The sequence below is a fragment of the Allofranklinella schreckenbergeri genome (assembly GCF_003703475.1).
GTDB classification, from domain to species: domain Bacteria; phylum Pseudomonadota; class Gammaproteobacteria; order Burkholderiales; family Burkholderiaceae_C; genus Lampropedia; species Lampropedia schreckenbergeri.
Genome location: NZ_RDQM01000006.1, coordinates 57672 through 113360, shown reverse-complemented (window position 1 = coordinate 113360; position 55689 = coordinate 57672). Strand labels below are relative to the sequence as shown.

At 60.7% G+C, this 55689-nt stretch carries 54 protein-coding genes and 2 tRNA genes (2 of these 56 running past the window's edge); 32 read left to right on the top strand and 24 right to left on the bottom strand.

Annotation, left to right across the window (positions count from 1 at the left end):
• The 4 genes from EBQ26_RS06120 to EBQ26_RS06105 all read left to right on the top strand — a co-directional run.
• Positions 1 to 1253 carry the 3' portion of an efflux transporter outer membrane subunit gene (locus EBQ26_RS06120; protein WP_238944179.1) on the top strand. The gene continues 313 nt to the left of window position 1, outside the view, so the window shows 1253 of its 1566 coding nt (coding positions 314-1566); the start codon falls outside the window, past its left edge; it ends in the stop codon at positions 1251 to 1253.
• Positions 1254 to 1380: 127 nt separating this feature from the next.
• Positions 1381 to 2034, top strand: a complete 654-nt coding sequence (lolA, locus tag EBQ26_RS06115) for an outer membrane lipoprotein chaperone LolA (protein ID WP_122238130.1) — start codon at positions 1381 to 1383, stop codon at positions 2032 to 2034.
• Positions 2035 to 2273: 239 nt separating this feature from the next.
• On the top strand, positions 2274 to 2579 hold the full coding sequence (locus EBQ26_RS06110) for a DUF4258 domain-containing protein (protein ID WP_122238129.1): 306 nt from the start codon (positions 2274 to 2276) through the stop codon (positions 2577 to 2579).
• A 1-nt stretch (position 2580) separates the two neighbouring features.
• The gene (locus tag EBQ26_RS06105; protein WP_122238128.1) at positions 2581 to 3063 is read left to right on the top strand and encodes a helix-turn-helix domain-containing protein; all 483 of its coding nucleotides are present in this window, start codon (positions 2581 to 2583) and stop codon (positions 3061 to 3063) included.
• Positions 3064 to 3268: 205 nt separating this feature from the next.
• Here EBQ26_RS06105 and EBQ26_RS12650 read toward each other — a convergent pair whose 3' ends face one another.
• Positions 3269 to 3457: a hypothetical protein gene (locus tag EBQ26_RS12650; protein ID WP_147474014.1), complete on the bottom strand. Its 189-nt coding sequence runs from the start codon at positions 3455 to 3457 to the stop codon at positions 3269 to 3271.
• A gap of 165 nt (positions 3458 to 3622) precedes the next feature.
• On the opposite strand from EBQ26_RS12650, the gene dusA reads away from it, so the two are divergent.
• The 5 genes from dusA to tolA all read left to right on the top strand — a co-directional run bounded on the left by dusA (position 3623) and on the right by tolA (position 7737).
• Positions 3623 to 4615, top strand: a complete 993-nt coding sequence (dusA, locus tag EBQ26_RS06095) for a tRNA dihydrouridine(20/20a) synthase DusA (RefSeq protein WP_122238126.1) — start codon at positions 3623 to 3625, stop codon at positions 4613 to 4615.
• Between the two features lie 143 nt (positions 4616 to 4758).
• The gene (ybgC, locus tag EBQ26_RS06090) at positions 4759 to 5235 is read left to right on the top strand and encodes a tol-pal system-associated acyl-CoA thioesterase (protein ID WP_122238125.1); all 477 of its coding nucleotides are present in this window, start codon (positions 4759 to 4761) and stop codon (positions 5233 to 5235) included.
• Positions 5232 to 5972 carry a protein TolQ gene (gene tolQ / locus EBQ26_RS06085; protein WP_122238124.1) on the top strand — a complete coding sequence of 247 codons (741 nt, stop codon included), beginning with the start codon at positions 5232 to 5234 and terminating at the stop codon, positions 5970 to 5972. The genes ybgC and tolQ overlap by 4 nt, the downstream gene beginning before the upstream one ends.
• Before the next feature lie 29 nt (positions 5973 to 6001).
• Positions 6002 to 6448, top strand: coding sequence for an ExbD/TolR family protein (locus EBQ26_RS06080; RefSeq protein WP_122238123.1), 447 nt, complete (start codon positions 6002 to 6004; stop codon positions 6446 to 6448).
• Positions 6449 to 6543: 95 nt separating this feature from the next.
• Positions 6544 to 7737, top strand: a complete 1194-nt coding sequence (gene tolA, locus EBQ26_RS06075; RefSeq protein WP_122238122.1) for a cell envelope integrity protein TolA — start codon at positions 6544 to 6546, stop codon at positions 7735 to 7737.
• A gap of 127 nt (positions 7738 to 7864) precedes the next feature.
• Here the strand turns inward: tolA and EBQ26_RS06070 are convergent, their stop codons facing one another.
• Complete coding sequence (locus EBQ26_RS06070) at positions 7865 to 9046, bottom strand: YncE family protein (protein WP_122238121.1); 1182 nt, start codon at positions 9044 to 9046, stop codon at positions 7865 to 7867.
• A gap of 12 nt (positions 9047 to 9058) precedes the next feature.
• On the opposite strand from EBQ26_RS06070, the gene EBQ26_RS12645 reads away from it, so the two are divergent.
• Positions 9059 to 9334 carry a hypothetical protein gene (locus EBQ26_RS12645; protein WP_147474013.1) on the top strand — a complete coding sequence of 92 codons (276 nt, stop codon included), beginning with the start codon at positions 9059 to 9061 and terminating at the stop codon, positions 9332 to 9334.
• A gap of 252 nt (positions 9335 to 9586) precedes the next feature.
• Here the strand turns inward: EBQ26_RS12645 and trhP are convergent, their stop codons facing one another.
• Positions 9587 to 10969 carry a prephenate-dependent tRNA uridine(34) hydroxylase TrhP gene (gene trhP / locus EBQ26_RS06065; RefSeq protein WP_122238120.1) on the bottom strand — a complete coding sequence of 461 codons (1383 nt, stop codon included), beginning with the start codon at positions 10967 to 10969 and terminating at the stop codon, positions 9587 to 9589.
• Between the two features lie 113 nt (positions 10970 to 11082).
• Between trhP and EBQ26_RS06060 the strand changes: the two genes are divergently transcribed.
• A tRNA-Val gene (locus EBQ26_RS06060) sits at positions 11083 to 11159 on the top strand.
• 224 nt (positions 11160 to 11383) lie between these two features.
• Here the strand turns inward: EBQ26_RS06060 and EBQ26_RS06055 are convergent.
• Positions 11384 to 12316 (bottom strand): OmpA family protein, encoded by a 933-nt coding sequence (locus tag EBQ26_RS06055; RefSeq protein ID WP_122238119.1) that lies wholly within the window; start codon positions 12314 to 12316, stop codon positions 11384 to 11386.
• A 184-nt stretch (positions 12317 to 12500) separates the two neighbouring features.
• On the opposite strand from EBQ26_RS06055, the gene EBQ26_RS06050 reads away from it, so the two are divergent.
• The 4 genes from EBQ26_RS06050 (at position 12501) to EBQ26_RS06035 (ending at position 15756) form a co-directional block, all read left to right on the top strand.
• A complete protein-coding gene (locus EBQ26_RS06050) occupies positions 12501 to 13757 on the top strand; it encodes a lipoprotein-releasing ABC transporter permease subunit (protein WP_122238118.1) in 1257 nt (418 codons plus the stop codon).
• Positions 13750 to 14484 carry a lipoprotein-releasing ABC transporter ATP-binding protein LolD gene (gene lolD, locus EBQ26_RS06045; RefSeq protein WP_122238117.1) on the top strand — a complete coding sequence of 245 codons (735 nt, stop codon included), beginning with the start codon at positions 13750 to 13752 and terminating at the stop codon, positions 14482 to 14484. The genes EBQ26_RS06050 and lolD overlap by 8 nt, the downstream gene beginning before the upstream one ends.
• Before the next feature lie 109 nt (positions 14485 to 14593).
• Positions 14594 to 14669 (top strand) — tRNA-Asn (locus EBQ26_RS06040).
• Positions 14670 to 14811: 142 nt separating this feature from the next.
• Complete coding sequence (locus EBQ26_RS06035) at positions 14812 to 15756, top strand: CysB family HTH-type transcriptional regulator (RefSeq protein ID WP_122238116.1); 945 nt, start codon at positions 14812 to 14814, stop codon at positions 15754 to 15756.
• A gap of 112 nt (positions 15757 to 15868) precedes the next feature.
• Here EBQ26_RS06035 and EBQ26_RS06030 read toward each other — a convergent pair whose 3' ends face one another.
• Both EBQ26_RS06030 and hemP read right to left on the bottom strand, forming a co-directional pair.
• Positions 15869 to 16561, bottom strand: coding sequence for a Bax inhibitor-1 family protein (locus tag EBQ26_RS06030; protein WP_122238115.1), 693 nt, complete (start codon positions 16559 to 16561; stop codon positions 15869 to 15871).
• 338 nt (positions 16562 to 16899) lie between these two features.
• Positions 16900 to 17076 carry a hemin uptake protein HemP gene (gene hemP / locus EBQ26_RS06025; protein WP_122238114.1) on the bottom strand — a complete coding sequence of 59 codons (177 nt, stop codon included), beginning with the start codon at positions 17074 to 17076 and terminating at the stop codon, positions 16900 to 16902.
• A gap of 343 nt (positions 17077 to 17419) precedes the next feature.
• Here hemP and EBQ26_RS06020 point away from each other — a divergent pair, with 343 nt between their 5' ends.
• From EBQ26_RS06020 to EBQ26_RS06005, 4 genes are all read left to right on the top strand, one after another.
• Positions 17420 to 18715: a solute carrier family 23 protein gene (locus EBQ26_RS06020; protein WP_122238113.1), complete on the top strand. Its 1296-nt coding sequence runs from the start codon at positions 17420 to 17422 to the stop codon at positions 18713 to 18715.
• 43 nt (positions 18716 to 18758) lie between these two features.
• Positions 18759 to 19454, top strand: coding sequence for a fumarylacetoacetate hydrolase family protein (locus EBQ26_RS06015; protein ID WP_122238112.1), 696 nt, complete (start codon positions 18759 to 18761; stop codon positions 19452 to 19454).
• A gap of 110 nt (positions 19455 to 19564) precedes the next feature.
• Positions 19565 to 19972: a DUF2304 domain-containing protein gene (locus tag EBQ26_RS06010; protein WP_122238111.1), complete on the top strand. Its 408-nt coding sequence runs from the start codon at positions 19565 to 19567 to the stop codon at positions 19970 to 19972.
• On the top strand, positions 19962 to 21242 hold the full coding sequence (locus EBQ26_RS06005) for a glycosyltransferase family 4 protein (RefSeq protein ID WP_238944177.1): 1281 nt from the start codon (positions 19962 to 19964) through the stop codon (positions 21240 to 21242). Before EBQ26_RS06010 ends, EBQ26_RS06005 begins: the two co-directional genes overlap by 11 nt.
• Before the next feature lie 47 nt (positions 21243 to 21289).
• Here the strand turns inward: EBQ26_RS06005 and EBQ26_RS06000 are convergent, their stop codons facing one another.
• The gene (locus EBQ26_RS06000; protein WP_238944176.1) at positions 21290 to 23683 is read right to left on the bottom strand and encodes a heavy metal translocating P-type ATPase; all 2394 of its coding nucleotides are present in this window, start codon (positions 23681 to 23683) and stop codon (positions 21290 to 21292) included.
• A gap of 65 nt (positions 23684 to 23748) precedes the next feature.
• On the opposite strand from EBQ26_RS06000, the gene cadR reads away from it, so the two are divergent.
• The 5 genes from cadR to EBQ26_RS05975 all read left to right on the top strand — a co-directional run bounded on the left by cadR (position 23749) and on the right by EBQ26_RS05975 (position 28705).
• A complete protein-coding gene (gene cadR, locus EBQ26_RS05995) occupies positions 23749 to 24204 on the top strand; it encodes a Cd(II)/Pb(II)-responsive transcriptional regulator (RefSeq protein WP_122238109.1) in 456 nt (151 codons plus the stop codon).
• 160 nt (positions 24205 to 24364) lie between these two features.
• The gene (gene tpx, locus EBQ26_RS05990; RefSeq protein ID WP_122238108.1) at positions 24365 to 24865 is read left to right on the top strand and encodes a thiol peroxidase; all 501 of its coding nucleotides are present in this window, start codon (positions 24365 to 24367) and stop codon (positions 24863 to 24865) included.
• Between the two features lie 350 nt (positions 24866 to 25215).
• Positions 25216 to 26397 (top strand): succinyl-diaminopimelate desuccinylase, encoded by a 1182-nt coding sequence (dapE, locus tag EBQ26_RS05985; protein ID WP_122238205.1) that lies wholly within the window; start codon positions 25216 to 25218, stop codon positions 26395 to 26397.
• A gap of 132 nt (positions 26398 to 26529) precedes the next feature.
• Positions 26530 to 27477, top strand: a complete 948-nt coding sequence (prmB, locus tag EBQ26_RS05980; RefSeq protein ID WP_122238204.1) for a 50S ribosomal protein L3 N(5)-glutamine methyltransferase — start codon at positions 26530 to 26532, stop codon at positions 27475 to 27477.
• A 109-nt stretch (positions 27478 to 27586) separates the two neighbouring features.
• A complete protein-coding gene (locus EBQ26_RS05975; RefSeq protein ID WP_122238107.1) occupies positions 27587 to 28705 on the top strand; it encodes a Fic family protein in 1119 nt (372 codons plus the stop codon).
• Positions 28706 to 28887: 182 nt separating this feature from the next.
• Here EBQ26_RS05975 and trkA read toward each other — a convergent pair whose 3' ends face one another.
• Complete coding sequence (trkA, locus tag EBQ26_RS05970; protein WP_122238106.1) at positions 28888 to 30552, bottom strand: Trk system potassium transporter TrkA; 1665 nt, start codon at positions 30550 to 30552, stop codon at positions 28888 to 28890.
• Between the two features lie 138 nt (positions 30553 to 30690).
• Here trkA and EBQ26_RS05965 point away from each other — a divergent pair, with 138 nt between their 5' ends.
• Positions 30691 to 31998, top strand: coding sequence for a DUF2254 domain-containing protein (locus EBQ26_RS05965; RefSeq protein WP_122238203.1), 1308 nt, complete (start codon positions 30691 to 30693; stop codon positions 31996 to 31998).
• A gap of 117 nt (positions 31999 to 32115) precedes the next feature.
• On the opposite strand, the gene EBQ26_RS05960 is transcribed toward EBQ26_RS05965, so the two are convergent.
• From EBQ26_RS05960 to EBQ26_RS12900, 8 genes are all read right to left on the bottom strand, one after another.
• Positions 32116 to 32952, bottom strand: coding sequence for an MOSC domain-containing protein (locus EBQ26_RS05960; protein ID WP_122238105.1), 837 nt, complete (start codon positions 32950 to 32952; stop codon positions 32116 to 32118).
• 18 nt (positions 32953 to 32970) lie between these two features.
• On the bottom strand, positions 32971 to 34380 hold the full coding sequence (gene gorA / locus EBQ26_RS05955) for a glutathione-disulfide reductase (RefSeq protein WP_122238104.1): 1410 nt from the start codon (positions 34378 to 34380) through the stop codon (positions 32971 to 32973).
• 172 nt (positions 34381 to 34552) lie between these two features.
• Positions 34553 to 35881, bottom strand: coding sequence for a YncE family protein (locus EBQ26_RS05950; RefSeq protein ID WP_122238103.1), 1329 nt, complete (start codon positions 35879 to 35881; stop codon positions 34553 to 34555).
• Positions 35882 to 36002: 121 nt separating this feature from the next.
• The gene (locus tag EBQ26_RS05945; protein WP_122238102.1) at positions 36003 to 36437 is read right to left on the bottom strand and encodes a GNAT family N-acetyltransferase; all 435 of its coding nucleotides are present in this window, start codon (positions 36435 to 36437) and stop codon (positions 36003 to 36005) included.
• Entirely contained in the window at positions 36434 to 37087 is a 654-nt protein-coding gene (locus EBQ26_RS05940; RefSeq protein WP_238944175.1) for an SCO family protein, read from the bottom strand. The genes EBQ26_RS05945 and EBQ26_RS05940 overlap by 4 nt, the downstream gene beginning before the upstream one ends.
• A 15-nt stretch (positions 37088 to 37102) precedes the next feature.
• A complete protein-coding gene (nirK, locus tag EBQ26_RS05935) occupies positions 37103 to 38383 on the bottom strand; it encodes a copper-containing nitrite reductase (RefSeq protein WP_122238100.1) in 1281 nt (426 codons plus the stop codon).
• A gap of 80 nt (positions 38384 to 38463) precedes the next feature.
• Positions 38464 to 40164 carry a SulP family inorganic anion transporter gene (locus tag EBQ26_RS05930; protein ID WP_122238202.1) on the bottom strand — a complete coding sequence of 567 codons (1701 nt, stop codon included), beginning with the start codon at positions 40162 to 40164 and terminating at the stop codon, positions 38464 to 38466.
• Positions 40165 to 40295: 131 nt separating this feature from the next.
• Positions 40296 to 40463: a hypothetical protein gene (locus tag EBQ26_RS12900; RefSeq protein ID WP_238944174.1), complete on the bottom strand. Its 168-nt coding sequence runs from the start codon at positions 40461 to 40463 to the stop codon at positions 40296 to 40298.
• Positions 40464 to 40799: 336 nt separating this feature from the next.
• Here EBQ26_RS12900 and EBQ26_RS12640 point away from each other — a divergent pair, with 336 nt between their 5' ends.
• Positions 40800 to 41387 (top strand): hypothetical protein, encoded by a 588-nt coding sequence (locus EBQ26_RS12640; RefSeq protein WP_147474012.1) that lies wholly within the window; start codon positions 40800 to 40802, stop codon positions 41385 to 41387.
• Positions 41384 to 41656 (top strand): hypothetical protein, encoded by a 273-nt coding sequence (locus EBQ26_RS12635; RefSeq protein ID WP_147474011.1) that lies wholly within the window; start codon positions 41384 to 41386, stop codon positions 41654 to 41656. Before EBQ26_RS12640 ends, EBQ26_RS12635 begins: the two co-directional genes overlap by 4 nt.
• A 108-nt stretch (positions 41657 to 41764) precedes the next feature.
• On the opposite strand, the gene EBQ26_RS05925 is transcribed toward EBQ26_RS12635, so the two are convergent.
• Positions 41765 to 42853, bottom strand: a complete 1089-nt coding sequence (locus EBQ26_RS05925; RefSeq protein ID WP_122238201.1) for an IS5 family transposase — start codon at positions 42851 to 42853, stop codon at positions 41765 to 41767.
• Positions 42854 to 43069: 216 nt separating this feature from the next.
• On the opposite strand from EBQ26_RS05925, the gene EBQ26_RS12630 reads away from it, so the two are divergent.
• From EBQ26_RS12630 to EBQ26_RS12615, 4 genes are all read left to right on the top strand, one after another.
• Complete coding sequence (locus EBQ26_RS12630; protein WP_147474010.1) at positions 43070 to 43663, top strand: hypothetical protein; 594 nt, start codon at positions 43070 to 43072, stop codon at positions 43661 to 43663.
• The gene (locus EBQ26_RS12625; RefSeq protein WP_147474009.1) at positions 43660 to 45981 is read left to right on the top strand and encodes a calcium-binding protein; all 2322 of its coding nucleotides are present in this window, start codon (positions 43660 to 43662) and stop codon (positions 45979 to 45981) included. The genes EBQ26_RS12630 and EBQ26_RS12625 overlap by 4 nt, the downstream gene beginning before the upstream one ends.
• 217 nt (positions 45982 to 46198) lie before the next feature.
• The gene (locus EBQ26_RS12620) at positions 46199 to 47041 is read left to right on the top strand and encodes a hypothetical protein (RefSeq protein WP_147474008.1); all 843 of its coding nucleotides are present in this window, start codon (positions 46199 to 46201) and stop codon (positions 47039 to 47041) included.
• Between the two features lie 101 nt (positions 47042 to 47142).
• Positions 47143 to 47985, top strand: a complete 843-nt coding sequence (locus EBQ26_RS12615) for a hypothetical protein (protein ID WP_147474007.1) — start codon at positions 47143 to 47145, stop codon at positions 47983 to 47985.
• Positions 47986 to 48129: 144 nt separating this feature from the next.
• Here the strand turns inward: EBQ26_RS12615 and EBQ26_RS12895 are convergent, their stop codons facing one another.
• From EBQ26_RS12895 to EBQ26_RS12885, 3 genes are all read right to left on the bottom strand, one after another.
• Positions 48130 to 48360 carry a hypothetical protein gene (locus EBQ26_RS12895; RefSeq protein ID WP_238944173.1) on the bottom strand — a complete coding sequence of 77 codons (231 nt, stop codon included), beginning with the start codon at positions 48358 to 48360 and terminating at the stop codon, positions 48130 to 48132.
• Positions 48361 to 48507: 147 nt separating this feature from the next.
• On the bottom strand, positions 48508 to 49140 hold the full coding sequence (locus EBQ26_RS12890; RefSeq protein WP_238944172.1) for a hypothetical protein: 633 nt from the start codon (positions 49138 to 49140) through the stop codon (positions 48508 to 48510).
• A gap of 159 nt (positions 49141 to 49299) precedes the next feature.
• Positions 49300 to 49530, bottom strand: coding sequence for a hypothetical protein (locus tag EBQ26_RS12885; RefSeq protein ID WP_238944198.1), 231 nt, complete (start codon positions 49528 to 49530; stop codon positions 49300 to 49302).
• Here EBQ26_RS12885 and EBQ26_RS05910 point away from each other — a divergent pair.
• Positions 49429 to 53085 (top strand): putative Ig domain-containing protein, encoded by a 3657-nt coding sequence (locus EBQ26_RS05910; RefSeq protein WP_390614177.1) that lies wholly within the window; start codon positions 49429 to 49431, stop codon positions 53083 to 53085. The genes EBQ26_RS12885 and EBQ26_RS05910 overlap by 102 nt on opposite strands.
• A 69-nt stretch (positions 53086 to 53154) precedes the next feature.
• Here the strand turns inward: EBQ26_RS05910 and EBQ26_RS05905 are convergent, their stop codons facing one another.
• The 4 genes from EBQ26_RS05905 to dnaX all read right to left on the bottom strand — a co-directional run.
• A complete protein-coding gene (locus EBQ26_RS05905; protein WP_122238096.1) occupies positions 53155 to 53460 on the bottom strand; it encodes a hypothetical protein in 306 nt (101 codons plus the stop codon).
• A gap of 181 nt (positions 53461 to 53641) precedes the next feature.
• Positions 53642 to 54238, bottom strand: coding sequence for a recombination mediator RecR (gene recR, locus EBQ26_RS05900; protein ID WP_122238095.1), 597 nt, complete (start codon positions 54236 to 54238; stop codon positions 53642 to 53644).
• 75 nt (positions 54239 to 54313) lie between these two features.
• Positions 54314 to 54673 carry a YbaB/EbfC family nucleoid-associated protein gene (locus EBQ26_RS05895; protein WP_122238094.1) on the bottom strand — a complete coding sequence of 120 codons (360 nt, stop codon included), beginning with the start codon at positions 54671 to 54673 and terminating at the stop codon, positions 54314 to 54316.
• 47 nt (positions 54674 to 54720) lie between these two features.
• Positions 54721 to 55689 carry the 3' portion of a DNA polymerase III subunit gamma/tau gene (dnaX, locus tag EBQ26_RS05890; RefSeq protein WP_122238093.1) on the bottom strand. The gene runs 1104 nt beyond the window's last position, so only the last 969 of its 2073 coding nucleotides appear in the window; the start codon falls outside the window, past its right edge; the stop codon is at positions 54721 to 54723.

Sequence of the window (55689 nt, the reverse complement as noted above, 5' to 3'; positions counted from 1 at the left end):
GCCTCATCACCCTCGCGCTGCAACGCAACAGCGATTTGCACACCGCCGCCTGGAACATCCGCAAAGCGCAAATCGCCCTCGGCCAAAGCCAGGACCGGCAAACCCCCACCCTGGGCGCCAGCGCCACAGCCAACGCCAGCCACAACTTCGACACCGGCAGCACCAGCCGCAACCACGGCGTGGGCCTGAGCCTGAGCTATGAGCTGGACCTCTGGGGCAAGCTCGCCCGCCAGCAAGACGCCGCCCAATGGCGCCTGGCCGCCACCGAGCAAGACCTGCAAAGCGCCGCCATCGCCCTGGTCGCCAACGTCGCCCAGCTCTATTGGCAACTGGCCTACCAAAACGCGCAAATCGCCAGCGGCCAGCACAGCCTGGCCTACGCACGCCGCGCCCAGCAGCTCGTGCAAGCGCGCTACGCGGCCGGGGCCGCCTCCGGCCTGGAGCGGCAAGAAGCCCGCCGCAGCGTCGCCGCGCAAGAAGCCGCGCTGGCCCAACTGCGCCACAACCAAACCGCCACGCGCAACGCCCTGGCCCTGCTGCTGCACGAGCCGCCCGCCTCCGCCACCCCCGCCGCCGCGCCGCCCTGGCTGCCGCAAGAGCCGCAAACCCTGCCCCAGCACGCCCTGCCCGACATCCCCGCCGGCCTGCCCGCCCAAGTGCTGGCGCGCCGCCCCGACGTGCAAGCCGCCGAGCAACGCCTGCGCGCCACCCTCGCCGATGGCGATGCCGCGCGCGCCAGCTACTACCCCGCCATCAGCCTCACCGGCAGCCTCAACAGCGCCAGCCGCTCGCTGGGCGACGTGCTCGCCAACCCCATCGGCGCCCTGGGCGCCAGCCTGGCCCTGCCCTTTTTGCGCCAGCAGGAAATGCGCCTGAGCAACGCCGCCGCGCACGCCAACTACGAAGCCGCCACCCTCCAATGGCAGAAAACCCTGCTCACCGCACTGCAAGAAGTGGAAAACGCCCTCAGCCGCCGCACCCAACTGGCCGAGCAACGCCGCTGGCTGGAGGAACAACTCGACGCCGCCCGCCAAGCCGAAACCCTCAACGAAACCCGCTACCGCGTCGGCGCCACCGCCCTGAAAACCTGGCTGGACGCGCAGGAAGCGCGCCGCAGCGCAGAATTGGCCCTGGCCGCCAACCAGCTCAGCCAACTGGAAAACCAACTCACCCTCTACAAAGCCTTGGGCGGCGACGCCCTCCTGCCCGCCCCCCAAGTGCCCGATGTACCCAGCCTCATGCAACGCCCGTGAATTATTTTACAAATCATTAAGATAAAAAATCACCTTGTTTTGGCATGATGACATTAAAATCAAATTTACTTTGGTTGAAATAAAGTATTCCCCCCTTTTTCCTGCCCACAGCCCGAAAGGCCCGCCCATGAAAAACGCTGCCCGCCCCCTGCTTCTGGCCCTTGCCCTGGCCACCCTGCCCACGCTGGCCCTGGCCGATGGCCTGCAAGCGCTGGAAGCCTTTTTGCGCCAAGTGCAATCGGGCCAGGCCCGCTTCACGCAAACCGTCACCGCGCCCGAGCGCAACGGCCAGCCCGCGCGCGTCACCCGCTCCAGCGGCGACTTCGCCTTCGAGCGCCCCGGCAAATTCCGCTTCGACTACCGCAAACCCTTCCCGCAGCAAATCGTCGGCGACGGCAAAACCCTGTGGGTGTACGACGAAGACCTCAACCAGGCCACCTCGCGCAACCAGCAACAAGCGCTGGATGAAACGCCCGCAGCCATCCTCTCCTCCGCCCGCACGCGCGCCGAGCTGGAAAAAACCTTCCAACTGCAAAACGCCCCCGAAGCCGACGGCCTGCAATGGGTCATCGCCACCCCCAAAACCAGCGACGGCGCGCTGCGCAGCGTGCGCATCGGCTTCAAAGACAACACCCTCGCCGCGCTGGACATCGAAGACAACTTCGCCCAGCACTCCGCCCTGCGCTTCGAAAACTTCGCCGTCAACCCCACCATCCCCCCCGCCACCTTCCGCTTCACGCCCCCAAAAGATGCAGACGTGATCCAAGACCAGCAGCCATGATGCACAAGCGCAGATATTTATATTTCAAAAAGAAACAAAATATCCTTGTTTTGGCAACATGGACATTAAATCAAATTTCTTTTGATTTGAAATAAAAGCAGTGTGCCAGGCACACTTTCTGTCACACCGCAATGCCTTGAGCGAACACAGCCACGCCAAAGATGTTGGCGTGGCTGCGCCAACTGCAATCATCAAATATTGGCGTATTATTCCCCCTATCATTTTGATAGGAGCCTTACTTGGGCGAGCCATCCATTCACCAGATTGAACGGTTCATCCGCGAGAGCGCGGCAGACAGCCAAAGTATTGCCTTCACTCAGCATGCCCTAGCGCGCATGCGTCAGCGCGGCGTGACGCGCATCATGGTCATGGAGGCTCTGCGTATGGGATGCTTGCGTATCGCACCAGAGCCAGACTTGAAATTCCCCGGCATCAAATGCCGAATGGAGAGATTGGTCTCTGGCGTGTTGGTGGGGGCTGTGGTTTATCTGGAGTACCCATTGCCCGATCTGACTGTTGTAACAGTGATTGATTTAGGAGGCTGACATGTACCACTACACAGACGGCGGTTTGCGCAACGTCTGGCTGGCCAACGGCTACACCATCCGGCAAACGCCCTATGGAGAAGCGGTCGCCATCCAGGATTTGGAAGGCTTGACCCAAGCCATTTGTATGGCGCTCGTACGCAAGGAAAAACCCTTAACCAGAACGGAGTTTCGATACATTCGCAGCTCCGGCCTGCAACTCTCACAAGCCAATCTGGCATCGACCCTTGGCGTTGATGCGCAAACAGTAGCGCGTTGGGAAAAAACCGCCCGCATCCCGAAAATGGCGGACAAATTCATTCGACTGGCGTACCTCGAACACGCCAACGGCAACGAACGCCTGAGAAGCGCCTTTGAAACACTGCGCGCCGTCGAGCGCGCCAAATTTGGGCCGCAACCAATGAAACTTATTGTCACAACCCAAGGCTCGCACTGGAACGCCCGATTAGAAGACGACGCCAATTGCACGGCAGAGCCTGCGTAACGCCTTTTCGTTCGTTTGAAGCCCGCCCCCAGCGGGCTTTGCTTTGGCTACTGTCCCCAACGCCGTGCACACCACCATGCCCTCCCTGACACCCACGACCTGCTGCTTGACGTCCTGCGGCACGGTACCGACAACCAACCGAATATCAAGGCCACTTGGCTGTCCTTGAAACGCCTGATTCGCCGACGGGAAAAATCGGTGGAGATCACGCAGATGAACGACCAAGAATTGTTATGGTTCTCCTTCGACGCGGCGCGTCAAGACGCCCCCGCCCCCAGTCCACCGCCTGACGGCGCGTGGCAAAGGTGCGCGATTCCTGGTACGCGATAACGCCGTTGCGCTTGAGGCGCACCAGGCACTGGTATTTCTCCCCTCTCTGGCGGATGGTGGGCATGGTGTTTTCCTTCGGTGTGACATGGGTGTGCCGCAAATCATACGGCGGTGTGCCTGTCACACTTTGGCCGGTGTGCCAGGCACACTTTCTGTCACACCGCAACTCCTTGAATGTGTGCCCAATCCACGCAAATATCACGCAAATAATTTCACACCCACTTCCTACATGCCAACAAAATCAACAACTTACAACCCTTGGAGGCTTTGTATCGCGCCGATGCTCGATTGGACGGATCGCCACTGCCGCCATTTCCATCGCCTGCTCACCCGCCATGCCCGGCTTTACACCGAGATGGTGCACACCGGCGCGCTGCTGCACGGCGATACGGCGCGGTTTTTGCAGCATGGCGAAATCGAGCACCCGCTGGCCCTGCAACTGGGCGGCAGCGATCCGCACGACCTGGCCGCTTGCGCCAGGTTGGCCCAGCAATGGGGGTATGACGAGGTCAACCTCAATTGCGGCTGCCCCAGCGAACGCGTGCAGCGCGGCAGTTTTGGCGCCTGCCTGATGGCTGAGCCGGAGCTGGTGGCGCAGTGCATCGCCGCCATGCGCGAGGCGTGCGACATCGACGTCACCATCAAGCACCGCATCGGCCTGGATCGCCAGGAGGATTACGCCCCGCTGCGCGATTTCGTGGGCCGCGTGGCCGAAGCGGGCTGCCAGGTTTTCATCGTCCACGCCCGCAACGCCTGGCTCAAGGGCTTAAGCCCCAAGGCAAACCGCGAGGTGCCGCCGCTGCGCTATGAGGTGGTGCACCGCCTCAAGGCGGACTTTCCGCATTTGTGCATCGTCATCAACGGCGGTTTGCGCGAGGAGGAGGAGATCCGCGCCCAGTTGCAGCACGTCGATGGCGTGATGGTGGGCCGCGCGGCCTACCACGAGCCGTGGCGGCTCACGCGCTGGGATGAAGCCTTTTTCGGCGCACCCGCCTTCACGCAGGGGCGTGACGAGATTGAGCAAGCCATGGTGGCTTATATGGAAAAGACCCAAGCAGCCGAAGGCGTGCCCACCTTCGCCATGGCGCGCCATATGCTGGGGCTGCGCAATGGGCAAAGCGGCGCACGCGCATGGCGGCAGGTGTGGAGCGACCATCGCCTCAAAACCCTCACGCCCGCGCAGGTGCATCAGCAAGCCATCGCGCATTTGCCGCGCGGCTGACGCCCGCAGCCCGTCACCCGCACCGTGCGCACAGGGGCTTTGCAACGCGCTGAAATGCTTGAGCATTGCGCTTCAAGTGACTGATTTATTCAGATTTTTTGCCTTTTCGCGCAGCCCCGTCACTACAATCGCTTTTTTCCTTCATGGCTTTGACGACTGTGCCCGCCCAACCCTTGCCGCCCGCCTCCCCCCCCTCCGCGCTCCCTTTTGCCTGGCCTGTGCGGGTGTACTGGGAAGATACGGACGCGGGCGGCATCGTGTACCACGCCAGCTATGTGCGCTTCATGGAGCGCGCGCGCACCGAGTGGCTGCGCAGCAAAGGCATGGGCCAATTGCAGGCCCAGCAGCAATGGGGCGGCTTGTTCGTCGTCAGCCAGTTGTCGCTGCGCTATCTGACGCCTGCGCGGCTGGACGATGTGCTGCACATCACCGCCGAGCCGCTGGAGTGGGGGCGCGCCTCCATGACGCTGCGCCAGCGCATCCTGCGCGCCGAGCCAGCGCCGCAGGACAACGCCGCCGCGCCACTGCTGTGCGAGGCGCAAGTGAAAGTGGGCTGGGTGGATGCCGCCAGCCTGCGCCCAGCCCGGATTCCTGACCCTGTACGGACCTTGTTCCTATGAACGCTCAAGACATGTCGATCGGCCACCTGATCCTCAACGCCAGTTGGGTGGTGCAATTGGTGATGCTGCTGCTCGTGGCTGGCTCCATCGCAAGCTGGATCACCATCTTCCAGAAAAGCCTGGCGCTGCGCGATGCGCGCAAGCTCAATGCCGAGTTTGAGGAGGATTTCTGGTCCGGCGCCAGCCTCAACGACTTGTATGCCGCCGCCGTGCAAAACGCCCGCAGCAGTGGCCCCGTCGAGCGCATGTTCGCCAACGGCATGCGCGAATACCACAAGCTGCGCGAACGCCGCATCAGCCAGGCCGACACCCTGCTCGACGGCGCGCGCCGCGCCATGATGGCCAGCTTCAACCGCGAGATGGACGCGCTGGAAAACGGCCTGTCCTTTCTGGGCACCGTCGGCTCCATCTCCCCCTACGTCGGGCTGTTTGGCACCGTCTGGGGCATCATGCACGCCTTCACCGGCTTTGCCAGCATGGAGCAAATCTCCCTGGCCACCGTCGCCCCCGGCATTGCCGAAGCGCTGATCGCCACCGCCATGGGCCTGTTTGCCGCCATCCCCGCCGTCGTCGCATACAACCGCTTCAGCCGCGAGATCGACCGCACCGCCATCCGCCTGGAGACCTTCGGCGACGAATTCACCAACATCCTGCAACGCAACCTCAGCGCCAGCGGCGCGCCCAGCTCCTCGCCCAACCCTGCGCCAGCCAGCCAGGCAGGCCAAGCTGGCCTTTAAACCGCCGCAGCAAGGAGGGCCCCCCCAATATGGCCAGCAGCTTCTCCAGGCGTGGCGCCAGAGGCCGGCGCACCGTCAACGAAATCAACATGGTGCCCTTCATCGACGTGATGCTGGTGCTGCTCATCATCTTCATGGTGACTGCCCCCATGATCACGCCCGGCGTCATCAATGCCCCATCCGTGGGCAGCGCCGACCAAACCCCGCCCGCCATCGCCCAAGTGCTGGTCAACAGCGCCGGGCAACTGGAATGGAAAGTCGCCAACGCCGATCCGCGCGGCGCCAGCCTGGAGCAAATTGCCGAACTGGCCAAAGACTGGGAGGCCCAGCAACTGCGCGAAGGCAAAACCGCCGAGCAATACGCCATCGTCATCGTGGGCGACAAGCAAGCCGCGTACGAGCACGTCATGAACGCCCTCACCGAGCTGCAAAAAGCCGAAATCAAGCGCGTCGCCTTCTTGCTCAACAAAAAATGAAGCCCTCCAACCCTATAAATCAAAGTAAATTTAATTTGATTACCATCATGCCGAAATGGCAATAAAAAATTTCCTTTGATTTATAAAATACCGCCATGCCCGCCCCCCTGCCACCGCTGCACCACCAGCCCTTGACCCCGCCCCAGCCGCCCATGCGCTTGCGCGCGGTCGCGCTGGCCGTGCTGGTGCACGTGGGCCTCATCGGCGCATTGGTGGTGGGCATGAACCTCAAGCGCCCACCCGAGCCTGTGATGGAGGCCGAACTCTGGTCCGCCCTTCCCGAACAAGCCGCCCCCGCCGCCCCCAGCGAACCCGAGGTTGCAGAGCCGCCACCGCCTCCGCCGCCCCCTCCTCCACCCGCGCCCGAGCCAGAACCCGCTCCCCCCGCTCCGCAGCCGCCACCGCCTGCTGCTCCGCCAGCGCCTGAGCCGCCCCCTCCCCCGCCGCCCCCGCCGGAACCAGACCCCAAGTTGGTGCTGGAACAGAAAAAACGCGAGCAAGAAGCCCAGCGCAAGCGAGAGCAAGAACTGGCGCGCAAACGCGAGGAAGCAAAGCGCCTGCAAGAGCAGCGCAAACAGCAAGAGCTGGAGCAAAAGCGCCTGGAAGACGAGCGCAAAAAAGAAGAGGAACGCCGCAAAGAGCAAGAGCGCAAGCAGCAGGAAGAACGCCGAAAGAAAGAGCAAGAGCGCCAAAAAGCCCAAGCCGAGGCGAAAAAAGAAGCCGAGCGCAAGCAGGCCGAAGCCGAGGCGAAAAAGAAAGCCGACGCCGAAGCCAAGAAGAAAGCTGAAGCGGAAGTGAAGAAAAAAGCCGAAGCCGAAGCCCAACAAAAAGCCGAAGCGGAGGCGAAAAAGAAAGCCGCTGCCGAGGCCAAGAAAAAAGCCGATGCCGAAGCCAAAAAGCGCGAAGCCCAGGAAGCCGAAGCGCGCCGCCAGGCCGAGCTGCGCCGCATCCAGAACATGGCCGGCCTGGCCGGTGCCAGCGGCGGCGCACGCGCTACGGGCACGGCAGCGCAATCGTCAGGCCCATCCACAGGGTGGAGCAACAAAGTCAAAGCCGCTGTACGGCCCAACATCATTTACCCTGCAGCCATCATCGGCAACCCCGAGGCACGCGTTGAAGTCAAGATGGATGCCACGGGCCGCATCACCAGCAAGCGCCTTGTCAAATCCAGCGGCAATGCCGCCTGGGATCAGGCCGTGCTGCGCGCGCTGGACAAAACCCAGGTCTTGCCCAAGGACAACGGCAAGGTCATCACGCCCGTCACCTTGGTATTCACGCCTCACGATTGAGGCGGGCGCAGCGTTGCCCTGGCCTACCCCAGCATGAAAAAACCCCTGTAAAAAACCCGGGCGCCGCACCCATTCTCCGGGGCGGCGCCCTGCGGTATTTCACAGGGGCGATCAGGGGCTGAGCCCATCAGAAGCTCAGGCGCACCACGCTTTCGTTGCTGCCTTTGGCATCGTTCTTGCCGTTCTTGACGGTGGCGTACACAGCGCCGGTTTGCGCATCCAGCGACAGGCTGTTGGGGTGCGAGGGCAGATCAAAGCGCTGCAACGGCTGGAAGGTTTTGAGATGGAACACTTCCACGCTGGCGCCTTCGCGGGTGGTCACCCACAGGCGACCACGCTCGGGGTCGGCCAGCAAGGCAACGGGGCCTTTGCCCTTGGTGGGCTGACTGGCCAGCAGCGAGCCGTTCTTGGGATCCAGCGCGACGATGCGATCGCCACGGCCGCGCGAGACGTAGTTTTTGATGCCGGCGCGCTCGCGCGATTGGTTGAAGACATCCAGCCCCTGATCGACGGCAAACAGGCGTTTGCTTTTCGCGTCGAAGGCCAGGTTCAGCGGCTGATCCAGGGCGATCTCGTGCTTTTTCTCCAGCTTGAGCGTGCGCGCATCGACGGTGAAGAGCTGGCCCTGCTGGTTGGAGACATAGACCTTGCCCGCCGCCTCATCCAGCGCAATGCCGGTGGCGGTAAAACCCAGGCCGGTGATGACTTTTTCCACCTTCAGCATGCGCGTATCGACAACATACAGCGCGCTGTTCTTGGAATCCATGCCGGGCATGAACAAGCGGCCATTGGCCTTGTCCAGCACGAGCTGGCGGAAGCGGTGCTCATAGCGCTCTTGCATCTTGCCGTCGCGGCCCGGGGCCTGGACTTTCTTGGCCAGTTGCACCACGCCCAAGGTCTTGCCGCTGGCGATGTCGATGACGGTGACGGAGGAATCGATGGTGTTGCCAATGTAGATGCGGCCCGCATCTTCATCGAGCGCCATGCCAAAGCCACGGCGCACCAGCGGGATTTCGCCCACCACGGCCAGGCTTTGCGGATCCAGGCGCAGCAGGCGCGAAGCGGGTGCATCCTTGCCAAAGCCGCCCGAGGAGTTGACGAACACGGCATTGAATTTGGGCGAGTAAGCCAGCTCGTACAGGCCCGGGGCGATGGCTTGGCGCACCACTTGAGGCTGGGCTTGCGCGCCTGCTTGAACAACCTTGGCCGCGGTGTTAGCCGGGGCCTGGCCTTGGTGCGCACAGCCGGCCAAAGTAGCGGCCAAGGCAGCGGCTGCGGCAGTGGTGAGGAAGCGATGGGACAGTTTCATGGAGTGTTTCCTTTGCAAGTGAACAAAAGGGAGAAAACGCGAAAGCGCAACAACATGCCCGCCACCATATCTTCCGCCCTGGGCAGAGGCCAGCGCCGCCACAACACGCACATCCCAACCCGCCAACGCGAGCAAAAGCACAAGATGTGTGCCAAGCAAGTTGGGCGGGGAGGTTCAGTCATGGACGCGCCAACGGGTTCGAAAGGACGATTGCTGCAAATTTTCAATTCAAGAGATAAAAAACATGCCATTTTCGGCATGATTTCACTCAAATTATTTTTACTTTGATTTGAAAATCAAAAATATGCCAGAAAAAGCGAAAAACCGCATGCAACCAAGCCCATGCGAGCATGGCGTGCGGTTACTGCGGTTACAAGACGCAAACCGGCAGGCATTCTATATCTGTATTGATAGTAACTTTTATTCTCGGTATCGAGGAGCAAACAGCACCGCCAAGGTCACGGCACACAGCAATCGCAGGCCGACTGCCGCAGCCGCCCCTGGCCAATGAGCGGCTGCGCCATGATGGTACACAGCGGTTTACGCCGCTTGGGGGAGCAATCGCGCCACCAGCGCGCCTTGAGTGGGGCCTTCGATGGGCAACCACACGCGCAGCGGGTTGCCAGCGGCCACGTCAATCGACGCGCCATCGGCGTTTTGCATGGTTTCCAGCTTGATGAGGCGGTTGCCGCTGGGGTGGATGATCTCCAGCGTGTCGCCCACGGCGAAGCGGTTTTTGGTTTCCACCTCCACCCAACCATCGGCGCGCACACCGCGCACTTCGCCCACGAACTGGCTGCGCTGGGCCACGGAGTGGCCGGTCTCGTAGTTCTGATAGCTGTGCGCCGGGCGGCGCTCCAGCAGGCCGCCGGTGTAGCCCCGGTTGGCCAAGCCCTCCAGCTCGGTGATCAGCTCGGGGTTGAAGGGGCGGCCGGCCACGGCGTCGTCGATGGCGCGGCGATACACCTGGGCAGTGCGCGCCACGTAGTACAGGCTTTTGGTGCGGCCCTCGATCTTGAGCGAATCCACGCCGATGCGCGTGAGGCGCTCGACGTGCTCGACGGCGCGCAAATCCTTGCTGTTCATGATGTAGGTGCCATGCTCATCTTCCATGATGGGCATCAGCTCGCCGGGGCGGCCCACTTCCTCGATCAGATAGACCTGATCGGCCTTGGGGTGGCGAATGCCGTCGCCGCAGGCGGAAAAGGCCTTGTCGGCTTCTTCCTGCAGGCCCTGGAAGCTGAAGTCCCGACCCAATTGGTCAATGGCCAGCGCCTCGCCCGTGTTCGGGTCGACGGCGGCGGCGTGGGTCTTGTAATCCCAGCGGCAGGCATTGGTACAGGTGCCCTGGTTGGGGTCGCGGTGGTTGAAATAGCCCGAGAGCAGGCAGCGGCCCGAGTAGGCGATGCACAGAGCGCCATGCACGAAGACTTCGATCTCCATGTCCGGGCAGTCCTGGCGGATTTGCTCGATCTCCTTGAGGCTCAATTCGCGCGAGAGGATGATGCGCGAGACGCCCACCTTCTGCCAGAACTTCACCGAGGTGGAATTGGTGGTGTTGGCCTGCACCGAGAGGTGGATGGGGATGTGCGGCCACTTCTCGTGCACCAGCATGATCAGGCCTGGGTCGGCCATGATGAGCGCGTCGGGCTTGAGCGCGATAACCGGCTCGATGTCGCGCAGATACGTGCGCACCTTGTCGTTATGCGCCAGCAAATTGCTGGTGACGAAGAATTTTTTGCCACGCGCGTGGGCTTCCTCAATGCCTTGCTTCAGCTGCTCCAGGCGGAACTCGTTGTTGCGCGCACGCAGGCTGTAGCGCGGCTGACCGGCGTACACGGCATCGGCGCCAAAATCGTAGGCGGCGCGCATTTTTTCCAGGGAGCCGGCAGGCAACAGCAATTCAGGGCTAAAAACAGTCATAAAAAGAGGGATGTGGCCAAACAAGCGCGGATGAGGATACCAGAGCCAGCGCAAAAATCAGAATTTTCGTTTTGCACGCTGATTTTCTGTGTAGAATGCCGTCTTTCGCTTTTAGGCGCGTAGCTCAGTTGGTTAGAGCACCACCTTGACATGGTGGGGGTCGTTGGTTCGAATCCAATCGCGCCTACCAAGCTTGTTCAGTGAACGGTTTGGTAAATATTTAAGTGCAGACCTCCAGCCTTACAGGCCAGGAGGTTTTTTTATGCCTTCTTCACCCCCTACCCCACTCTTTATCCGATCACGCCAAATCGGTATTCAAGGGGAGTCGGCTGCGCGCCGAAACAGGGGCAGCCGGCTAAGTTGCGACGCTTTCCGCATAAAAAATGTCCCCTCATGCATGAGGGGACATCGCTATCAGTGGCTCAAACGCACTTCCACTCGGCGGGCTTTGGCGTTGCTGCCTGTACCAGTGTGCGACTGGGGACGCTCCAGCTCAATGCGCTCATGCGGAACGCCCAAACGCATCAACATGTCTCGCACGGCAAAGGCACGCTCTTTGGCCAGCTTCTCGTTGATTTCGGCATTGCCTGTGGGATCGGTAAAGCCCGAGATGATGGTGCGCTGACCAGCGGCCACAGCAGCGATCACTTCTGCCAGGGCAGCGTCCGAACCGGGCGCCAGTTCAGAGCTGCTGGATGCGAAATAAAACTTGACGATGCCATCTTCAATCATGACGCTGGGGCCGCCTGGCTCTTCCTGATAGGGGCGCTCACGCGGCGGCGCTTCTGCTGGCGAAACACTAGGTTGCTGCACATCAGGCGCGAGGACGGGCACAGGAATGGAGGCCATGACCGGTGGGCGAGGCGTTTGCAAAACGACTTCAACACGCTGGGCCAAGGCGGTATCGGTGCTGAGCGGATCCATCTGCACGCTGGCCAGCGCGAGATGTTGCGCAGGCACGCCTAGCTGCAACAGTTGCGCATGCACATTGTGCGCGCGACGCTCCGGCAAACCTGCCGCAGCAGCGGTAGCGGGAGTCATGCCATTAAAAGGCAGCACAGTGGCTTTGAGATCGCCCCTGCGCAGCTTTTCCAGCAGACTTGCGCCCATTTCCTCTATGGTGCGCTGGGCGTCTGGCACTGCATCGCTACCAGGGGCAAAGTGGAAGCTGATAACGGCTCCCGTCAGGCTCACGGGAGCAAGGGCTGCAACAGCTTCTTTCTGCGCTTTGCCACGATTGAGCACGGTGGAGGCGCCAAACCACAGCACACCCGCGACGATCAGGCCAATCAATGTAAAAACCAGTAGCAGCGCAATGCGCGAATCGGTATCTTTTTCTTGAGACATGGGAAGTTTTCCTTGGATGGAGGAGGCGGAGCAACGAGCCTCCGGAATGTCGCGCGAGATTGTATGCGGCTCCACGCTGCCTACAGCCGTCTGAACAGGCGCGGTGGCACAGGTTGGATCATGCACAATGGCCGCTTTTTTCTTCAGATGCTGCCCGTCATGAGCGGACAGCGTTTTCTTTTTTATGCAAACTCCCTATGAATGGGCCATGGGCTGGCGTTACACCCGGGCGGGGCGCACCAGCCGGAGCAAGGGCTTGCTCTCTTTTGTGGCCAGCGTTTCGGCCATCGGCATTGCACTAGGCGTAGCAGCGCTCATCATCGTTCTGAGCGTGATGAATGGCTTTCAGCGCGACGTGCGCGATCGCATGCTGTCCGTAGTGTCACATATCGAGGTGTTTGCGCCGCGCGGCGGCGTACTGCCGAGCGTGGAGCGCGTCACAGCCCAAGTGCGGCAAAACCCTGAAGTTGTGGGTGTAGCGCCTTTTGTGGCGGTTCAAGCTTTGCTTGCACGTGGCGATGACATGCGAGGGGTGCTGGTGCGCGGCATTGATCCCCAGTTGGAACCTCAAGTGACCGATCTGGCGAACAGCCTGGACCCAGCAGTGCTCGGCCAGTTGACGCCAGGAGATTTTCATGTCGTTCTCGGGCACGAGTTGGCGCGCTTGCTGGGCGTGCGCGTGGGCGAGAAGGTGACCGTCATTGCCCCATCGGGACAAGTGACGCCTGCTGGAGTAATTCCCCGCCTGAAACAGGTGACCGTGGTGGGAACATTCAACTCTGGTCACTACGAGTATGACTCCTCCATGGCGATGATGTATTACGAAGATGCACAACGCATTTTTCGCTTGGAAGCGCCCACGGGCATCCGTCTGAAGCTGCGTGATTTGCATCAGGCGCCACAAGTCATGCAGCAATTGGCCAACACATTGACAGATCGCTTGTTATTGCGTGACTGGAGTATGCAAAACCCCAACTGGTATGCCGCAGTCCAATTGGAGAAGCGCATGATGTTCATCATCCTGACGCTCATCGTGGGGGTGGCGGCATTTAATTTGGTAGCGACGCTGGTGATGACAGTGGCCGAAAAACGAGCCGATATTGCGATTTTGCGCACCCTGGGAGCAACCTCAGGCTCCATCATGGCCATTTTCGTGGTGCAGGGCGCAATGGTTGGGATCATTGGCACCTTAGGGGGATTGCTGCTGGGCTTGCTAGTCGCTTTCAATATCGACGTCATCGTCCCCTCAATTGAGAAGCTGTTGGGGTTTCAATTTTTGCCCCAAGACCTTTACATCATCAGCCAATTGCCCAGCGACCCGCGCATGAGTGACATTGCTGCCATTTGCGCCATTGCGTTGACGCTGGCTTTCCTTGTAACGCTGTATCCGAGCTGGCGCGCCAGCCGCATCAACCCTGCTGAGGCGCTGCGCCATGAATGACTCCACACATCGCAACTGCGTGCGCACAGATACAGCGCCAAGCGTGGTGCTTTCGGCACGCAACATCGTCAAACGTTTTACCGAGGGGCCACTTGATGTGACCGTCCTCAAAGGCCTGTCGCTGGATGTGTATGCCGGTCAGACCTTGGCGATTGTGGGGGCCTCTGGCTCAGGCAAGAGCACGCTTTTGCATATCCTGGGTGGGCTGGATATGCCCACTAGCGGTCAAGTGCTGCTGCAAGGCCAGTCATTAGCAGAGCTGAGCGCCAATCAGCGCGGCGCCTTGCGCAACCGAACCATGGGGTTCGTGTACCAATTTCACCATCTGTTGCCTGAGCTAACCGCTTTGGAAAACGTCGCCATGCCGCTACGCATCCGCCGTGCCCGTGCAGATGTGTGCCGCAGCAAAGCTACGGCCATTTTGCAAAAAGTCGGGCTAGGGCAACGCTTGCAACACCGTCCCGCTGAGCTTTCCGGTGGCGAAAGACAGCGCGTAGCCATTGCCCGGGCTTTGGTCAGCGATCCCTTGTGCGTGCTGGCCGATGAGCCGACAGGCAACCTCGACCGGGAAACCGCTGATAGCGTTTTTGCCCTGATGCTGGAGCTTGCACGCGAGCAAGGCACAGCCTTCGTGCTCGTCACCCATGATGCCGATCTTGCGGCCCGCTGCGACCGACAAATGCGCATGGATTCTGGAGAGTTGAGCGAACTCTTGCCCAATGGATGAGGGGAACAGGCGCGATCCATCTGACTGACACTTGGCAGACGAATTGGCAAACGGATTGCGTGTTTTTATTTATCAGAACATAAAAAATGCGCTACAATCTGCGGCTTGATCCCCGATAGCTCAGTCGGTAGAGCGACGGACTGTTAATCCGCAGGTCCCTGGTTCGAGCCCAGGTCGGGGAGCCAAATTGATAAAAGGCAGACCGTTTGGTCTGCCTTTTTTATTGCACTTGGCAGCATCAGTCGTCATGCCTCAAAAAAGGGCGGCAGATCCTCTGCCGCCCATGCTGCTGCATGCTCTCGTAATCCCTCCAGTAGCCACTTCGTTATGAACCTCCACCAATTTCGCTTCGTTCAGGAAGCTGTACGGCGCAACCTGAATCTGACCGAAACAGCCAAGGTTTTACACACCTCTCAGCCCGGCGTGTCCAAAGCCATCATTGAGTTAGAAGATGAGCTGGGAGTGGAAATTTTTGCCCGCCACGGCAAACGGCTGAAACGCATTACTGAGCCAGGACAGCACGTGTTGGCGAGCATCGAAATCATCCTGCGGGAAATAGGCAACCTCAAACGCATCGGTAGCGAATTCAGCGCCCAAGACATCGGCACGCTCTCCATCGCAACCACCCATACGCAAGCGCGTTACGTGCTACCAGAACCTGTAGCCCGCTTTCGCGGTCAGTACCCTAAGGTCAATATCAGCCTGCACCAAGGCACACCGCAGGAAGTGGCCAATCTGGTACTGAACGAGATAGCCGATATTGGCATGGCAACAGAGTCGTTAGCGGATTATCCCGATCTTGTGACGTTGCCATGCTATGAGTGGCAGCATGTGCTGATTTTTCCGCCCCAACATCCGCTGGCCCACAAAGAGCGCATCACTCTGCACGATCTTGCCAGCGAGCCTTTGATCACCTACCACCCCTCTTTCACAGGGCGGGCCAAAATCGATAAAGCCTTTGAACGCCAAGGCCTCCAACCCAATTTCATTCTGGAAGCCATCGATTCGGATGTGATTCGTACCTATGTCAACCTGGGACTGGGCGTAGGTATCGTGGCGGAGATGGCTGCCAAAGCCGATTTACTCGGTCATCTCGTAGCCAAGCCCATGGGCGATTTGTTCGGGATTAACACGGCTCGCGTTGCCTTCAAACGTGGCGCTTATATGCGGCAGTTTGTTTACCGTTTTGCAGAACTCATCAGCCCGCGGTTAAGCCGCGAACAAATTAACTTGGCCTTGGCTGGGCAACAAGACGGCGACTACGAGCTCTGACAATCCCATCCAAAAAGCACGGGGCCTGCGATGCAGGCCCCGTGCTTTTCAAGAAACCCATCATGGGAGCTCAAAATACCAAGCTTCCCATTAACAACACAGCCTAATGGCCTTATTCATCCCCGCCAAAAATACCAAGCAAATACAGCAAGTTCTGGAAAATGTTGTAAAGGCTTAGGTACAGCGAGAGAGTCGCAGAAACGTAATTGGTCTCACCACCATCCACAATCCGCTTGATGTCGTACATGAGCCAGAAGCTGAACAGCGCAATCGCTACTGTGGAAAGCGCCGCGCTCAAAGCGGGAGACTGAAACACCAAAATATTCAGCACGCCCGAAACGAGCAGCACAATACCGCCCACCAGCAACCAGCGCCCTGCCCCAGAAAAATCGCGCTTCGTCGTCGTCGCAATGGTCGCCATGGTCGCAAATACTGCGGCTGTGCCTGCAAAAGCCGTCATGACCAATTGCGTGCCATTACCCAAGCCGAGCACCCAGCCAATCAAGCGCGAGAGCATGAAGCCCATAAAGCCGGTAAATACCAGCAACAAGACCACGCCCGTAGCGGAGTTTTTGGTTTTCTCAATGGCAAACATCAGCGCATAAGCCACAACCATAAACACCACCAAACCCGTCACGCCAGAGAGATTGGCCGCGATCCCCGTGCGCAGGCCTACGTACGCGCCCAACACGGTCGGAATCATGGACAACGCCAGCAGCAAATACGTGTTGCGCAGCACACGATTGCGGGTCTGTGCGGACACGGCGTAATCCATGCCTACACGCGGTTCATAAGATTGATTCATAGAAGTCTTGCCCCTTGGTTGATTTGCAAAAAACCATTCTATAAGGGCGCTCAATGCGCAGCGCTTTCAACACCGCCAAACCCGCGCAATTTACAAGTTGTTTTCAAAAGCAAAAAAAGCCTGGCTAGTAAGCGCCTCAAGCGCCGTTGGCTGGCCAAACGACCTTATGAGAGTCCCGCAAAAGCCAAGACTCTGGTCGCCCCACGATGAAAACAATCGCAAGCCGCATCCATTTCAAAAAAAGCTTGGCTACCAGGCGCTATGCCCTTGGCTAGCTAAAACGACCTTTTCGAGCCTGAAAGTCCAGACTCTGGTCGCCCCACGATGAAAGGATTGCGCTACTTGGTCAAAATGAGCTTGCCCAGCTTGGTGGCTTGCAAGCGATACGTCACGCCGTTGTGCTGGATCGTGACCGACTTTTGGCCGCGCAGCAGATCAAGGCTGTCGAGCGTGGCTGGCGGCAGGCTGCGCCCGGCATCAAACGTCTGAGCTGTGGACTTGATGGTTGCAGTCATCACGAATCGCAAGAAAAGGGTAAAGATAAGAATCCGGCCAGCGATGCGACGCGTAATGCGCACATCGCGGCAACAGGTGAATAATAAGAATTACTCTTATCCTCATCAAGATTTTTCTCAATATCCCCTACTCTTTATCGGGTTTTATCGGCCCTGGTGCCTGTTCAGGCTGTTTTAGCCCCTCTGCTGCCACCCTTTTGCAAGATAGCGTTCCACAACACCTTCAGCCCAAAAATGAGCGTCTTGCAGGTGTATTCTTGGTCGGCATTTTTTTGCGCTTTCCTTCTTTTCTCTCGGCACCCGCACCCATGCTGGCGGGCGCTGCGCCTCTCGCTACTCTCTCATGTTCCACTGGATAGAAAAATCACCTCAAGCCCTTGAGCATGGCGGCGTGATCGCCCCTGATGAGCGCCTGCCCTGGCCGCAAACCTCCATCATGGGCGTGCAACACGTCATTGCCATGTTTGGCTCCACCATCCTGGCTCCCATCCTCATGGGGTTCGATCCCAATGTGGCGGTGCTCATGAGCGGTATCGGCACATTGATTTTTTTCCTCATCACCGGCGGCAAAGTGCCCAGCTATTTAGGCTCCAGCTTCGCCTTCATCGCGGTGGTCTCTACCGCCACGGCTTACGCGGGCAGCGGCCCCAACCCGGCTATCGGGTTGGCCCTGGGCGGGATTGTGGTGTGCGGCTTGCTTTACACGCTCATCGGCGTGGCCGTGCATGCCATTGGCACGCGGTGGATTGAGCGGCTGATGCCGCCTGTTGTGACAGGCGCCATCGTCGCTGTCATTGGCCTTAACCTGGCATCCATTCCTGTCAAGAACATGGCGGCCAACAATTTTGAGAGCTGGATGCAGGTGCTCACTTTTGTCTGCATCGCCTTGGTGGCCGTGTTCACACGGGGCATGGTGCAGCGCCTGCTGATTCTGGTGGGCCTGGTCATCGCCAGCGTGATGTATATGCTGCTCACCAACGGGCTGGGCTGGGGCAAACCGGTGGATTTCAGCGGCATTCTCAACGCGCCCTGGTTTGGCTGGCCCAGCCTGAGCACGCCCGTGTTCGATGGCAAGGCCATTTTGCTGATTGCGCCCGTCGCCATCATTTTGGTGGCAGAAAACCTGGGCCATATCAAAGCCGTCACCGCCATGACGGGCCGCAATATCGACCCCTACATGGGCCGCGCCTTTATTGGCGATGGCGTGGCCACGATGGTCAGCGGCAGCATGGGCGGCACGGGCGTGACGACTTATGCGGAAAACATCGGCGTCATGGCCGCTACGCGCATTTACTCCACCGCCATCTTCCTCGTGGCTGCGGCGCTGGCGATCTTGCTGGGCTTTTCGCCCAAGTTTGGCGAGCTGATTCGCGCCATTCCCATCCCCGTCATGGGCGGGGTTTCGATCGTCGTCTTCGGCTTGATCGCCGTAGCGGGCGCGCGCATCTGGGTGGAAAACAAGGTGGACTTTTCGCAGAACAAAAACCTCATCGTCGCGGCCATCACCTTGATCCTGGGAACAGGGGATTTCACGCTGAAGTTCGGCGACTTTGCTTTTGCAGGCATTGGCACGGCCACGTTTGGCGCGATCTTGCTGTATGCCTTGCTCGATCGCGGCTCTCGCTCCAACGCCCAGTAAGCCACACTGCCTCCCTCCTCCCCCTTGCAGAGATTGATTTGCGATGAATTTGCTCTTTCCCGCCCCCGCCACCCCTTGTGTTTCTATCCTCGGCCAGCCCCAGAGCTTTCCCGTGCACCGCATTTACTGCGTAGGCCAGAACTACGCCAAGCATGCGCAGGAAATGGGCAGCACCGGCCGCGAGGCGCCCTTTTTCTTCATGAAGCCCGCCGATGCCATCGTCCACGTGCCCGCTGGCGCAACGGGCGAGATAACCTATCCCAGCCTGACGCAAGACTTGCACCACGAAGTGGAGCTGGTCGTCGCCCTGCACAAAGGCGGCCAAGACATCGCCGTCGAACACGCGATGGAGCACGTTTTGGGCTACGCCGTCGGGCTGGACATGACGCGCCGCGACCTGCAAGCTCAGCAGAAAAAAGCCGGGCGCGCCTGGTCCATCGCCAAAGGCTTTGAGCAAAGCGCGCCGCTAGGCCCCATCGTGCTGCGCGCGCAAGCGGGCGATATCGAGAACGCCGCGATCACGCTCAGCGTCAACGGCGCTGCCCGGCAGGAAGGCAACACCGCCGAGCTGATCTGGAAAATCGCCGAAGTCATCTCCACCCTCTCGCGCGCCTGGCGCCTGCAAGCGGGCGATTTGATCTTCACCGGCACGCCCGCTGGCGTGGGCGCAGTCACCCCGGGCGATGCCATGCTGGGCCGTATCGCGGGCCTGCCCGATCTGCACGTGCGGGTGGTTTGACCTCAATCAATCAACAAACCATAGGAAAAACAATTTCAATACTAACATGCCGAAATATGCAATATTTATTTCCTATTGATTTGTAAAAAACAGCATCCGACGCACTTGCCATGGCCCCTTTTCACCTCACCACCTCGCTGCTAGGCGTTGGCTTGGCCGTTGCCATCGTGTGGCTGATCCGGCGCGATGACTTGTACATCCGCCATGCCCTGTTCTGGTTCGCCGTGGCCGCCGCCGCCGCCGTGTTTGGCCTGTGGCCGCGCAGCCTGGACTGGATTGGCCAATGGGTCGGCGTGCAATATTCCCCCGCCCTGGCCTTGCTGGTTGGCGTCATCGGCTTGTTTCTCAAAGCCCTGCATATGGACGTGACCAACACCCGCCTGGAGATGGAGCTTCGCTACACCCAGCAATCGCTCGCCTTGCTGGAAGCGGAAATGGCCACGCTTCGCCAGCTTGCCGTGCCTGCGCATGGCGAAGCCGCCGCCCCCTCCTCGCCCGCTGCCACGCATGGGCATTGACCTCATCCTCGCTGCCGAGGCGCTCAACCCGCCGCTGACCGGCATCGGCCGCTACAGCCTGGAGCTGGCGCGGCGGCTGGAGCGCCACGCCGCCATCGACCGCGTGCGCTACTTCGCCTACGGCCAGTGGTACGCCTCGCCCGTTGCGCGGCTGCTGGGCCAGGCGGGCGCAGACGACAACGGCCCAAGCACCCAGGCTGCCCACGCCCCAGCCGCCCAGCGCGACCTGATGCCCCCCTGGCTGGCGCAACTGCGCCGCCGCCTGGCGCTCAGCCCCCTGGCCGTGCGCGCCTACCACCACGCCATGCCCTACCTCAGCGCCTGGCGGCTGCGCGGCAATAGCCAGGCCCTGTTTCACGCGCCCAACTTCTTCGTACCCACGCGCTTTGCGGGCCGCACCATCGCCACCGTGCACGACCTCTCGCACCTGCGCCATCCGCAGTTCCACACCCAGGCGCGCGTGCAGTACATGAACATGGCGCTGGCGCCCAGCTTGCGCCACAGCGACCACGTCATCGTCATCTCCGAGGCCACACGGCAGGAATTTCTCCATTTCTTCCCCTGGTATCCCGCCGAGCGCGTCAGCGCCATCTTGCTGGCCGCCGACAGCGCCTTTGCCCCGCACAGCCCGGCCGATGTGCAGCGCGCGCTGGCACGCCTGCAAGCGCAACCCTGCCCGCTCGCCACAGCATCCGCCGTGCCCACACCGCTCAAACCCCAGGGCTATGCGCTGTACGTCGGCACGCTGGAGCCGCGCAAAAACCTCGCCCGGCTACTGCAAGCCTACGAGCGCCTGCCTGTGCCACTGCGGCGCGAATACCCGCTCGTGATCGCGGGCGCCAAAGGCTGGGATTGCGACGCCCTGCTCCAAACAATGGCCCGCGCCCACCACGCTGGCTGGCTGCATTACTACGACTTTGTGCCGCAAGCGCTGCTGCCACCCCTGTACGCAGGCGCAGCGCTGTTTGTCTATCCCTCGCTCTACGAAGGCTTTGGCCTGCCCGTGGCCGAGGCCATGGCCAGCGGCACGCCGGTGGTGACCTCAGCCCTGTCCTCCATGCCCGAAGTGGCCGCAGGCGCGGCGCGGCTGGTCGATCCCCACGACAGCGAAGCCATCGCCAGCGCCATTGCGCAAGCCCTGCAAGACCGCGCCTGGCGCGATAGCGCCCGCGCCCTGGGCCTGCAACGCGCCGCCCAGCTCACCTGGGAGCGCACCAGCGCCGCAACCATTGCGCTGTACCAACAAGTCATGGCCGCCCCAAAGCGTTGAGGGCGGCCTTGGCGCGAGACTTGGGATGGCAGGCTCTAGCAGGGCTGCTAAAGCTCGCGCCAATGCTGCAAACGCAGGCCCAGGGCAATCACCATCAGGCTGGCGCCGACATCGGCAAACACCGCCATCCACATGCTGGCCAAGCCCGCCACAGCCAAGGCCAGAAAGGCGATTTTGATGCCCAGCGCCAAGGCGATGTTGCGCACCAGCACGCGGTGGGTGTGGTGCGAGAGGCGCACCAGCGTGGCAATGCGCGCCAGCGCACCGTTCATCAGCACCACGTCGGCAGCCTCCATCGCCACATCGGTACCCGCATGGCCCACGGCAATGCCGATGTCTGCGGCGGCCAGTGCGGGGGCGTCGTTGATGCCATCGCCCACCATCGCCACGGGGCCATTGGCTTGCAGGGTTTTCAGCCACGTCAGCTTGTCCGATGGCAGCAGCTCGCCGTGAGCCTGCGCCACGCCCGCCGCCTGCGCGCAAGCGGCCACGGCCTGGGCATGGTCGCCCGATAGCATCACCGTTTGCACGCCCAGCGCATGCAGCGCGGCCACCGCCTCGCGCGCCTGCGGTTTGAGGGTATCGGCCACGGCGTACAAGGCCAGCACTTCGCTATCTCCAGCACCACCATCGCGCACCAACAGGCTGACGCTGCGGCCTTGGTTTTGCTGCTCTTGCAAACGGGCTTGCACGCGCTCGGGCAGGGGCTGGGCCAAGGCGCGCGGGCCGACCAGCCGCAAGCCTTGGCCCTGCACCAGGGCTTGCACGCCCTGGCCGGGCAGGTCGCGGAAATTGGCCACGTCAATGCGAGGGGGCGCGAGGTTGTCGCAAGCGCCTGGGCAGCAAGCGCCCGCACCGCTGACGTCGCCTTGCCCGGCCTGCTCCTGTCCGGCCCGTCCCTGCGCGGCCAAGCCGCGCGCAATGGCCTGGGCCACGGGGTGGTCGCTGTGCGCCGCCAGCGCCTGCGCCCAGCGGTGGCCCAGCTCGGGCGCGGGGGCTGGCGCATCCGCGCTGGCGTCCAGCAGCCACTCCTGGGCCACCAAGGCGGGCTGGCCGGTGGTCAGCGTGCCGGTTTTGTCAAACGCCACCGTGCGCAGGCGGCGCGCGCCTTCCAGATACACCCCGCCTTTGACCAGCAGCCCAAGCTGGGCCGCGCGGGAGAGGGCGCTGACGATGGTTGCAGGCGTGGCGATGACCAGCGCGCACGGGCAGGCGATCACCAGCATCACCAGCGCCTTGTACAGCGCCGCCTGCCAGCCCCAGCCCGCCAGCAGCGGCCCCAGCACCGCCACCGCCAGGGCCAGCGCCAAAACGGCGGGCGTGTAATAGGCGGCGAAACGATCCACCGCCGCCTGCATGGGCGCACGCGCGCTGTGCGCTTGCTCCACGGCTTCGATGATGCGGGCCAGTTGCGTGTCGTGCGCGGCAGCGCTCACACGCACCAGCAGCACACCGCTTTCGTTCAGGCTGCCGGCGTACACCGTATCGCCCTCGCCCTTGTCCACGGGCAGGCTCTCGCCCGTCACCGGCGCCTGGTTCACCGCGCTGCGCCCTTGCAGCACCACGCCATCGAGCGCCAGCCGCGCGCCGGGCTTGACGCGCACCACCGCCCCCGGCAGCACCTGCGCCGCCGGGCGCTTGCCCCATTGGCCTTGCGCGTCTTGCACTTCCACCTCGGCCGGTGCCATATCCAGCAGGCGGGCGATGGCGCCACGGGCGCGATCGACGGCACGCGCTTCCAAATGCTCGGCCAAGGCATACAAAGCCATCACCATCGCCGCCTCCGGCCATTGGCCAATGGCAAACGCCCCCGTGACCGCCACGCCCATCAAGGCGCTGATGCTCAAGCGCCCCCGCCGCAGGGCCTGCAAGCCCTTGAGGTAGGTGGACCAGCCCGCCAACACCACCGCCAGCAAAGCCAGCGCCATGCCCCAGGGGCGCAACGCCTGCGGCAAAAAGGCATGGCCCAGCTCCGCCCCCAGCGCCAGGGCCAAGGCCGCGCCAATGCGCACCGGCCCCGGCGGCGTGCGCAGCCAGCGCCACGCTGCCGCCCACGGCGCGCGCGCGGCAACAGGTGATGCGGCGGATGGCACCGATGCATCCACAGTAGACGCCTTGGATGCCGCCTCGCGCCCCATGCCGCAGCCGCAGCCCGCACTTTCGGCACTGCCACCGCAAGCAACCGCAGGCGACGCGGGCGACGCGCCGCCTTCCATCACCCGCTCAGGCTCAAACCCTGCCGCGCGCAACGCCGCTTCTGCCTGCGGCAGGGCCTGGGGCTGGGCCTGCACCGTCAACGTGCGTTCGATGAGGCGAAATTGCAGCCGCCCCACACCCTCCACCCGCGCCAGGAGGGCGCGGATTTCGCTTTCCTCCACCGGGCAATCCATTTGGGGGATGCGCCAGGTGACCTGGGTCAAAATAGTTCGCGTTGCGTTCATGCCGCCCATTGGAAACCCTGGAGCCGCTCCAGGGTCAAGCGGTTTTTTCAGTCCCTGCCCGTCCCATGAAAATCAGCGAACTGGCCCGCGCCACCGCCACCCCAGTTGACACCATCCGCTATTACGAGCGCGAGGGCCTGCTGCCCGCCCCCGCGCGCAGCGACAGCAACTGGCGCTGCTACGGGCCGCAGCACGCCGAGCAACTGGCCTTCATCCGCCAGGGCCGGGGGCTGGGCCTGTCGCTGCAAGAAATCAAGACCCTTTTGCGCTGGCGCGAGCAGCCCTGCGCCAATTGCGGCGCCGTCAACGCGCTGGTGGACGAACACATCCGCCACATCGGCCAACGCATCCGCGAGCTGAGCGCCCTCAAGCGCCAGCTCCAGGCCCTGCGCGCACGCTGCGCCGAGCAGCGCGACGTGGCCCATTGCGGCATCCTGCACGGCATGACCGAGCAAGCCCAGCAAGCCGCCACAGCGCCGCCCCCGCCGCAAAACGTCCACGCCCACACGCCGCCGGGCTAAGAGCGCGCTCAAAGGCCGCACATCGCACCCCGCATTGCCCCGCCGCCAGCAACGGCCATCCAGCAATGCAAGAATCCGCAATGCAAGAGCGCGCCCAGTGGCCGCTTTGCACCCATTCCCCCCTCCTTGATTTCATCACCCCCTAGAAAGGATCAAGCCCATGACCCAAGTCACCCTCAAAGGCAACCCCGTCGAACTGGCTGGCGCGCTGCCCCAAGTCGGCCAAACCGCCCCCGCTTTCACGCTGGTGGGCAGCGATTTGAGCGATGTCACGCTGGCCCAATTCGCGGGCAAGCGCAAAGTGCTCAACATCTTCCCCAGCGTCGATACGCCCGTGTGCGCCGCCTCCGTGCGCGCCTTCAACCAGGAGGCGGCCAGCCTGCCCAACACCGTCGTGCTGTGCATCTCCGCCGACCTGCCCTTTGCCCAGGCGCGCTTTTGCGGTGCCGAAGGGCTGAGCAACGTCGTCAACCTCTCCACCATGCGCGGCGCGCGCTTCATGAAAGACTATGGCGTGGAGCTGGCCAGCGGCCCACTGGCAGGCGTGACCGCCCGCGCCGTGCTCGTGCTCGATGAGAACGACAAAGTCCTGCACGTGCAGCTCGTGCCCGAAATCGCCCAAGAGCCTGACTACGCCGCCGCCAAAGCCGCCTTGGCTTAACCCCCTTGAACTCACCCGCGCAGCGCACCGCCGCCGCGCGCCTAGCAACAGCAGATGCCGCCCCAGGCCGCATCTGCTTTTTTACGCCCCCGCACCCCCTCGCGCACGCCACACCATCGGTTAGGATCAACCCTCACCCCGGCGAGCCAAGCCCGCCCATCCAATCCAATCAAAGGAAAATCACAACAAATACCATCATGCCGAAAAAGGCAATTTTATTTGCCTAATGATTTGCAATAAAAACACCGCTGCACCAACCGATGCAACCGGCCCCATCCCTTAGCCCATTGGCCCCTGCCCTGCCCCACACCTTGACCACCGACCACACCCCCAGCCCCGCCGAATCCGCCATGACTTCCGCGCTCAACCAAGCCCTCGCCCTGCTCAAGCAACTGATCGCCCAGCCCTCCGTCACCCCCGATGACGCAGGCTGCCAAGCCCTGCTGGGCGAGCGCCTGCTGGCGCTGGGTTTTGCGCTCGAATGGCTGCCCGCGGGCGACGGCAGCGCGCAAGTCACCAACCTCTGGGCCACCCGCCCTGGCGCCACGCCCGATGCGCCCACCCTCGTCTTTGCCGGGCATACCGACGTCGTGCCCCCCGGCCCGCTGGCGCAATGGCAAAGCCCACCGTTTGATCCCACCGTGCGCGATGGCCGCCTCTACGGGCGCGGCGCCAGCGACATGAAAGGCTCCATCGCCGCCTTCGTCATCGCCCTCGAACACTTTCTGCAAAAAAACCCCGCCCCCAACCTGCGCCTGGCCCTGCTGCTAACCAGCGACGAAGAAGGCCCCGCCACCCACGGCACCACCTTCGTCGTCGAAACCCTGCGCGCGCGCGGCGAGCGGCTCGATTACTGCATCGTGGGCGAACCCACCGCCGTCGAGCGCACGGGCGACATGCTCAAAAACGGCCGCCGCGGCTCGCTCAGCGCCCGCCTGACCATCCACGGCATCCAGGGCCACATCGCCTATCCGCACCTGGCGCGCAACCCCATCCACCAGGCCCTGCCCGCCCTGGCCGAGCTGGCCGCCACCCAATGGGATGCGGGCAACGACTACTTCCCCCCAACAAGCTGGCAAATCAGCAACATCCACGCCGGCACCGGCGCCACCAACGTCATCCCCGGCGACTTGGCGGTGGATTTCAACTTCCGCTTCAGCCCCGAATCCAGCGAAGCCAGCCTGCGCGAGCGCGTGCACGCCCTGCTCGATCGCCACGGCCTGCAATACACCCTGCAATGGACACTGGGCGGCCAGCCCTTTTTCACCCCCCCCGGCACGCTGGTGGACGCCGTGCAACGCGCCATCAACCGCACCACTGGCCTGCGCGCCCAACTCTCCACCAGCGGCGGCACCAGCGACGGGCGCTTCATCGCCACCCTCTGCCCCCAAGTCATCGAGCTGGGCCCGCCCAACGCCAGCATCCACAAAATCGACGAAAACCTCGCTCTGGCCGATCTCGAAACCCTCACCCGCATCTACCTGCGCGCGCTGGAAAACCTCAACGAACCCAGCGCCCCCACCCACGCATAAAACCCGCCTGCGCAGCCAGCCCCTGCAAAACCACCCGCAAAACACCAATCAAGAGAAATGAAATCGCCTTGTTTAGGCAACATTATCAGTATGTGAATTTTCTTATTGATTGATAAAAACAAACCGCCCGCCATGCCTGCCAACGCCCCCCTCTCCCTGGCCCAACTCGTCGCCCAAGCCGCCCGCCAGCTTGATGCCGCCCAGCTCAGCTACGGCCACGGCACCACCAACGCCTGGGACGAAGCCGCCTGGCTCGTGCTCTGGCGCCTGGGCCTGCCGCTGGACACCGACCTGGACGGCCCCACAGGCAACACCCCCATCGCCGCGCCGCAACAAGCCGCCGCCCTCGCCCTCATCGAGCGGCGCATCGCCGAGCGCACCCCCGCCGCCTACCTCACGCAAGAAGCCTGGCTGCACGGCCTGCCCTTCTACATCGACGAGCGCGCCATCATCCCCCGCAGCCTCATCGCCGCCCCCCTGCTGGACGGCCACTTCGACGCCTGGCTGCCCGCGCCCGCCCCGGAGCACACCGCCGAAAACGCCCCCCGCGTGCTGGACCTGTGCACCGGCAACGGCAGCCTCGCCATCATCGCCGCCCTGGCCTGGCCCGACGCCCGCATCGACGCCCTCGACATCAGCGCCGACGCCCTGGCCGTCGCCGCCATCAACTGCCGCAAACACGGCGTGCAAGAGCGCGTGCGCCTCATCCAATCCGACGGCCTGCAAGCGCTCGACCCCGCCCGCGACCGCTACCACCTCATCCTCTGCAACCCGCCCTACGTCAACAGCCAAAGCATGGCCGCCCTGCCGCCCGAATACCGCGCCGAGCCAGACCTGGCCCTCGCAGGCGGCCCCGACGGCATGGACTTCATCCGCACCCTGCTGCACGCCCTGCCGCCCTACATGCAGCCGCACGCCCCGCTGGTGCTGGAAATCGGCCACGAACGCCCCCACTTCGAGCGCGCCTTCCCCCAGCTCACCCCCCTGTGGCTGGAAACCGACGCCGGCAACGACCAGGTGCTCGCCCTCACACGCGAAGATTTGCAGCAGTTGCCGCCGTTGCAGCAAGCAGCCCGCTGACCAGGCGCTTTGGCGCACCACCAAGCCATGCGGTGAATCAACGCGCATTCCCCGCATTGTGTGCGGAGAATGCATTGCCTCCGCCCCCCATCGCGTGTCCAATCCCCGCATGAATCCAGCAGCAACAACCTACATCTGGCAGGCCCCCGATTGGCCGCAATGGCGCTACGACCTGGCGGCGCTGACCGGGCCATTGACCGACGTCAGCCTCGCCCAAGGGCTTTTGCTCGGGCGCTTGGCCGACGTCGGAATGGCGCTGCGCGACCAGGCCAGTCTGGCCGCCTTGACCGAGGACGTACTCAAAACCAGCGAAATCGAAGGCGAAATCCTCAACGCGCAATCGGTGCGCTCCTCCATCGCCCGCCGCATGGGCGTGGACATCGGCGCCCTGGCCCCCGTGGACAGGCATGTGGAAGGCGTGGTGGAAATGATGCTGGATGCAACCACCCGCGCCACCGCCCCCCTGACAGCCCAGCGCCTGTTGGGCTGGCACGCCGCCTTGTTTCCCACCGGCTACTCCGGCCTGCACCAGATTGAAGTCGGCCAATGGCGCACCGATGCCCAAGGCCCCATGCAAGTGGTGTCAGGGCCACCAGGTCGGCGCAAAGTGCACTTTCAGGCCCCGCCTGCGCAGGCGCTGGCCGCCGAGATTGAGCGCTTTCTGGCCTGGGCCAATGCCGAAACGGGCGAGCCTGCACTCATCAAGGCCGGGTTGGCGCACCTCTGGTTCGTCACGCTGCACCCCTTCGACGATGGCAACGGCCGCATCGCCCGCGCCGTGGGCGACCTGTTCCTGGCCCGCGCCGATGGCAGCGCGCAACGCTTTTACAGCCTCTCGGCCCAAATCCAGCGGGAGCGCAAAGACTATTACGAAGCGCTGGAGCAAACCCAGAAAGGCTCGCTCGACGTGACCGGCTGGCTGTCATGGTTTCTGGGCGCGCTCGGCCGCGCCGTGGCCAGCGCTCAAGACACCCTGGATGCGGTGCTGCGCAAGGCGCGCTTTTGGCAACGCTGGGCAGACCAACCGATGAATGAACGGCAGCTCAAGCTGCTCAACCGCCTGCTCGACGGCTTCGACGGCAAATTGACCAGCAGCAAATGGGCCGCCATCGCCAAATGCTCGCCCGACACCGCCCTGCGCGACATCACACAACTGCTGGAGCTGGGGGCGCTCCGGAAAACCCCGGGCGGGGGGCGTAGTACGGGGTATGAGCTGGCAGCGCAATAAGCCAACCCAGCGTCGGCCCCACGCCCTCAAGGTCAAGGCGCCTTCTTATTTCAAATCAAAAAAATTTGATTTGAATACAGAATTGCCGAAACAGCATTTTTTATTTTTCTTTGATATGTAATCAAAGATTTTCACATAGCCCCCCCCCGTTCACCTTCCTGCGCACGGGAGGGAGAACCCCCTCAAAAAAACGTCGGCTTCACGCTGAAAGTGCGCTCGATTTCGCGCACCAGGCGTTTGTGGGGCAGGAAGAAGACGACGTGATCGCCCGTTTCAATCACCGTCTCGCGCTTGGGGAAGATGATTTGCACGCCTTGGCAGGAGTCGCCGGGCTGGGCGGGGCAATCCACGGTGATGGCCCGCTCTTGCGGGGGCGTGAGCGGGGCGGGCTGGGTGAGCGGCAAGGCGGCCGGCTCGGTGGGTTTGGCGTCTTCGGCCAGCAGCGGCCCGGCGGCATCGACGACTTCGCGGGCGGCAGCGGCGATGGCGCTGGCCGCCGGAGCGGCAGCGACGGTAGCAGCAGCGCTGGCTTGCCCCGTGTGCTCGGGCGCTTCTTCTTGCAGGCCGCGCACAATCAAGCCCATGTGCACGTCGCGCGGCAGGCGCAAATCGCCCACTTTGCGGCCCACGACGGAGGAGGTTTTGCGGTCGCCGCGCACCACCAGCTCCAGCGCTTCGGCCACGCCCCGGCGCAAGCTGTGCACGGTTTGCACGTAGCTCTGGCGCACGTAGGTCATCAACTCGCCCAGCATGGCTTGTTCGGGGGTGAGGGCGATGTCGATTTGCGTGCCGTGCATCAGGTCGGCATAGCTGCGCTGGTTGATGAGCGCCAGCACGCGCTTGGCGCCCATGCGCTTGGCCAGCAGGCAGCTCATGATGTTGGTTTCGTCGTCGTCGGAGAGGGCCAGCAGCAGATCGATTTCTTCAATGCCTTCTTGCTGGAGGAAGTCCTCATCCGTGCCTTCGGCGTGAAACAGCAGCACGTCATCGGGCAGGTTGGCCGTGAGGGCGGCGGCTTCGTCGCGGTCGCGCTCGACGACTTTGATGCGGTAATAGCCTTTGCGCGCGTGGTGCAACTGCTGGGCGAGCTTGAGGGCGACGACGCCGCCATCGACGATCATGATGCGCCGCACGGTGGGGCTGGGCGCTTCGATGGGCTTGGTCAGCAGGGGCAAAACTTCGGCGGCGTGCTCGCGCGTGGTGAGTAGGAACACTTCGTCATCGGGCTCTACGCGGGTGCTGCCGCTGGCGGGCACGAAGCGGTCGGGCTGGTCGGCAAAGCGGCGGTAGATGGCGACGATGCGCATGGGCAAATCGGGCATGAGGGCGCGGATTTCGCCAATGGTGCGGCTGGTCATGGGCGCAGCGGCGCGCGCGCGCGCGGCAGTGAGAATGGCGCGCCCGCCCGCGAACTCGCGCACTTGCAGCGCCTGGGGAAATTCCACCAGCCGCGCCAGGTAGCGCGTGAGCGAGTCCTCCGGGCGCAGGCATTGGTCCACCGCAAAGCCTTCGGGGGTGAGCAGCGCCTCGTCGGCCCAGGCGCGCGAGCGCACACGCGCAATGCGCACGGGGATTTGGAACAGCATGTGCGCGACTTTGCAGCACACGAGGTTGACTTCATCCGAAGCGGCGCAGGCGATGAGCAAATCGGTATCGCGCGCGCCCGCCTCGGCCAGCACGGCCGGATCGGTGCCGTTGCCGGTGACGCCGCGCAGGTCGTAGCGCGATTCCAGCTCCAGCAGGCGGCCGCGGTCGGTATCGATCACGGTGACGTCGTTGCGTTCGAGCACCAGGCTATCGGCCACGGCCTGGCCGATGCGCCCTGCCCCGAGGATGATGATTTTCATGATGGGTGTTGCGTGATGCGGCTCAAAGGGGGCGGATCATAGAGCGTGTTATGCGCTGTGCGCCCCCCTGCAAAATTCTCCAGACGTGGAAAAATCGCCCCCTTTTCCAATCCCCCCTTCTTGGAGGCACACAAAAACATGTCCCGTTGGCAATGGTTGATTTCGCGGCTTGCGCGCCAGTTGTGGGTGCGCACGACTTTGTTTGGCGTGGGCGGCGTGCTGGCGGCGATTCTGGCCGCCACTGTCGAGCGCTACCTGCCCTGGGATCTGCCCGACACGATTGGCGCCGATTCGGTGGGGATGCTGCTGTCCATCATCGCCTCCAGCATGCTGGCGGTGACGACGTTTTCGCTCAACATCATGGTCAGCGCCTACAGCTCGGCCGCTGGCAGCGTCTCGCCCCGGGCCACCTCGCTGATGATGGAGGACCGCCTGACGCAAACGGTGCTTTCAACCTTTATCGGCTCGTTCCTGTTCAGCATCGTGGGCCTGATCGTGATGCAAACGGGCGCGTATGGCGAGCGCGGACGTTTTGTGCTGTTTGTCATCACCATCTTCGTCATCGCCTGGATTGTGGTGGCGCTGCTGCGCTGGATCGATCATTTGACCCACTTTGGCCGTCTGGGCGAAACCACCAACCGCGTGGAATCCGCCGCCGCTGCCGCTATCGAGCGCTGGCTGAAAACACCCCATTTGGGCGGCGCGCCTTGGGCGCCAGACGTTGCCCTGCCCGTCCACGCCCTGCCCATTGCTGGCGATGACATCGGCTATGTGCAGCACATCGACATGACGCAGTTGCAGGATTGGGCCAAGGAGCACCATGCGCAGGTGTATCTGGCCGTTTTGCCCGGCACCTTCCTCTATCCCGGCATGCCGCTGGCCTGGGTGGCGCTGGATGCCGATGCCTCCGCCACGCCCGAGCAGGAAATGCAGAACTGGCCCGGGCAAATCCGCCAGGCCTTCGCCATTGAGCAGCAACGCTCGTTCGACCAGGATCCGCGCTTTGGCCTGGTGGTGATGAGCGAGGTCGCCTCGCGCGCGCTCTCGCCCGCCGTCAACGACCCCGGCACCGCCATTGAGGTCATCGGGCGGCTGACCCGCCTGCTGGCGCTGTGGGCGAGCGCCGCGGCCGAGGCCGAACCTGAGGACGGCGATGAAGCGCCCACCTACCCCCTGGTGCATGTGCCGCCGCTGCGGGAGGAGGATTTGTTTGAAGACGCCTTCATGCTCATTGGGCGCGACGGCGCGGGCATGGTGGAAATCCAGTCGCTGCTGCAAAAAGCCCTGCTGCGCCTGGCCACGCTGGGCGATGCCGCCTTCCGGCAAGCGGCCCTGGCCCAGGCCGACATGGCCCTTGAGCGCGCCCTGCAAGCGCTGCCGCTGGAGCAAGAGCGCCAGCGCGTGCAAGCCCTGGCGCAAACCTGGCGCGCCGCCCACGGCAGTTGAGTTCGCCGCCAGCAGGCCCTCAAACATTACCAATCAAAGGAAATACAAAAAATCGCCCGTGGCGCTATAGACGTGCCACGGGCGATTTGATTTTTAAGCTGATGAATTGGAAATTTTTTAAGCCAGCAACTCCACCGCATCGCCCACGCGCAACTGCCCCGCGCCGTGGGCGACGAGATGGACGCCAAAGCACACGCCAGCGGGCAATTTGTGCGTGCGCGCCAGGGTTTGCAGCGGCTCTTTGGCCGGCGAGAGCTGCGCGGTGTGCGGGTCGAGGTTGACGATCTTGCAGCGCGTGCAGTGCTTGTAGAGCGAAAACTCCAGCGCCCCGATGCGCAAGCGCGTCCAGCCGTCTTCGGCATACGGGGCCAGGCCATCGGCCAGAGCATCGACCACCAGGTTGGGGCGAAAGCGGCGCATCGTCACCGGCTCGCGCCCAGGCAGTTGCTGCATATCGCGGTTGAGCTGCGCCAGCGAGGCCTGGCTGCACAGCAGAAACGGCGCGCTGTCGGCAAACGACAAGGGCTGGCCCGGCTGGCCTGCCAGTGCGCGCTGGCTGCACTGGCCCAGATAAAACAGGCGGCAGGCGCGGCCCAGGCGCTCGCTGAGCCAGGCATCGGTTTGGGCCGGGCCGCCCCAGGCGCCAAAGGCATCGCGCCAGACGGCGACCGGGGCGGGGTGGGTGTAATCGGCCGCGCTCACGCTGCGCACCTGGCCGTCGGGCGCGCGCAGTTGCAGGCATGCATGGCCGCTGGCGTCTGCGGGCTGGGGCATGGGCTGCCACAGCAGCAGCTCGGGCACTTCGCGCGCGGTGATGAAGCGCCCGCGCTCATCGGCCAACAGCCATTGCCGGTCGCCCGCCAGCCCTTGCGCGCCAACCTGCGCCGCCGCCACGGCCTGGCCTTGCATGGATTTGACGGGGTGAATCCACAACTCGGTGAGGTGCATGGACATGGATAGCAGCCCCTCTTTTCAGCGTCGGCTGACTTCGCGCAGGGTGACGAACTCCTCCGCGCTGGTGGGGTGAATGCCCAACGTGGCGTCGAATTGCGCCTTGGTCGCGCCGCATTGCAGGGCCACGGCAAAGCCTTGCACGATCTCGCCCGCATCGGCGCCCACCATGTGCAGGCCCAACACGCGGTCGCTGGCGTCATCGACGATGAGCTTGACCAGCGTGCGCTCGCTGCTGCCCGAGAGGGTGTGCTTGAGCGGCTTGAAATCGCTGCGATAGACGCGGATGGCGCGCCCGCCCTCACGCGCCTGCTCCTCGCTCAGGCCCACAGTGCCAATGGGCGGGTGGGTGAAGATGGCCGTGGGGATGTTGTCGTAGGCCATGCGGCGCGCCTCTTGCCCCTGCGGCGGGGGAAAGAGCGCATCGACCAGGGCCATCGCCTCGGCCAGGGCCACGGGCGTCAACTCCTTGCGGCCGACCACATCGCCCACGGCATAAACGCCGCTGGCGCTGGTTTCAAAGCGGTCGTTGACCTCGATGGCGCCATTGCGGCGTTGGGCGATGCCCAGCGCGGGCAGGTTCAGGCCATCGACCAGGGGACGGCGGCCCGTGGCGTACAGCACGGCATCGACTGGCAGGCGACTGCCGTCGCTGAGCGTCAGCGTCAGGCCCTGCGCGCCTTGCTCGATGGCGCGCACATCGGTGTTCAGGCGCAAATCGATGCCTTGCTTGCGCATTTCTTCTGCGGCAAAGGCGCGCACTTCGTCGTCAAAGCCGCGCAAGACCTGCTCGCCCCGGTAAAGCTGCGTGACCTGCGCGCCCAGGCCGTGGAAGATGCAAGCCATCTCGCAACCGATGTAGCCGCCGCCCACCACGGCCAGACGCCGGGGGAAAGCGGGCAGATCGAATACGTCGTTGGAGGTGATGGCCAGCTCGCGCCCGGGCAAATCCTCCGGCACGAACGGCGTGCCGCCGGTGGCGATGAGGATGTGGCGCGCGGTGTAGCTGGCCGCCGCGCCATCGGCGCTGCGCACCTGCACGGTGTGGGCCGCGCCATTGTCTGCCAGGCTGGCATGGCCTTGCAGGCGCTGCACGCCGGCCTTTTCCATCAGCCCTTCGTACACGCCGTTCAGGCGCGTGATTTCCTTGGCGCGGGCGGCTTTGAGCGCGGCCCAATCCAGCGTGGCGGGTGCGGGCAATTGCCAGCCAAAGCCGCGCGCTTCTTCAAACGCGGCGGCGTAATGCGCGGCATAGCTGTAGAGCTTTTTGGGGATGCAGCCGACGTTGACGCAGGTGCCGCCCATGCGGTCGCTCTCGGCCAGTGCCACGCGCGCGCCGCGCTGGGCCGCCATGCGCGCCGCGCGCACGCCGCCAGAGCCGCCGCCGATGACGAACAGATCGAAGTCGAAGGGGGATGTTGGTGCTGTCATATCCAGGGTGCCGGGTGTTGGATGAGTGAAAGGGGGGCTACTGTAAAGGCATCGGCATACAGGCGGCAGCGCGACGGGCTTTTTCAAACCCTTGAATTACCAATCAAAAGGAAAAAAAACCACCCTATTTTGGCATGATGGGCATCAAAAAGAATTTATATTGATTTGTAATTCAATAGCAGATGCTGTTATTGCTGCCCATGCGCACCAGGCCGGGCATGGCCACGTGGGGCACGAAGATGGGGGCCAGCGGCTCGCGCGTGCGGATGTCGTAGCGGTACAAGCGCGAGGGGCCTTCGTCCAGGGTGACCAGGGCGGTTTTGCTGTCGCCCGTGACCCAGATGCCGGTGACGGCCTCGCGAAAGCGAAACTGCTTGCGATCGGCCGGGTCGGCAAAGGATTGCAGTTGCAGGGCGCGGTCGCCGCCGATGATCCAGGTGCTGTCCAGCCAGCCGCTGCGGATGACGCGGGGCGAAAAATCCAGCACAAAACGCTCGGGCCGCACCTCGCGCTGGCCGCTGCGGGCGGCTTCGTCGTCCAGCCCAAACAGCGCCATGTGGCCCTGCACATCGCCAAAGAGCACGTGCGCGCTGGCGGCGTCGATGTAGGGCATGAGCAGCGGCTCGTTGGTGTGGCCGCTGCGGCGCATGGGGCCGGTGGAGCACACCCGGCCCGTCCGGGGGAAGTACAGCAGGCCCTGGGAGCCATCGTCCACCGTCAGCGCCAGCAGCGCATCCTCGGCGCTGGCCACGCCAATGCCCAGGCCGCTGCCGCCGGGGACGTGGGCGGCCAGATCGATCTCCTGCCAGGCTTCTTGCCAGGAATGCTGCCAGTTCTCCCGCCAACTGAATGCCCCGGATGCCCCGGACGCAGCGGCGCTGGCCGGGCCAGGCTGGCGCCACAGACTGGGGCGCAGCTCATCGAGCACCCAGAAGGTCTGGCTGAAGGAGCTGAACAGCAGCGAGTAATAGGTGTTGAGCGCCGTCTCGCGCCGGGGCGAGTCGAAGCGGCGGGCCAGCACGGTCAGGCTCAGGCGCTCGTAGTCGATCAGCCCGACCTGATCGCGCATGCCGATGGCCAGCAGGTGCGTTTGCGGTACGAAGAAGATTTGGTACAGCGGCGAGGGCAGCGCCAGGCGGTGCGTCTGACGCGTTTGCAGGTTGTGCAGGCAGATGGCGGGCACTTCGGGCGAGCCCACGGCCAACATGGCGTCGTCGCGCGCCATCTCGAACACGCGCGGACGAAAGCCGAAGCTGAGGGTGTCCACATGCCGGCCGGTGTCGATCTCCACCACGCTGATGGCGTAGCTGAAGCGATCGGCCACGAAGGCGTAGCGCGTGGGGGCGTGCAGCGAGGCTTTGGCGGCGGCGGATGCGGGCGTAGCGGCGGACGGGTTGGCGGATGTGGCGGGCGCTTGGGCCTCAACGGCCAAACTGGCACGCCCCGCCGCCCAGGCCAGGGGCCAGGCAGCAGCAGTGGCGAGGAAGCGGCGACGACTCATGACCGGGACAACTTATCCATCAAAAGAAAAAATACAGGCATGTTTTGGCATATTTATAAAAAAATTTATTTTTATTGATATGTAAAATTTACAACATGCAACATACCTACACCAGCCGCAATCAAGATGTGGAATAGCCTGCTTTCACATAAACTTGGAGTTGCGGCTTTCGCTTGAATCCATTGTTTTCAAGCAGCCTGGCGGCAATATCCGTCAAAGCCTCCGCGTAGATATACGTATGGGACAGGCATTTCAAAACACACTCCACCATCAACTGGGCAACGCCACTTCTTTGATAATCCGGATGCACCAGAATTTCGGAAAAATGCGTGACACACACATCATCCGTCAAGGCCCTGGTAACGCCTATAACCAAGCCCGAATGAATCACAACCACATAATGGGCACTCAAAAACATTTTCCGGAGCATGTTTTCATCGTACCCATCACCCCATCCATTTTTCACATAAATATCCCCCACTCCATTTAAATAATCCCCAATGCAACCGGGCGACTGGATAATGGTCAGTGCTTGCCTGTCGAATTCTTTTTTCATTTTCCGGAAGTGTTGGCGGGCGCATCGCCCAACACCTTGTCCAGCGCAGCCGTCAAGCCTTCGGCGCCGATTTGGTAGTCGAACACGTCGATCAGTTTGCGGTCGGGGCCGATGAGGTAGATCAGCGCGCTGTGATAGACGCCGTAGCCGGAGCCTGGCTGGGGCTGCGCCACCTTTTGGCCGTTGAGGCGGTAGCCGAAGGTGGCGCCCAGTTGGCGCGCCAGCGCCTGGATGCGCTCTGGCTCACCCGTCAAGCCGACGATGCGTTCATCGAAAAAACGGGTGTAGGTCTGCAAGGCCTGGGGCGTGTCGCCCGGGTCGATGCTGACGAACAAGGGCGCGATGGCTTCGGGGCGGCGCATGGTTTGCAGGGTTTGCGCCCATTCGTACAGCGTGGTTGGGCAGATATCCGGGCAGGTGGTGTAGCCAATGGCCAGCAGCAGGTGCTTGCCGGGGTGGCTGCGCTCGGTCACGGGGCCAGCGGGGCCGTTGAGGGTGAAATGGATGGCCTGGCCCGCCGCAGCTTGGGCCTGGGCCGGGCGCAGGGGCCATGCGCCAGCGGCGGCCAGAGCCAGCGCCATCAACCACGGCAAGGCGCGCCGCAAGATGGGCCGTGGAGGGGGGGCCGAAGGGGGATGGGGGTGGCGCATGGCGTTCTCTCCCGATCAACGCTGGCCGCTGGCCTCGGATTTGGCCTCGGATTTGGCTGCGGGCGCTGGTGCTGGCGCTGCGTTGGGTGCGCTGTCGGTCTGGGCGGCGGCGGGGCTGACCTTGGTTTCATCGGCCTTGGCTGGCGCCATGTCGCGCGGGGGCACGAGCTGCTCCATCAAGCCGTTGTCCCAGCGGCCATCGACTTTGACTTCGGCCAGCGCACCGAGGTTGAAGGCTTCGATGAGGTTGTGGCTGAGGTAAACGTACACGCCCGGCTGGCGGAAGGTGTAGAGCGCCGCGCCTGCCGAACCTGCGGAGATGACCCAGCTCTCCAGATCGTGCGCCGGGGCGTCGGCCAGGTTGCCGCGCTCCCAGACGTAATCGCCGTGCCCGCCGATGAGGTGCGGATAGGAGGGGCGATTGGCCTGGGAGTGAAAGAACATCACCGATTCGCCCACTTTGGCCGTCAGGGCGTTTTCGCCGGTGTAGGCCTCCTTGCGGTCGCCAAAGACGACGTGCGTGGGCACGAGCTTGTCCATCACCTCTTTGTCGTCGTTGAAGGATTCGACGGCGCTGGCATAGCGCTTGTAATGGCCTTGCGCATCCTTGGGCAGGTAAAAATCCTGCTCGCCGATGTAATACGCCTTGTCGTAGCGCAAGGGCTTGCCGTGCTTGTCTTTCAGCCCGCCCTTGGGCAGCACGACGATGGCGCCATTCATGCCGTGCACCACGTGCCAGGGCACCATGGAGGCGCCCGGCGCGCAGTGGTAGATGAAGATGCCGGGCTTGTCGGCCTTGAAGCGCACCACGGCCTCTTGCCCCGGGGCAACGTGGGTCAAATCGCCCGCGCCCAGGGCGCCGGTGGAGGCGTGAAAGTCGATGTTGTGCACCAGTTGGTTGTGGGCCGGGTTTTGCAGCTTGACTTCCACATAGTCGCCCTCGTGCACCACGATCAGCGGGCCGGGCACGGAGCCGTTGAAGGTAAAGGCCCACATGAAAACGCCGGGCTCGACCTCGATCTCCTTTTCCTCCACGCGCAAATCCACCTGCACCACACGCGGGCGCGCGGGCGATTGCTGGCTGTGCTCGGGCACGCGCGGCGGGGCCACCAGCTCCTGGCGCACGCGCTCCAGCGTGGCGATTTCCCTGGGCGCGGGCGTGACCTCGTAACCCGGCAGCCCGCCGGTAAACGGCGCGCCCTCGGCGTCCTGCGCCCAGGCGGGCAACGCCATCGCGCTGGCCGCCACGGCCAGGCTCAACAGGGACAAACGCAAAGATGACAGAGATGGGGTCATGGCAGCCTCCTGAAGGGGAAAGCGCCATTCTAGGGTTTACCCCAAGCCCGCCACGTTGCCCCGCTGGCGGACAGGGCCATTCACGACAGCTTGGCCAAGCGCGCCTGCACGGCGGGCAGATCCGCGCAAATGTTGGCCTGACCCACCCGCGCCAGCCAGCGCGTGCGCGTGAGCATGTCCACCGGCTGGCGGCGCAAGCCGCACACCAGGATGGGGATGCCTTTGTCCTGGCAGGCCTGGAGCAGCTCATCCAGCGCCTCGCCGCCGGAGGAGTCGATGTAAATCACGCTGGAAAAATCCAGCACCAGCGCGCGCTGCGGCAGGTTTGCGCGCATGGCCCCAATCAGCTCCACCGCGCCGAAAAAGATCGCCCCCGTCAGGCGGTAAGCCGTCACGCCCGGCGCTGCCGCCGCCCCCTCTTTGTCATCGCCTGGCAGCACAAAACGCTCGGCCGTACTCAAGCTGGAGATGCGGTAGATGAACGTCAAGCAGGCCAGAAACAGCCCCACCTCGATCGCCACCGTCAAATCCACCACCACCGTCAGCACAAACACCGACAGCAGCGTGATGCGATACGGCAGGCGGAAGCTGCGCAGGCGCGCGAACTCGCGCCACTCGCCCATGTTCCAGGCCACGAACATGAGAATGGCCGACAGCGCAGCCAGCGGGATGTACTGCGCCAACGGCGCCGCCACCAGCACCACCAGCAGCAGCCCCAGCGCATGCACCATGCCCGCCACCGGGCTGCTGCCACCGTTTTTGATGTTGGTCATGGTGCGGGCGATGGTGCCCGTGACCGGCATGCCGCCGAAAAACGGCGCCACCATATTGGCAAAGCCCTGCGCCAGCAGCTCCTGGTTGGAATCGTGCTTGTCGCCAATGAGCTTGTCGGCCACGCGCGCGCACAGCAGCGACTCGATCGCCCCCAGCACCGCCAGCGTAAAGGCGGGCAGCATCAAGGCTTTGACGCCTTCCACACTGAAAGCGGGCACCGTCAGGCTGGGCAAGCCCTGCGGAATGCCGCCAAAGCGGCTGCCGATGGTGGCCACATCCAGCCCCAGGCCATGGCTGAGCAAAGTCGCCGCCACCAGCGCCACGATGGAGCCGGGAATCAGCGCCAGCGAGCCTGAAACGCGCGGCAGCATGCCCGCATCGCCAGGCAACTGCACGCGGCGCTTCATCACCTGCTGCCACAGCACGATGATGCCCAGCGCAAACAGCGCCACCGCCAGCGACGGCGCACTCCAGCTCGGCAGCGCCTGCCACAGCGTTTGCAGCATGGGGAAGAACTCCGCAGGCATCTTGCCCTCGATGCGCAAGCCCAGAAAATCCTTGATTTGCGACAGCCCGATCAGCACCGCAATGCCATTGGTAAAGCCGATGATGACCGCCACGGGAATGAACTGGATCAACACCCCCATGCGCAAAAAGCCCATCGCCCACAGCATGACGCCGGACATGAACGTGGCCAGCAGCAGCCCGCCCACGCCGTACTGCTCCACGATGCCGTACACGATGACAATGAACGCCCCCGCAGGCCCGCCTATCTGCACCCGCGAGCCGCTGAACAGCGACACCAGAAAGCCGCCGATGATGGCCGTGAACAACCCCGCCTGCGGCGCCAGCCCCGAAGCAATGGCAAACGCCATCGCCAGCGGCAGCGCCACCACGCTCACCGTCAGCCCCGCGCCCACATCGCGGATGAAACGCTCGCGGCTGTAACCAGCCATCAGCTCATACAGCTTGGGATTGAAACGGGTGGTGAAGTGAATCGGTGGCATGGCGCGGCCTTTGGCTGTCTTTGCGGTGGCAGGTGGGGATGTAAAGGCGAGGATTTTCGCGCCTAACACCAGCCCCCCATCAAACCAAACACATGCATCCCTCCCCAACGCCAAAGGGATTGAATCAGCGCTCAAGCTGGCAGCGATGTGGTTTTGGGCAGCTCGGCTGAGAATACGCTTTCGGACATGGGCGAGGAATTTACGGCTTTTCCATCAACAAAACTCAAATCGATAAAAATCATGCCGGAAACGGCATATTTTTTTGCACATTGAAGTGTAAAACCATCATCGCCAGACATTGCTTGACAATTGCAAAATCAAAACCAACCCCAATGACTGTTGTTCACAATCGAAAATGTGGCCATGACAGAAAAAATGGCTTATAAAGATGCCGAATCCGGCCTGAAAAACAGGAAATCGAGGCAACTGCCCGCTGGAATCGTTCAGCCCCTCTCACGGAGCGCCCCATCCCCTTTTCAGGAGGTTGACTGGGTACCTCATGAAACTTTGAATGATTTTTTACGCGCAAGCCGAAAAGTTGAAAAATAACCCCTCGATTTCAAGAAAAGAAAAAAATTCCATTAAAAACCCCAATCACAGCAACCAACGACATACATCAAACAGGAGTTTTAAATATGGGAAGCCTTGTCATTGTTCTTTTCTGGTTATGCTATTTTGGATTGAGTCTATGGGCAGCCATTGCCTTGAACTCCAGCATGCGCAAGGCAGGCTGGCGCATCAAATTCCCCGGCTTTTATTTTGTGATTTTACCCGTATGGGGCATTGCCCTTTGGGATGCGCCTTTGCAGGCGTGGGAGCATCGAAGACTATGCAAACATGAGGCAGGACTCAAAATACTCAAAACCCCAGAACAGTGGGATAGAGAAAACCCAGGAATTCTTTCAAATTTAACACCAAAAAAAGAAATTAAAATAATCAGCATAAATCCGGATCGGACCAGAATAATGATGAATGAAATATTCTCCTCCGACTTGATTATAAAGAAGAAAAATTTTGGAATTACAGAAATAACAACAGAAATATTGGATACAAAGAGAAATGAAGTCATGCTTCAGCACAAAGATTTTCACGCATACTCTGCAACCGATATCCCAGACTTCGCTCGGATCTGGATGATTAAACCGAGCTGCCATGCCGACAAACAAAATTATTCAACATTCCAAGGACTTGACGACAAATTCGAGAACAGGAGATCACAATGAACCACTTCAAATTCAATCTCAACCCATTTGAATCTGCACTTTTATCAGAAGCATGTTATGTAGATTTCGAAAAAAGTCCTTCTGGAATTTTCAATCCAAAGAAAGTATCAGAAAAATTACAATCGAAAGAATTTTCGAAATCCCAAGCCGAAGACTTCATAAGAAGGTGGGAAGTGGTTTACCAGGAGTCCAACACACCCTCCGGATTCTCAGCCACTCTTTTCAAAAGCAAAGATCCCAGCGCCACACAGCCTTATGGGAACCTCTAAAAAACCGGGCAATTCCTGGGCTTTCAGCCCCAACACTTCACGATCTGAAAAAAGCCGGATCAAGAAGCCTTTTTTAGAGCGCGTTTGAGCCCATTCCCCCCCTTTTCCTCACGCATTGGCCGTTTTGAGGCGCAAGTTGGTCTTTGAGGGGCGAGCTTTGAAGAAGGGATCAACCCCTTCTTCCAGCATCCGGGCCAGTCGCTTGATGTTGTAGCACGCGGCCATCAACACCATGGTTGCGCTGGCTCTGGCTTGGCCAATGCTTCGGATGAATTTACCTCCAAGGTGACGCAGGCCTGCAAAGACGTGTTCGACCTTGGCGCGTTTGCTGGCAATACGCCGGTTGCGCCGCCTCTGGCAATCGCTCAAGGGCTTGTTCTTCTGCGCCTTGCGCTGTATGCCGTCTTTGAAGCCCAGCGCTTTGAGCATTTGGCATCTTTGTCTGCTCGGGTAGGCTTTGTCGGCGTTGACTTGTGCTCCTGTGTTGGCCAGATCGAGCACCTCATCGAAATGGTGTCCGTCATGCTCGCTGGCCGTGCCGGTGGCCACCTTTCGGATGAAGCCGTGTTTGTGGTCAACGCTGACGCTTAGCTTGTAGCCAAAATAGCTTTTGCCGTGCTTTTTGGTGTGAGTGGCATCCACGTCCTTTTGCCTGCACTTGGCTTGGCTCCAGCCTTCAGGCTTCTTGCCTTGATCGAGCTGCGCCTTGTCTTCTTTGCTCAAGTGCTGCTTGGGGGCAGGCACCAGGGTGACATCAATGGCCTGTCCGCCTCGGGCGATGTAGCCATGGCGGTGCAGTTGTGCATCCACGCCTTGGAACAAGGCCACTGCTCCATCAACACCCAGGCGCTGAGCAAAGCGCCAGATGGTGTTTCTGTCGGGCACGTTCATGCTTTGCTCCAGTAGGCAAAAGCGCTGGTAGCTCATACGATCGAGCAGTTGGTACTCCATTTGCTCATCAGACAGGTTGTACAGGCGTTTCAAGATCAGCACACGCACCATGACTTGGACTGGATAGGCGGGTCTGCCGCCTTTGCGGCCATCGCTGCGAGCAAGAAATGGTTCGGCCAAACTGACCAGGGCAGCAAAGTCGATGTGCCGGGCGATGAGTTGCAAGGGATCGCCCAGGTCTTCAAGCTTGCGCTCTCGACAGGCTTGGGCAAACAGGTCGAACTTCAGGGCGCTGCGGGGAGTGATCATGCTGAGCAATTTACTCGATCAAAAGTACAGGTGAGGTTTTGAGAGGTTCCCTTTTCAGGAGGTTGACTGGGTGCCTCATGGAATTTTGAATGATTTTTTACGCGCAAGCCGAAAAGTTGAAAAATAACCCCTCGATTTCAAGAAAAGAAAAAAATTCCATTAAAAACCCCAATCACAGCAACCAACGACATACATCAAACAGGAGTTTTAAATATGGGAAGCCTTGTCATTGTTCTTTTCTGGTTATGCTATTTTGGATTGAGTCTATGGGCAGCCATCGCCTTGAACTCCAGCATGCGCAAGGCAGGCTGGCGCATCAAATTCCCCGGCTTTTATTTTGTGATTTTACCCGTATGGGGCATTGCCCTTTGGGATGCGCCTTTGCACGAATGGAATTATCATCAATTCTGCAAGAATGAATCCGGATTAAAAATCATAAAAACACCAGAGGCATGGGAAAAAGAAAATGGGGAGACACTAAAATCATTAGACCCCAAAAAAAGAAAATCCATAACAGTAGACGACGAGAGGGAGATCATAATATTGAATGAAAGGTTTGCACTATTTATATTTAACATAAAAAGAAATTTTAGACTCATAGAAAGGAAAAAAGAAATCAGAGACACAAAAACAAATGAATTAATGGCATACTATAAAAATATGGACACTGGCCCGTTACATGAACTTCCTTTTTTAGGCCGAATTTGGCTTAACAAGCGAGCATGCCCTATTGCAGGGGAAGCTCTTTTTTGGGAAATCAAGGAAATTTTTGAAAACAGCAGCACACAACGAGGAGATTTGAAATGAGAGTCAATGCATATGAAGCAGCACTTTTGTCTGAGGCCAGCTACACGGACTTTGCAGCCCCAAAAAATCTGGACGCAACTTCAAAAGCACTGCGAGAAAGAGGTTTCTCGAAATCCCAAGCCGAAGACTTCATAAGAAGGTGGGAAGTGGTTTACCAGGAGTCCAACACGCCCTCCGGATTCTCAGCCACGCTTTTCAAAAGCAAGGATCCCAGCGCCACACAGCCTTATGTGATTGCGGTGCGTGGGACAGAAGCAGGTCTGCAATGGAAGCCTCCATTTTTTACGAATGATGTCCAAGCCGATATTGGTGACATTGTTCTGGATGGCTCCGCGACCGAACAAATCGTGGATCTTTACAATTTCATTTTGCGTATCACAACCGCAGCAGGCCGCCGATTCCAGGGGAAGGAATTGCAGACATTGGGGGATATCCCCCTCAATATTGATACAACACGCCACGACATCATCATCGACACTGGTCTGTCCAACAAGCTCAAAACAATTGCAAATGTTCCATTTTCGAACAGTTACATGGGCATTCTTGCAGATGCGCCTAACGTTTCCCAAATCATGGGGGTGGTTGGTCACTCTCTTGGTGGGCATCTTGCTGTAGCCGCCACTCGGCTTTTTCAAACTCTTGAAGCCACGACCATCAACGGCGCCGGGTTTAGCCTGGGGATTTTTTCTGGTCTTCCCTCTGCTCAAGAGGTCAATATCCGAAATTTATTTGAAATGCTGGGAGGGGAGAGCAAATTTTCCGGCGAGAGAATTTCGAATTATTACGGATACAAAAACCCGGAAATCGTAACGCAGCATTTTTATTTGCGTCAAATGGGCGGACACGATCCGGTTTATATAGAGCAAGCTACTTTGCATCAGGATACATTTGGTCATGGATCGGGCCAGATGAATGACAGCCTTGCCGTCTATCGCGTGCTCCATGCTCTGAACAAGGGACTTTCCTTTGCCGACCTGGATAAAATGCTGCTCACCCTAAGTCGCAAAGAGTCCCTGACTCTCGAGCAGATGGTGGATCGTCTCGGGGAAATATTTGGAGTATCAGGAAAAAGCAGGGAAGGGGCAAGAGAAGATCTTTATCAAAAAATAAATTCCATCAATGAAAAAGTTTTCATCAATCCCGCCGCATTGGATTTGATCACCAAAAATGATTACACCAATGCAGAACTACATAGTTTGCCTGAATCTTCACAGCATTTTATTTCATCTGCCAATCGCAATGATGCCGACGGCATGGCCATTCGCTATGCCTTGCAGAAGATGAATACTTTTTTCATCAGTGGCATAGATTACGACGCCCTTAATTCCGACCATTTTCTGGATTTGTACGATTCCGACTCGGGCAAGGGTGTTCTGACGCAAAGCTGGATTGCAGATCGTGTCGATTTCCTGCTGACATCAATGCGCAGCCAGATGCAAGGCGATGGTCTGGTACGCAGCAGCACTGCCACCAGTTACGAGGATTTGAGCAGCAATTCAAGTGTGGCTACGGGTTTCAGCTCACATCGCCAGAAAGTCATTTTCGGCTCCGAAGCGGCCGATGATGAAAGCAAGTTGCAAGGGGCTGGCTTTGCCGATCGCATTTATGCAGGCGCAGGCGACGATACCCTCAATGGTCGAGGCGGCAGTGATTATCTCGAAGGGGGGATTGGGCACGACACGTATCTGCTCGATACGCATGATCGGGGCATCGATACGATTCTTGACACGGATGGCAAGGGGCAGTTGAGCGTCAATGGCTCGGCTCTGGCTTCCCTGTCTTTCGCCCGCGCCGATTTGCCTGTCAACGATGGCCATCAGGCCCAGGTGTTCTACAGCACCAATCCAGAGGCCAGGGCCACTTATCGCTTGAGTTCAATGCCAGACGGCCAGTGGGAGTTCGCCGCCTTGCTCGATGGCGCTTATCAGCCACTGGCGCATTTGATGCATTGGCAAAACGGCCAGTTGGGCTTGCAGGTGGATTTCGACCAGCGCCCGGGCCTGCTGCCACAGGATTTGCGCTTCGCGCTCGATCACCGCAATTCCTCCCTGTTTCACAACTATGTGGGCAACCATGCGCCTGAAGGTATTGCAGTGCATGGCGGCCCTCGCTCGGCTCAGTTTTCCGGCAGCGCACACGGCGATGTGATTTTCACGGGCGATAGCCTGGCCAATCTGGTTTATGCACAGGGGGGCAGCGATTTGGTTTTTGTCAGCTCGGCCGAGGATGGCAGTTCGGACATGCACGACGAGTTTTCATCAGGAAAAATAAATTCGCTAAAAATCATGCCGGAAACGGCATATTTTTTTGCCCATTGAAATGAAAAACCATCATCGCCAGACATTGCTTGACAATTGCAAAATCAAGCCTAGACCTACTGACTATTGTTAACAATCGAAAGTGTAGCCACGACAGAAAAAATTTCTTATAAAGGCGCAAGAGTCAACATCGCAAAAACCTGAAGTATTTACCAGCAAGCGATCTTTTGAAAAGTATCAAAAAACACACAACTTGCATAAGCCCCCCAGATCCATCATGAAGCAAGGAAACAAAAAACTGGATCGGCGACACTTCCTTCCCAGGGCATTTATTGTCCTTGGGGTTGGCCTGTTAGCCTATAAGGCAACTTCATTCAAATTGATGATGGATGCCACGAGAGAGGCCAGAATCGCCGCAGCAAAAAACCCTTGCAAAATTCGGGTGTTCCAGCATAACGGACAGGATGTAGTAGAAACCGTTTCGGGGATACTGATCAAGGCAGAACACGGGAAATCATGGGATTGCGAAAATGGAAAAGCTACAGGAGCGCACACGAGATATATAGAATTAAAGAAAAATTACTCCAACAAAGAAATCGGCTACGATACGGTCTTCCTGAATTTCATATTTATTCACTCTCACAAAAATCCCTCTCAATATCTTGAACGCATGAAAAATAAATCAAATGAAGAATGGCGCTGGACCCCAAAAATTCCGCACAAAACCCATCCTTTGGATTTGTATCCAAACTTTGGCAGAGAATCACGCGAAGGCCCAGATCCTTTGGCTGGAAAGGATATTGTAAGAGGCGGCGTATTCTGGGGAGTCAGAGGAACAAAGCATCCAAAATGGGGGACGCCAGATATTTTCAGCTGCACCCCAAAAATTCCTGAGGACGCCCCGGAAGGGGGCAGATCAATCTATACGAAAAAAATAGACTATATAACCAATTCGGAATTCAGTGAAGAACCTCGCCGGACCTGTCGGGGCGTCGTTTCAGACAAAAAAACAGGAGAAGTCATGGCCACAGTACTTCTCACCCACAAGCAAATCCCTTACATTGACCAAATCGTAAAAGAGGTCAGTGACTTTCTTGAAACCATCGCAGTGGAGGAGTAAACCATGAACAACCCTTACCCCAAATACCGATTCACGGAAACCGAACAATAAGCCTTGCCTTCCGGAAATCACAAAAATTGCATAAGTTACCGAGATCCGTCATGAAGCAAGGAAACAAAAAACCGGATTGGCGACACTTCCTTCCAAGGGTATTCATTGCCCTTGGGGTTGGCCTGTTAGCCTATAAGGCAACTTCATTCAAATTGATGATGGATGCCACGCGAGAGGCCAGAATCGCCGCAGCAAAAAATCCTTGCAAAATTCGGGTGTTCCAGCATAACGGACAGGATGTAGTAGAAACCGTTTCGGGGATACTGATCAAGGCAGAACACGGGAAATCATGGGATTGTGAAAAAGGAAAAGCTACAGTCGTATATATTAGATACATAAGATTGAAAAGAAATTATTCCAATAAAGAAATCGGCTACGATACGGTCTTCCTGAATTCCATATCCACCCATTCCCACGAAAACCCTTCTCAATATCTCGAATACACCAAAAATAAATTCAATGAAAGTTGGCGCTGGACCCCAAAAATCCCGCACAAAATCTATCCTTTGGATTTGTATCCAAACTTTGGCAGAGAATCACGCGAAGGCCCAGATCCTTTGGCTGGAAAGGATATTGTAAGAGGCGGCGTATTCTGGGGAGCCAGAGGAACAAAGCATCCAAAATGGGGAACGCCAGATATTTTCAGCTGCACCCCAAAAATTCCTGAGGACACCCCGGAAGGGGGCAGATCAATCTATACGAAAAAAATAGACCATATAACCAATTCGGAATTCAGTGAAGAACCTTACCGGACCTGCCGAGGCGTGGTTTCAGACAAAAAAACAGGAGAAGTCATGGCCACAGTACTTCTCACCCACAAGCAAATCCCTTACATTGACCAAATCGTAAAAGAGGTCAGTGATTTTCTTGAAGCCATCGTAGTGGAGGAGTAAACCATGAACAACCCTTACCCCAAATACCGATTCACGGAAACCGAACAACAGGCATTGCGCGCCGTACTGGAACACGTGCCAGATGGCGGGAATAGCCTTACCTCACATGGCAACTGGGTGGCTTTTTACAAAAAGCTCTCCGAATTATTGGGGCAGCATATTGAAGCAGGCACTCCTCAAGGGCAGGATTTGCAGGATTTCAAAAACGTCAAACTGTGGACGGATGTTGCCATCAGCGCCAATGCCGGCGTTGGCTTGCACAGCACTTTCATCAGGACCTTCACGGATTACCAAGGATTCTTGCGGCTTGGGCGTCATTTCACCGCCGAAGAAATGCAACAGGCCTCCAATGGCGTGGCGTTCAATTTCTACCAATCTTTATTCGGCCTAAAATCAATAGAAGACTATGCGCCTTGGACTGTCCCAACCATTGCACAATTGGCGCAAGATGATGCCAGCTCCATAGGCAAAAACCTGTACAAAGGCCATCTGCCCGGATCAGACGACGCCATCGAATTCAATTCAGCCTGGTCCGGCACGCTGGGCTTCAATTTGCTGGGCGGAAAAGACCCGTTCGAAACCTGGCGTTTGCTGGCCGAGCCCGCGCGTGATGGAGTGGCCGCAGCAGCTTTGCAGGAAAACCAGAAGGTTGATTCGCTTGACGATTTCAAGAATATTCTTTTTGCCACGTCCGCTTATGCGCAGGCATGGAAGGCCAGCATGGCAGAGGGGCTTGCCGTTGGCCTGTATGAGTTGGCCCGCTTGATTGCTTACGCCCGAACACGCATCATCTTTCCAAGCCATGATGAGTATCTCGAGTCCATCAAGGCGCAAATCAATATCAATATTTCCAGCGGGGATTGGCTGGGCCTTGTCAAGCATGTGGCGAATTTCTCTCCGACTATCGCCCCGGCAGTCGGTTTGATTGCGGATATTGGCAGTGCCCATTTCCTGGATATGCTGCGCGGCGTTTATCAGGGCAAGCCTTTGCTGGGGCAAACGGATAAGGATGGCTTCCAGCAGGCGGCCCATGATTTCTTCAAAACAATGACGCCTGCCAAAATCGAAAGCATCGGCGCCCGCATGCTTTCTTTGGATACCGCGCAACTGGTGCAACAGGCGCAACACGATATTGACGTGCGCAATGCCTTGCAATCACTTTCCGCCATCAGTGTGGATGTGTCTTCCCTGAATTTGCCTTCTGATGTTTTGCAGAATCTGCAAATTTTTGATGCGCAGACCGGCTCAGGGAGCATTACGTCAGAATGGATTACGGATAGGGCAGATTTTCTCAATGCATTGATTAAAAAATATTCATTCAATGGCATTTACCTGGATGAAAGAAGTACGGATTTCTTCGATATCGCCAGCGGTGAGAAAGTGGAGTCGGGCGTGAACACGTTGCGGCAGGTGATTTTTGGCAGCAGCGAGGATGATCAGAATTTGTTGGGACATTGGCTGGTTGATCGCATCTATGGCGGCGCTGGCAACGACAGGCTCGATGGCCGTGGCGGCAATGATTATCTTGAGGGAGGTAGCGGCCATGATGTTTATGTCTTGTCTGCATCCAACAAGGGCATAGCCACCGTTTTCGATACCGATGGTCAGGGCGCTTTACAAGTGGGGCATGATGTTTTGGCTTCCCTGTCTTTCGCCCGCGCCGATTTGCCTGTCAACGATGGCCATCAGGCCCAGGTGTTCTACAGCACCAATCCAGAGGCCAGGGCCACTTATCGCTTGAGTTCAATGCCAGACGGCCAGTGGGAGTTCGCCGCCTTGCTCGATGGCGCTTATCAGCCACTGGCGCATTTGATGCATTGGCAAAACGGCCAGTTGGGCTTGCAGGTGGATTTCGACCAGCGCCCGGGCCTGTTGCCCCAGGATTTGCGCTTCGCGCTCGATCACCGCAATTCCTCCCTGTTTCACAACTATGTGGGCAACCATGCGCCTGAAGGTATTGCAGTGCATGGCGGCCCTCGCTCGGCTCAGTTTTCCGGCAGCGCACACGGCGATGTGATTTTCACGGGCGATAGCCTGACCAATCTGGTTTATGCACAGGGGGGCAGCGATTATGTGCGCGGCGGCTCCGGCCGCGAGTTCATTTTGGCGGGAATGAATCGCGCCGATTTGACCGGCGATGACGATGTGGTTTATGGCGCAGGCGATAGCGACATCATTTATGGCGGCGGCGGCAACGATACGCTTTGGGGCGGCGATGGCTCACTGGCTTATTTGCAGCCGCTTGGCCCAGCGGAAATGGCCAATGAGCGGACTCGGCGCGGCGACTGGATCAGCGCTCAGGCTGGCAGCGATTGGGTTTTCGGCAGCTCGGCCGAGGATGTGTTGTTCGGTGGCGGTGGCGCCGACCATGTGCATGGGGGCGCGGGCGATGATTTGATTCTGGGCGATGCCGATTACGCGGTGAGCAGCAGCTCCATGCCCATTGGCGGGGCCAATGATGGCATTGTGGCTTATCGCTGGATGCCCGATGGCTCTATCCGGCGCTTGCGCGACGGGCCGGATGCGGCTCTGGCCATCCCAAGGGGCAATGTGTTTGAGTGGCAGTGGTCGCAATCGGAGCAGGATTTCACGCTGACGCCCTGGCGCAATTTCATCCGCGAGGATCGCGTTGCGGAAAAGGGCAGCGACGACAAGCTGTATGGCGGTGAGGGCAATGACTGGATAGCGGGCCAGACGGGCGATGATTACCTTGAAGGCGGCGATGGGGATGATGTGTTGTGGGGCGATGATTCCCAGCCGCTGCCCGATGGCGGCGATGGCAACGACACCCTGGTGGCTGGCAAAGGGCAAGACAGGTTGTTTGGCGGCAAAGGGGACGATACGCTTGACGCCCGGGAGGAAGATGGCGAGCTGGACAAGCTCAAGGGCGGCGAGGGCGATGACACGCTGATGGGCGGCACGGGCGAGGACGTGCTGTACGGCGAGGATGGCAACGATGTGCTGATAGCCGGGGCGGAGACGGCCCGCATGGAAGGCGGCGATGGCAACGATACGTACATCAGCAGCACGGGCGACGATGTGATGTTCGACCGTGATGGCGATGACGATTACCGCCTCAGCCGTGGCAATGATGCGGTGACGGATTTGAGGGGCCACGATGTGTACCGCATCGGGTTCGGGCATTTGGCCATGGGCGGCACGACGGTGGTGCAAGACCTGGATGGCAAGGGCGAGATTTACTACGGCGCCGGTTTGCTCTCGGGCCAGGGGGTGTATGCCAAAAGCGAGGGGCAGTGGCTGAGTTTGGACGGGCAGGCGTTGCTCATCCGCAGCGGCGGCGATTTGCACATCAGCAACGCCACCGCAGGCGCACAAAGTGGCAAAGTGGTTTTCACCAATTTCTTCTCTCAAGATGTTTTCCTGAGTCTGGAGCTGCCCAAGTATGTTCCGCCTGCTGCGCCTGCGCCGGTCAATCAGGCGCCAGTGGCTGGCCCTGCGTTGCCTGCGCAGCAAGCGCAAGAAGATGCACCCTGGTCGTTCGCCCTGCCTGCCGATGCGTTCAGCGATCCCGAGGGGCAGGCGCTGACTTACAGCGCTGCGCGCAAGGGCGGTGGCGCTTTGCCTGCCTGGCTGCACTTTGATGCGGCCAGCGGGGTGTTTTCGGGCACGCCGGGCAATGACGATGTGGGCACGGTGGTGGTGCGTGTGGCGGCCCGCGATCCGCAAGGCGCGCAGGCCTGGCAGGAGTGGGCGTTGGAAGTGCTCAATACCAACGATGCGCCCGAGGCTGGCGCCGTGTTGACGCCAGTGGCAGTGCCTGCCGGGCAGGCGCTTTCGCTGGTTTTGCCTGCCGGGGCGTTCGTGGATGTGGACAAGGGCGATGTACTCAGCTACAGCGCCACGCTCGGCGATGGTTCGCCCTTGCCTGGCTGGCTGCGCATGGATTCAGCCACGGGGGCGCTATCGGGCATGGCCCCGCACACCAGTCTGGATACGCTCCATGCGCTGCGGATTGTGGCGACCGATCAAGCTGGTGAGCAAGCCAGCCAGAGCTTGCTCTTGACGGTGCAGGCATCCGGCGAGCCGGTGCTGCCGAGAGTCGTGCCGATGGTGGGCACGCCCGGCGATGACACGATCAGCGGCACGACGGGTGATGACATCCTCAGCGGCCTGGAGGGCAACGATATGCTTTACGGTGGAGCGGGCAAGGATCAGCTTTTTGGCAACGAGGGCGACGACGCCTTGCATGGCGATACGGGCGATGACCAGCTTTATGGCGGCCATGGCAACGACGAGCTGCGTGGCTGGGCGGACGATGATGTGCTCAATGGCCAGGATGGGAACGACCAGCTCTACGGCGGAGATGGCGACGATGTGCTGTTTGGCGAGGCCGGGCGCGATGTGTTGCACGGCGACGCGGGCGCGGACACGCTCTATGGCGGCGAGGGTGACGATGAGCTGCGCGGCTGGGTGGGCGACGATACGCTGCACGGCGATGGCGGTGCAGACCGGCTCTACGGCGGCCAGGGCCGCGATGCTTTGTATGGCTGGGAAGGCGATGACTTGCTGCACGGCGACGCCGATGGCGACTGGCTGTACGGCGGCGCAGGGGCCGATGCCTTGTACGGCGATGCGGGTGATGACCAGCTTTACGGCGACGGTGGCGACGATTTGCTGGTTGGCGGCGCAGGCCGGGATGTACTCGCAGGCGGGGCCGGGCGCAACCAGTTGTTTGGCGGCTTTGACGGGGATTTGTACGTCATCGAAGCAGGTGCTGGCAGCCATTTGATTGTGGAAGAAGGCTTTGCTGGCGTGGATATCGTGCAATTGCGCGCACTGGCCTCGCAGGACGCGTATACGCTGGCGCGCGTAGGCGACGATTTGCACCTGCGCTACGGCGCGCCGGGCAGCGAGCAAACGTTGATGGTGCGCGGCCAATTTGCCGTTCAGACGGCAGTGGAGGAGTTTCACTTCAGCGATGGCGTCATCCTCAGCGCCAGCGATATCGCGCAGGCTGCTGGGGTGAGCAAATCCGCCTGGGCCGTGAATTCGGCGAACAGCGATGCCACGTGGGCCAATGCAGCAGAAATCGCGCTGATGGGGCTGCACGCGCGGGAGCTGGAGTGGGGCTTGGCGTAACTGCCCTGCCCCGCGCGCCCCGCTCTTTGTTGCAGGGCGTCGTCGGGGCAAAACGCCTGGGCTGCAACGTCACTCCCGCCCCATGCGCCTGGTCAAGCGCCGAATGGGGCCGGAGCAGAGATACAGCACGAGATACGACGCCAGAACCCAAACTGCGCCCAATGCGGGCGCAATGAAAAGCCGCTTCTCGCCCGAAAACCACGCCAGCGCCAGCAGGGCCAGCAGCAAAAACCACTCGACAAACAGCAGCATATCCACCGCGCCCGTGGCAGGCGCTTTGTTTTTGCGCAAGCGCCAGTAGAAATGCAGTGGCACCCACATATTCCACAACGCCTTCAAGAACACGGCCAGGCTCAGCAAGATGCAAGCGACCACGGGGCGGATCTCCTGTCTGTTGCGGCGACACAGTCAATAGCTACCGCAGCCCAAAGGGCTGAAAACATCAAGAATTATAAATCAAAAGGAAATTAAAACTACATATTTCGGCATTATTGACAATGATTGAATTTTACTTTTGATTTATAAAAATTCAAGGCGATCCAATGCCTCTGCGGCCTCAATGGCGATCGGCCAGGGCGTGGGCGATGGTGCCCAGATCCACATACTCCAGCTCGCCGCCAGCGGGTACGCCGCGCGCCAGGCGGGTGGTGCGCACGCCCCGGCGCGCCAGCCCTTGGGCGATGACGTGGGCGGTGGCCTCGCCTTCGGCGGTGAAGCTGGTGGCGATGATGACTTCTTCGATCACCCCGTCGCAGGCGCGCTGCATGAGCTGCGCCAGGCCCAGCTCGTCGATGCCCAAGCCGTCCAGCGGGCTTAGGCGCCCTTGCAGCACGAAATACAGCCCTTCGTAAGCGCCGGTGCGCTCCATCACGGCCTGGTCGGACGGGGTTTCCACCACGCACAGGCGGCTTTGGTCGCGCCCGGCGTCGGCGCAGGTGCTGCACAGCTCGCTTTCGCTGAAGGTGTGGCAGCGCTGGCAGTGGCGCACCTGGGCCACGGCATCTTGCAGGGCCTGGGCCAGGCGCTGCGCGCCGTCGCGGTCGTGCTGCAACAGGTGGTAGGCCATGCGCGCGGCCGATTTGGCGCCCACGCCGGGCAATTGGCGCAGGGCCTGAATCAGGCGCTCCAGGCTGGGGATGGGGGCGTTTGCCATGAGAAACGGGGCCGTTCGCGCCGCCAACACAAGGCCGGCGCGAACGGCCCGCTATTGCGTTGCGGCCCGATGGAGTTAGAACGGCAGCTTCAAGCCGCCCAGACCGCCCAAGCCCCCCAGACCACCGCCCAGGCCGCCGAGCGCGCCGGTGACTTTGCCCATTTTCTCCTGCTCGGTTTCGACGGCTTTTTTCACTGCCGAGTTGAAAGCGGCGGCCACCAGGTCTTCCAGCATGTCTTTGTCCTCGGCCAGCAAGCTGGGATCGATGGTGACGCGGCGCACTTCCTTGGTGGCCGTCATCACGACTTTGACCAGGCCCGCGCCGGATTCGCCGGTGACTTCGGTCTGGGCCAGCTCCTCCTGGGCTTTTTTGATGTTGTCTTGCATGGCTTGCACTTGTTTGAGCATGCCGGCCATTTGTCCTTTGTTGAACATGGTGATTCCTTTGTGGTGTCGATGGATGGGAAGGAGCGGCCAAGCGCTTAGCGCACAGCCACCGAAACGGGTTTGACGCTGCCGGGCACGATTTGCGCGCCCCAGTGCGTTTGCAGCCATTGCACGCGGGCGTCGGCCTCGACGATGCTTTGCGCGATGCGCTGGGCGGCAGCTTTGTCGGCCTCCAGGCGCTGGGCCAGGCTGGCGGTGACTTCGCCTTGCTCCAGCGCCACCGTCTGGGCCAGGCCAGCGGCGAGCAGCACGTCTTGCAGCTTGGTGCGCAGGGTTTCAGCCATCAGCGTTTGGTTGGCCACGCGCAGCAGCACACCCTCGCCCTCGCGCTGTTGCAGTTGCGCTTGCAAGGCCAGCTCACGCACTAAGGCGGTCAATTGCCCTTGGGCGATCAAGGTTTGCACGTTGTCGTGCCACCAGGCGGTGTCCTGCGCCGATGCCGTCGGCGCTGGAGCCGATGCGGTTGCGGGGGCTGCCGCCGTGGCTTCGGCCGCCGGGGGGGTTGTGGGAGCCGCGGCTTCACGCACCTGCGTCGCTGCAGGCGCTTGGGCCATGGGCGTCGCCACAGCATCGGCATCGGCGGCGGTGCGCGCTTGGGGGGCTGGCGTTTCGTCAGCAGGCATCGCCACGGTCACCGCCGGAGCCGCTGGCGCGGGGCCGTCTTCCCACGGCAAAGGCTCTGCCGCAGCCTGCGCGGGCGCGGCCTGCGGCGCAGCGGCGTTTGTTTGCCGTGCGGGGTGCGCAGGCGAGCGGTCGACGGCAGGCGCGGCGGTGGTGGACGCCGCCGGGGCGGCTTGCACAGCAACCGCGGGCGCATTCGCAACCAGGGCAGGTGTGGCAGTAGTGGGCGCGGCGGTAGCGGGTGCGGTGGCAGCAGGGGCGGCTGAAGCGGCGGGCACGGCTGCAACGCTTTGCTGCCCGCCCGCACCGTCAGCGGCTGGGCCACCTGGCGGCGCTGCCACGGGCGCGGGCGGGGTGGCGCCGCCTGCCAGGCCCGCGCCGGG

What these genes read in the sequence shown, in the direction of transcription:
- nirK (WP_122238100.1), bottom strand. Translation starts at nt 38,383, where the DNA reads ATGACCCCATCTCTGTCATCTTTGCGTTTGTCCCTGTTGAGCCTGGCC.
- dusA (WP_122238126.1), top strand. Translation starts at nt 3,623, where the DNA reads ATGCCAACAAAATCAACAACTTACAACCCTTGGAGGCTTTGTATCGCG.
- EBQ26_RS06015 (WP_122238112.1), top strand. Translation starts at nt 18,759, where the DNA reads ATGAATTTGCTCTTTCCCGCCCCCGCCACCCCTTGTGTTTCTATCCTC.
- EBQ26_RS12625 (WP_147474009.1), top strand. Translation starts at nt 43,660, where the DNA reads ATGAGAGTCAATGCATATGAAGCAGCACTTTTGTCTGAGGCCAGCTAC.
- EBQ26_RS06020 (WP_122238113.1), top strand. Translation starts at nt 17,420, where the DNA reads ATGTTCCACTGGATAGAAAAATCACCTCAAGCCCTTGAGCATGGCGGC.
- EBQ26_RS05945 (WP_122238102.1), bottom strand. Translation starts at nt 36,437, where the DNA reads ATGAAAAAAGAATTCGACAGGCAAGCACTGACCATTATCCAGTCGCCC.
- EBQ26_RS06070 (WP_122238121.1), bottom strand. Translation starts at nt 9,046, where the DNA reads ATGAAACTGTCCCATCGCTTCCTCACCACTGCCGCAGCCGCTGCCTTG.
- EBQ26_RS06055 (WP_122238119.1), bottom strand. Translation starts at nt 12,316, where the DNA reads ATGTCTCAAGAAAAAGATACCGATTCGCGCATTGCGCTGCTACTGGTT.
- prmB (WP_122238204.1), top strand. Translation starts at nt 26,530, where the DNA reads ATGCCTGCCAACGCCCCCCTCTCCCTGGCCCAACTCGTCGCCCAAGCC.
- cadR (WP_122238109.1), top strand. Translation starts at nt 23,749, where the DNA reads ATGAAAATCAGCGAACTGGCCCGCGCCACCGCCACCCCAGTTGACACC.
- EBQ26_RS06035 (WP_122238116.1), top strand. Translation starts at nt 14,812, where the DNA reads ATGAACCTCCACCAATTTCGCTTCGTTCAGGAAGCTGTACGGCGCAAC.
- EBQ26_RS05950 (WP_122238103.1), bottom strand. Translation starts at nt 35,881, where the DNA reads ATGAGTCGTCGCCGCTTCCTCGCCACTGCTGCTGCCTGGCCCCTGGCC.
- EBQ26_RS06050 (WP_122238118.1), top strand. Translation starts at nt 12,501, where the DNA reads ATGCAAACTCCCTATGAATGGGCCATGGGCTGGCGTTACACCCGGGCG.
- tpx (WP_122238108.1), top strand. Translation starts at nt 24,365, where the DNA reads ATGACCCAAGTCACCCTCAAAGGCAACCCCGTCGAACTGGCTGGCGCG.
- recR (WP_122238095.1), bottom strand. Translation starts at nt 54,238, where the DNA reads ATGGCAAACGCCCCCATCCCCAGCCTGGAGCGCCTGATTCAGGCCCTG.
- EBQ26_RS12635 (WP_147474011.1), top strand. Translation starts at nt 41,384, where the DNA reads ATGAACCACTTCAAATTCAATCTCAACCCATTTGAATCTGCACTTTTA.
- EBQ26_RS12630 (WP_147474010.1), top strand. Translation starts at nt 43,070, where the DNA reads ATGGGAAGCCTTGTCATTGTTCTTTTCTGGTTATGCTATTTTGGATTG.
- EBQ26_RS05960 (WP_122238105.1), bottom strand. Translation starts at nt 32,952, where the DNA reads ATGTCCATGCACCTCACCGAGTTGTGGATTCACCCCGTCAAATCCATG.
- EBQ26_RS06030 (WP_122238115.1), bottom strand. Translation starts at nt 16,561, where the DNA reads ATGAATCAATCTTATGAACCGCGTGTAGGCATGGATTACGCCGTGTCC.
- EBQ26_RS05940 (WP_238944175.1), bottom strand. Translation starts at nt 37,087, where the DNA reads ATGCGCCACCCCCATCCCCCTTCGGCCCCCCCTCCACGGCCCATCTTG.
- EBQ26_RS06105 (WP_122238128.1), top strand. Translation starts at nt 2,581, where the DNA reads ATGTACCACTACACAGACGGCGGTTTGCGCAACGTCTGGCTGGCCAAC.
- EBQ26_RS06005 (WP_238944177.1), top strand. Translation starts at nt 19,962, where the DNA reads ATGGGCATTGACCTCATCCTCGCTGCCGAGGCGCTCAACCCGCCGCTG.
- EBQ26_RS12620 (WP_147474008.1), top strand. Translation starts at nt 46,199, where the DNA reads ATGAAGCAAGGAAACAAAAAACTGGATCGGCGACACTTCCTTCCCAGG.
- EBQ26_RS06000 (WP_238944176.1), bottom strand. Translation starts at nt 23,683, where the DNA reads ATGAACGCAACGCGAACTATTTTGACCCAGGTCACCTGGCGCATCCCC.
- EBQ26_RS12640 (WP_147474012.1), top strand. Translation starts at nt 40,800, where the DNA reads ATGGGAAGCCTTGTCATTGTTCTTTTCTGGTTATGCTATTTTGGATTG.
- lolA (WP_122238130.1), top strand. Translation starts at nt 1,381, where the DNA reads ATGAAAAACGCTGCCCGCCCCCTGCTTCTGGCCCTTGCCCTGGCCACC.
- tolA (WP_122238122.1), top strand. Translation starts at nt 6,544, where the DNA reads ATGCCCGCCCCCCTGCCACCGCTGCACCACCAGCCCTTGACCCCGCCC.
- EBQ26_RS05965 (WP_122238203.1), top strand. Translation starts at nt 30,691, where the DNA reads ATGTCCCGTTGGCAATGGTTGATTTCGCGGCTTGCGCGCCAGTTGTGG.
- gorA (WP_122238104.1), bottom strand. Translation starts at nt 34,380, where the DNA reads ATGACAGCACCAACATCCCCCTTCGACTTCGATCTGTTCGTCATCGGC.
- EBQ26_RS12615 (WP_147474007.1), top strand. Translation starts at nt 47,143, where the DNA reads ATGAAGCAAGGAAACAAAAAACCGGATTGGCGACACTTCCTTCCAAGG.
- EBQ26_RS05975 (WP_122238107.1), top strand. Translation starts at nt 27,587, where the DNA reads ATGAATCCAGCAGCAACAACCTACATCTGGCAGGCCCCCGATTGGCCG.
- EBQ26_RS12900 (WP_238944174.1), bottom strand. Translation starts at nt 40,463, where the DNA reads ATGTCTGGCGATGATGGTTTTACACTTCAATGTGCAAAAAAATATGCC.
- EBQ26_RS05930 (WP_122238202.1), bottom strand. Translation starts at nt 40,164, where the DNA reads ATGCCACCGATTCACTTCACCACCCGTTTCAATCCCAAGCTGTATGAG.
- ybgC (WP_122238125.1), top strand. Translation starts at nt 4,759, where the DNA reads ATGGCTTTGACGACTGTGCCCGCCCAACCCTTGCCGCCCGCCTCCCCC.
- EBQ26_RS05895 (WP_122238094.1), bottom strand. Translation starts at nt 54,673, where the DNA reads ATGTTCAACAAAGGACAAATGGCCGGCATGCTCAAACAAGTGCAAGCC.
- EBQ26_RS06080 (WP_122238123.1), top strand. Translation starts at nt 6,002, where the DNA reads ATGGCCAGCAGCTTCTCCAGGCGTGGCGCCAGAGGCCGGCGCACCGTC.
- hemP (WP_122238114.1), bottom strand. Translation starts at nt 17,076, where the DNA reads ATGACTGCAACCATCAAGTCCACAGCTCAGACGTTTGATGCCGGGCGC.
- trkA (WP_122238106.1), bottom strand. Translation starts at nt 30,552, where the DNA reads ATGAAAATCATCATCCTCGGGGCAGGGCGCATCGGCCAGGCCGTGGCC.
- EBQ26_RS12650 (WP_147474014.1), bottom strand. Translation starts at nt 3,457, where the DNA reads ATGCCCACCATCCGCCAGAGAGGGGAGAAATACCAGTGCCTGGTGCGC.
- tolQ (WP_122238124.1), top strand. Translation starts at nt 5,232, where the DNA reads ATGAACGCTCAAGACATGTCGATCGGCCACCTGATCCTCAACGCCAGT.
- dapE (WP_122238205.1), top strand. Translation starts at nt 25,216, where the DNA reads ATGACTTCCGCGCTCAACCAAGCCCTCGCCCTGCTCAAGCAACTGATC.
- lolD (WP_122238117.1), top strand. Translation starts at nt 13,750, where the DNA reads ATGAATGACTCCACACATCGCAACTGCGTGCGCACAGATACAGCGCCA.
- trhP (WP_122238120.1), bottom strand. Translation starts at nt 10,969, where the DNA reads ATGACTGTTTTTAGCCCTGAATTGCTGTTGCCTGCCGGCTCCCTGGAA.
- EBQ26_RS12885 (WP_238944198.1), bottom strand. Translation starts at nt 49,530, where the DNA reads ATGGCCGCTACCTCCCTCAAGATAATCATTGCCGCCACGGCCATCGAG.
- EBQ26_RS06010 (WP_122238111.1), top strand. Translation starts at nt 19,565, where the DNA reads ATGGCCCCTTTTCACCTCACCACCTCGCTGCTAGGCGTTGGCTTGGCC.